50 protein-coding genes, 1 tRNA gene, 1 other RNA gene and 3 pseudogenes (1 of these 55 running past the window's edge) are annotated in these 57,671 nt (G+C 43.5%); 15 read left to right on the top strand and 40 right to left on the bottom strand.

What is annotated here, in order from left to right; genetic code table 11:
* The 3 genes from AB4323_RS05625 to AB4323_RS05615 form a co-directional block, all read right to left on the bottom strand.
* A protein-coding gene (locus tag AB4323_RS05625; RefSeq protein WP_372151883.1) for an NADPH-dependent FMN reductase crosses the window boundary here: on the bottom strand, positions 1–62 show its start. It extends 460 nt beyond the left edge of the window; 62 of the gene's 522 nt are visible here — the first part of the coding sequence; it begins with the start codon at positions 60–62; its stop codon lies beyond the left edge, outside the window.
* Between the two features lie 325 nt (positions 63–387).
* Positions 388–1,950, bottom strand: a complete 1,563-nt coding sequence (locus AB4323_RS05620; RefSeq protein ID WP_372151882.1) for a glutamate synthase-related protein — start codon at positions 1,948–1,950, stop codon at positions 388–390.
* Between the two features lie 224 nt (positions 1,951–2,174).
* Entirely contained in the window at positions 2,175–2,732 is a 558-nt protein-coding gene (locus tag AB4323_RS05615; protein WP_017065247.1) for a DUF1439 domain-containing protein, read from the bottom strand.
* Between the two features lie 162 nt (positions 2,733–2,894).
* Here AB4323_RS05615 and AB4323_RS05610 point away from each other — a divergent pair, with 162 nt between their 5' ends.
* The 4 genes and pseudogenes from AB4323_RS05610 (at position 2,895) to AB4323_RS05595 (ending at position 6,115) form a co-directional block, all read left to right on the top strand.
* Entirely contained in the window at positions 2,895–3,281 is a 387-nt protein-coding gene (locus AB4323_RS05610; protein ID WP_017062190.1) for a thiol-disulfide oxidoreductase DCC family protein, read from the top strand.
* A gap of 397 nt (positions 3,282–3,678) precedes the next feature.
* Positions 3,679–5,022 (top strand): ABC1 kinase family protein, encoded by a 1,344-nt coding sequence (locus AB4323_RS05605; RefSeq protein WP_372090379.1) that lies wholly within the window; start codon positions 3,679–3,681, stop codon positions 5,020–5,022.
* Positions 5,023–5,106: 84 nt separating this feature from the next.
* Entirely contained in the window at positions 5,107–5,652 is a 546-nt protein-coding gene (locus AB4323_RS05600; protein WP_017062212.1) for a glutathione peroxidase, read from the top strand.
* A pseudogene (locus tag AB4323_RS05595) lies at positions 5,649–6,115 on the top strand (DUF3429 domain-containing protein). The gene AB4323_RS05600 and the pseudogene AB4323_RS05595 overlap by 4 nt, the downstream one beginning before the upstream one ends.
* Before the next feature lie 74 nt (positions 6,116–6,189).
* On the opposite strand, the gene AB4323_RS05590 reads toward AB4323_RS05595, so the two are convergent.
* From AB4323_RS05590 to AB4323_RS05570, 5 genes are all read right to left on the bottom strand, one after another.
* A complete protein-coding gene (locus AB4323_RS05590; RefSeq protein ID WP_017062214.1) occupies positions 6,190–6,624 on the bottom strand; it encodes an N-acetyltransferase in 435 nt (144 codons plus the stop codon).
* A gap of 151 nt (positions 6,625–6,775) precedes the next feature.
* A complete protein-coding gene (locus AB4323_RS05585) occupies positions 6,776–7,390 on the bottom strand; it encodes a LysE family translocator (RefSeq protein WP_017070275.1) in 615 nt (204 codons plus the stop codon).
* A 98-nt stretch (positions 7,391–7,488) separates the two neighbouring features.
* Positions 7,489–7,821, bottom strand: coding sequence for a hypothetical protein (locus AB4323_RS05580; RefSeq protein ID WP_372151880.1), 333 nt, complete (start codon positions 7,819–7,821; stop codon positions 7,489–7,491).
* A 136-nt stretch (positions 7,822–7,957) separates the two neighbouring features.
* Complete coding sequence (locus AB4323_RS05575) at positions 7,958–9,394, bottom strand: lipopolysaccharide biosynthesis protein (protein ID WP_372151878.1); 1,437 nt, start codon at positions 9,392–9,394, stop codon at positions 7,958–7,960.
* Between the two features lie 16 nt (positions 9,395–9,410).
* Positions 9,411–10,337, bottom strand: a complete 927-nt coding sequence (locus AB4323_RS05570; protein ID WP_017062218.1) for a glycosyltransferase — start codon at positions 10,335–10,337, stop codon at positions 9,411–9,413.
* A gap of 315 nt (positions 10,338–10,652) precedes the next feature.
* Between AB4323_RS05570 and AB4323_RS05565 the strand changes: the two genes are divergently transcribed.
* Positions 10,653–11,801, top strand: a complete 1,149-nt coding sequence (locus tag AB4323_RS05565) for a glycosyltransferase family 4 protein (RefSeq protein WP_372151877.1) — start codon at positions 10,653–10,655, stop codon at positions 11,799–11,801.
* A 204-nt stretch (positions 11,802–12,005) separates the two neighbouring features.
* Here AB4323_RS05565 and AB4323_RS05560 read toward each other — a convergent pair whose 3' ends face one another.
* From AB4323_RS05560 to AB4323_RS05540, 5 genes are all read right to left on the bottom strand, one after another.
* The gene (locus AB4323_RS05560) at positions 12,006–12,779 is read right to left on the bottom strand and encodes a ribonuclease H family protein (protein WP_017067057.1); all 774 of its coding nucleotides are present in this window, start codon (positions 12,777–12,779) and stop codon (positions 12,006–12,008) included.
* A gap of 81 nt (positions 12,780–12,860) precedes the next feature.
* Positions 12,861–13,166, bottom strand: a complete 306-nt coding sequence (locus AB4323_RS05555; RefSeq protein ID WP_017070270.1) for an NIPSNAP family protein — start codon at positions 13,164–13,166, stop codon at positions 12,861–12,863.
* A gap of 62 nt (positions 13,167–13,228) precedes the next feature.
* Positions 13,229–13,558, bottom strand: a complete 330-nt coding sequence (locus tag AB4323_RS05550) for an AzlD domain-containing protein (RefSeq protein ID WP_372151875.1) — start codon at positions 13,556–13,558, stop codon at positions 13,229–13,231.
* A gap of 2 nt (positions 13,559–13,560) precedes the next feature.
* Positions 13,561–14,289, bottom strand: coding sequence for an AzlC family ABC transporter permease (locus tag AB4323_RS05545; protein ID WP_102332998.1), 729 nt, complete (start codon positions 14,287–14,289; stop codon positions 13,561–13,563).
* Positions 14,290–14,456: 167 nt separating this feature from the next.
* Positions 14,457–15,290 (bottom strand): AraC family transcriptional regulator, encoded by an 834-nt coding sequence (locus tag AB4323_RS05540; protein ID WP_102332999.1) that lies wholly within the window; start codon positions 15,288–15,290, stop codon positions 14,457–14,459.
* 247 nt (positions 15,291–15,537) lie between these two features.
* Here AB4323_RS05540 and AB4323_RS05535 point away from each other — a divergent pair, with 247 nt between their 5' ends.
* Entirely contained in the window at positions 15,538–15,873 is a 336-nt protein-coding gene (locus AB4323_RS05535; protein WP_102333000.1) for a hypothetical protein, read from the top strand.
* A 67-nt stretch (positions 15,874–15,940) separates the two neighbouring features.
* On the opposite strand, the gene AB4323_RS05530 is transcribed toward AB4323_RS05535, so the two are convergent.
* From AB4323_RS05530 to AB4323_RS05480, 11 genes are read right to left on the bottom strand one after another with little or no spacing between them, the layout of a single operon-like run.
* Positions 15,941–17,359: a DUF4832 domain-containing protein gene (locus tag AB4323_RS05530; RefSeq protein WP_372151873.1), complete on the bottom strand. Its 1,419-nt coding sequence runs from the start codon at positions 17,357–17,359 to the stop codon at positions 15,941–15,943.
* A gap of 38 nt (positions 17,360–17,397) precedes the next feature.
* Complete coding sequence (locus tag AB4323_RS05525; RefSeq protein WP_170964679.1) at positions 17,398–17,769, bottom strand: hypothetical protein; 372 nt, start codon at positions 17,767–17,769, stop codon at positions 17,398–17,400.
* A gap of 49 nt (positions 17,770–17,818) precedes the next feature.
* Complete coding sequence (locus tag AB4323_RS05520; protein WP_372107294.1) at positions 17,819–18,925, bottom strand: glycosyltransferase family 4 protein; 1,107 nt, start codon at positions 18,923–18,925, stop codon at positions 17,819–17,821.
* Positions 18,922–20,133 carry a glycosyltransferase family 4 protein gene (locus AB4323_RS05515; protein WP_372107296.1) on the bottom strand — a complete coding sequence of 404 codons (1,212 nt, stop codon included), beginning with the start codon at positions 20,131–20,133 and terminating at the stop codon, positions 18,922–18,924. Before AB4323_RS05515 ends, AB4323_RS05520 begins: the two co-directional genes overlap by 4 nt.
* A complete protein-coding gene (locus tag AB4323_RS05510; protein ID WP_372151871.1) occupies positions 20,130–21,128 on the bottom strand; it encodes a glycosyltransferase family 2 protein in 999 nt (332 codons plus the stop codon). The genes AB4323_RS05515 and AB4323_RS05510 overlap by 4 nt, the downstream gene beginning before the upstream one ends.
* Positions 21,125–22,501 (bottom strand): capsular biosynthesis protein, encoded by a 1,377-nt coding sequence (locus tag AB4323_RS05505; RefSeq protein WP_102333005.1) that lies wholly within the window; start codon positions 22,499–22,501, stop codon positions 21,125–21,127. Before AB4323_RS05505 ends, AB4323_RS05510 begins: the two co-directional genes overlap by 4 nt.
* Complete coding sequence (locus AB4323_RS05500; protein ID WP_372151869.1) at positions 22,498–23,709, bottom strand: lipopolysaccharide biosynthesis protein; 1,212 nt, start codon at positions 23,707–23,709, stop codon at positions 22,498–22,500. The genes AB4323_RS05505 and AB4323_RS05500 overlap by 4 nt, the downstream gene beginning before the upstream one ends.
* Positions 23,709–25,928, bottom strand: a complete 2,220-nt coding sequence (locus AB4323_RS05495; protein ID WP_372151867.1) for an exopolysaccharide transport family protein — start codon at positions 25,926–25,928, stop codon at positions 23,709–23,711. The genes AB4323_RS05500 and AB4323_RS05495 overlap by 1 nt, the downstream gene beginning before the upstream one ends.
* A gap of 13 nt (positions 25,929–25,941) precedes the next feature.
* Positions 25,942–26,544 (bottom strand): polysaccharide biosynthesis/export family protein, encoded by a 603-nt coding sequence (locus AB4323_RS05490; protein WP_372050168.1) that lies wholly within the window; start codon positions 26,542–26,544, stop codon positions 25,942–25,944.
* Positions 26,545–26,555: 11 nt separating this feature from the next.
* Positions 26,556–27,860 (bottom strand): outer membrane beta-barrel protein, encoded by a 1,305-nt coding sequence (locus AB4323_RS05485; protein WP_102333008.1) that lies wholly within the window; start codon positions 27,858–27,860, stop codon positions 26,556–26,558.
* Positions 27,844–29,259 carry an undecaprenyl-phosphate glucose phosphotransferase gene (locus AB4323_RS05480; RefSeq protein WP_123301823.1) on the bottom strand — a complete coding sequence of 472 codons (1,416 nt, stop codon included), beginning with the start codon at positions 29,257–29,259 and terminating at the stop codon, positions 27,844–27,846. The genes AB4323_RS05485 and AB4323_RS05480 overlap by 17 nt, the downstream gene beginning before the upstream one ends.
* A 908-nt stretch (positions 29,260–30,167) precedes the next feature.
* Here AB4323_RS05480 and AB4323_RS05475 point away from each other — a divergent pair.
* Together AB4323_RS05475 and AB4323_RS05470 are read left to right on the top strand one after the other, a co-directional pair.
* Positions 30,168–30,371 carry a hypothetical protein gene (locus AB4323_RS05475; RefSeq protein ID WP_004736343.1) on the top strand — a complete coding sequence of 68 codons (204 nt, stop codon included), beginning with the start codon at positions 30,168–30,170 and terminating at the stop codon, positions 30,369–30,371.
* A gap of 325 nt (positions 30,372–30,696) precedes the next feature.
* The gene (locus tag AB4323_RS05470; RefSeq protein ID WP_017068538.1) at positions 30,697–31,902 is read left to right on the top strand and encodes a hypothetical protein; all 1,206 of its coding nucleotides are present in this window, start codon (positions 30,697–30,699) and stop codon (positions 31,900–31,902) included.
* Between the two features lie 847 nt (positions 31,903–32,749).
* Here the strand turns inward: AB4323_RS05470 and AB4323_RS05465 are convergent.
* The 3 genes from AB4323_RS05465 to cas6f all read right to left on the bottom strand — a co-directional run bounded on the left by AB4323_RS05465 (position 32,750) and on the right by cas6f (position 34,724).
* A complete protein-coding gene (locus AB4323_RS05465; RefSeq protein WP_102333412.1) occupies positions 32,750–33,001 on the bottom strand; it encodes a hypothetical protein in 252 nt (83 codons plus the stop codon).
* Between the two features lie 306 nt (positions 33,002–33,307).
* Positions 33,308–33,706: a hypothetical protein gene (locus AB4323_RS05460; RefSeq protein ID WP_102333413.1), complete on the bottom strand. Its 399-nt coding sequence runs from the start codon at positions 33,704–33,706 to the stop codon at positions 33,308–33,310.
* Between the two features lie 496 nt (positions 33,707–34,202).
* A complete protein-coding gene (cas6f, locus tag AB4323_RS05455) occupies positions 34,203–34,724 on the bottom strand; it encodes a type I-F CRISPR-associated endoribonuclease Cas6/Csy4 (RefSeq protein ID WP_240799479.1) in 522 nt (173 codons plus the stop codon).
* A gap of 71 nt (positions 34,725–34,795) precedes the next feature.
* Here cas6f and AB4323_RS05450 point away from each other — a divergent pair, with 71 nt between their 5' ends.
* Together AB4323_RS05450 and AB4323_RS05445 are read left to right on the top strand one after the other, a co-directional pair.
* Positions 34,796–39,439 (top strand): RHS repeat domain-containing protein, encoded by a 4,644-nt coding sequence (locus AB4323_RS05450; RefSeq protein ID WP_372151865.1) that lies wholly within the window; start codon positions 34,796–34,798, stop codon positions 39,437–39,439.
* 338 nt (positions 39,440–39,777) lie between these two features.
* Positions 39,778–40,554: a hypothetical protein gene (locus AB4323_RS05445; protein ID WP_102333415.1), complete on the top strand. Its 777-nt coding sequence runs from the start codon at positions 39,778–39,780 to the stop codon at positions 40,552–40,554.
* A 252-nt stretch (positions 40,555–40,806) separates the two neighbouring features.
* On the opposite strand, the gene AB4323_RS05440 is transcribed toward AB4323_RS05445, so the two are convergent.
* Entirely contained in the window at positions 40,807–42,189 is a 1,383-nt protein-coding gene (locus AB4323_RS05440; RefSeq protein ID WP_372151864.1) for a DEAD/DEAH box helicase, read from the bottom strand.
* A pseudogene (locus tag AB4323_RS05435) lies at positions 42,183–42,729 on the bottom strand (hypothetical protein). Before AB4323_RS05435 ends, AB4323_RS05440 begins: the two are co-directional and overlap by 7 nt.
* A gap of 101 nt (positions 42,730–42,830) precedes the next feature.
* On the opposite strand from AB4323_RS05435, the pseudogene AB4323_RS05430 reads away from it, so the two are divergent.
* A pseudogene (locus AB4323_RS05430) lies at positions 42,831–43,135 on the top strand (helix-turn-helix domain-containing protein).
* Positions 43,136–43,157: 22 nt separating this feature from the next.
* Here AB4323_RS05430 and AB4323_RS05425 read toward each other — a convergent pair.
* The 5 genes from AB4323_RS05425 to AB4323_RS05405 all read right to left on the bottom strand — a co-directional run bounded on the left by AB4323_RS05425 (position 43,158) and on the right by AB4323_RS05405 (position 47,884).
* On the bottom strand, positions 43,158–44,207 hold the full coding sequence (locus AB4323_RS05425; RefSeq protein WP_136994845.1) for a TniB family NTP-binding protein: 1,050 nt from the start codon (positions 44,205–44,207) through the stop codon (positions 43,158–43,160).
* 17 nt (positions 44,208–44,224) lie between these two features.
* Complete coding sequence (locus AB4323_RS05420) at positions 44,225–46,102, bottom strand: Mu transposase C-terminal domain-containing protein (protein ID WP_372135901.1); 1,878 nt, start codon at positions 46,100–46,102, stop codon at positions 44,225–44,227.
* 2 nt (positions 46,103–46,104) lie between these two features.
* The gene (locus AB4323_RS05415; protein WP_102333420.1) at positions 46,105–46,728 is read right to left on the bottom strand and encodes a TnsA endonuclease N-terminal domain-containing protein; all 624 of its coding nucleotides are present in this window, start codon (positions 46,726–46,728) and stop codon (positions 46,105–46,107) included.
* Between the two features lie 119 nt (positions 46,729–46,847).
* An RNA gene (gene ffs, locus AB4323_RS05410) (signal recognition particle sRNA small type) lies at positions 46,848–46,944 on the bottom strand.
* A gap of 196 nt (positions 46,945–47,140) precedes the next feature.
* Positions 47,141–47,884, bottom strand: coding sequence for a hypothetical protein (locus AB4323_RS05405; RefSeq protein ID WP_017080372.1), 744 nt, complete (start codon positions 47,882–47,884; stop codon positions 47,141–47,143).
* Between the two features lie 51 nt (positions 47,885–47,935).
* Between AB4323_RS05405 and AB4323_RS05400 the strand changes: the two genes are divergently transcribed.
* Positions 47,936–48,238, top strand: a complete 303-nt coding sequence (locus AB4323_RS05400) for an MGMT family protein (protein ID WP_017058952.1) — start codon at positions 47,936–47,938, stop codon at positions 48,236–48,238.
* A 75-nt stretch (positions 48,239–48,313) separates the two neighbouring features.
* On the opposite strand, the gene AB4323_RS05395 is transcribed toward AB4323_RS05400, so the two are convergent.
* Complete coding sequence (locus tag AB4323_RS05395; RefSeq protein ID WP_017058951.1) at positions 48,314–48,754, bottom strand: YbaY family lipoprotein; 441 nt, start codon at positions 48,752–48,754, stop codon at positions 48,314–48,316.
* A 168-nt stretch (positions 48,755–48,922) separates the two neighbouring features.
* Here AB4323_RS05395 and tesB point away from each other — a divergent pair, with 168 nt between their 5' ends.
* Positions 48,923–49,783, top strand: coding sequence for an acyl-CoA thioesterase II (gene tesB, locus AB4323_RS05390; protein ID WP_029235187.1), 861 nt, complete (start codon positions 48,923–48,925; stop codon positions 49,781–49,783).
* Between the two features lie 139 nt (positions 49,784–49,922).
* Here tesB and AB4323_RS05385 read toward each other — a convergent pair whose 3' ends face one another.
* Positions 49,923–50,588 carry a hypothetical protein gene (locus AB4323_RS05385; RefSeq protein ID WP_372135903.1) on the bottom strand — a complete coding sequence of 222 codons (666 nt, stop codon included), beginning with the start codon at positions 50,586–50,588 and terminating at the stop codon, positions 49,923–49,925.
* Between the two features lie 89 nt (positions 50,589–50,677).
* Positions 50,678–51,151: an Lrp/AsnC family transcriptional regulator gene (locus AB4323_RS05380; protein ID WP_017078855.1), complete on the bottom strand. Its 474-nt coding sequence runs from the start codon at positions 51,149–51,151 to the stop codon at positions 50,678–50,680.
* Between the two features lie 129 nt (positions 51,152–51,280).
* Here AB4323_RS05380 and AB4323_RS05375 point away from each other — a divergent pair, with 129 nt between their 5' ends.
* Positions 51,281–52,348 carry a PLP-dependent cysteine synthase family protein gene (locus AB4323_RS05375; protein WP_061022810.1) on the top strand — a complete coding sequence of 356 codons (1,068 nt, stop codon included), beginning with the start codon at positions 51,281–51,283 and terminating at the stop codon, positions 52,346–52,348.
* Positions 52,349–52,438: 90 nt separating this feature from the next.
* Here AB4323_RS05375 and AB4323_RS05370 read toward each other — a convergent pair whose 3' ends face one another.
* From AB4323_RS05370 to AB4323_RS05360, 3 genes are all read right to left on the bottom strand, one after another.
* Positions 52,439–52,759, bottom strand: coding sequence for a DUF1244 domain-containing protein (locus tag AB4323_RS05370; protein WP_004736423.1), 321 nt, complete (start codon positions 52,757–52,759; stop codon positions 52,439–52,441).
* Between the two features lie 141 nt (positions 52,760–52,900).
* A complete protein-coding gene (vexH, locus tag AB4323_RS05365; RefSeq protein ID WP_372151862.1) occupies positions 52,901–56,014 on the bottom strand; it encodes a vibriobactin export RND transporter permease subunit VexH in 3,114 nt (1,037 codons plus the stop codon).
* Positions 56,014–57,090: an efflux RND transporter periplasmic adaptor subunit gene (locus AB4323_RS05360; RefSeq protein ID WP_372058631.1), complete on the bottom strand. Its 1,077-nt coding sequence runs from the start codon at positions 57,088–57,090 to the stop codon at positions 56,014–56,016. Before AB4323_RS05360 ends, vexH begins: the two co-directional genes overlap by 1 nt.
* Before the next feature lie 389 nt (positions 57,091–57,479).
* Here AB4323_RS05360 and AB4323_RS05355 point away from each other — a divergent pair.
* Positions 57,480–57,564: transfer RNA gene (locus AB4323_RS05355), tRNA-Tyr, on the top strand.
* Positions 57,565–57,671 lie beyond the last annotated feature (107 nt).

The raw sequence follows: 57,671 nt of genomic DNA, 5'->3' as shown, positions 1-57,671 counted from the left end.
GCTGCAAGTTGTTGATTAATTGATGTTGTACTGTTGGTCGCGCCAATCGCTAATACTTTCATTGTTGATCCTTGTTCATTTTTCTCACCTTTTTGCACTCATGACTTCAATTACGGAGCTCAAAATTCATAACTGAAGATTCGTAACGTCTGTTTGATAACATCAAAACCTGCACTAGGCGACAAGGTGATAGATTGTGTTTTTAGATTGGGGATGATGATAAAACCTCAAGTTAACTTGAGGTAAAGCGATATTTTCAAAATATAGGAAATAGTTTAAAAACACTTATAAAGCAGTTGATTATGAAAGGTTTAACATAGGTTGGCATTACACAGGAAAAAGTCAGCACACCCAAAATACATTGAGTGTGCTTTATCGAAGTATTATTTACTTAAAGTGATTTAATGGACAGACACCAGAGTAAGCGACACCGGATAGCTCGGCCATTTCGCGATTCCATGTTGCCAAATCATGAGGGTTAAATTGATTCAAATGATCATGCCCACATGCCCTCGCCATCACTTGCATTAATTCTGTCGAGGCTTCAAAGAAGTTCTTAAGCTGGTTCGATGCTTTCGAGACATTCAAACGCTGACGTAAATCGGCTTTTTGAGTTGCAATACCAGCAGGGCAATTATTGGTGTTACACATTCTCGCCGCCACACAACCTATCGACTGCATGGCACTGTTTGAGATAGCGACACCATCAGCACCAAGCGCCATCGCTTTTACGAAATCCATCGGCACGCGCAAGCCGCCCGTGATGATCAATGTGACTCTGTCACTGACCCCTTGTTTATCGAGATACGCTCTAGCGCGAGCAAGTGCTGGAATAGTGGGAACACTGATATGGTCACGGAACATTTCTGGCGCCGCCCCTGTACCGCCACCACGCCCATCTAAGATGATGTAATCGGCACTGGCATCAAGCGCGAACTGAATGTCTTCTTCGATGTGATTGGCACTTAACTTAAAGCCAATCGGGATACCGCCTGTCACCTCTCGAACACGGTCGGCGAACTTTTTAAAATCCTCGACCGTGTTAAGGTCGACAAAGGTGGGTGGAGAAATCGCTGCCGAGCCCGCTTCAATGCCACGCACCTCCGCGATCTTGCCTATGTTCTTCGCGCCCGGTAAGTGCCCGCCCGTTCCGGTTTTGGCACCCTGCCCGCCTTTAAAGTGGAAGGCTTGAACGTTTTTGAGCTTAGCTTCATCGTAACCAAACTGAGCACTGGCTAATTCATAAAAGTAGCGAGAGTTCGCCGCTTGCTCTTCGGGTAACATACCGCCCTCACCGGAGCAGATACCCGTCCCTGCGAGTTCGGCACCTTTCGCCAATGAGACTTTTGCTTCTTCAGATAGCGAGCCAAAACTCATATCAGACACAAACAAAGAGATGTCCAATTTAAGCGGCTTCTTCGCTTTGGGGGCAATAATCAGTTCGGTACCAACAGGCACATTTTCTAGCAAAGGCTTAGTCGCCATTTGCGCGACCATCACTTGAATATCGTCCCAGTGAGGTAATAGATGTCTTGGCACGCCCATAGAGGTCATTGGCCCATGATGCCCAACCTTAGATAAACCATCACGCGCTAACTGATGAATATACTCCACGGTAGGCTCTTCTTTGGTTGCGGTTGCCGCTGGAGATAAATCAGGGGCTGTCGCTTGAATGTGAACTTCAGGGCCTTCTTGCCCAATTTGTTCCGCAGTAAACTGTTTATGAGTGCCATCGCAAAAAGGGAGATTATTCGAATACTTACAGCGGCACAGGTAGGCATCACCGTCCTCTTCGGCGACAAAGCTTTTCGGTTTGAACCCCGTACCAGCATGAGAACCGTCACAAAACGGTTGGCTTTTCGATTTCCCGCAGGTACAGAAGTAATACTCTTCTCCCTCTGTCAGCTCTACTTTAACGGGTTTGTTATCCGCAATTACTGGACTCTTCATAGTTCGCTCACCTTTTCTTTCTTATGATTTGATGACTGAAGCGATGACTTGCTCACAAGAGTAAAGTAAAGGTGAGATACCCAGCGAATTCAATAAATGAGACTGATAGACAAGGTGAGTAAACCGACTAAAAACAGTCACGACCGACTGAGCTCAAACAAAAATGGCTACCTAGTAGGCAGCCATTATGGGTGAGAGCTTAGTCAAAACTAATGCACTGAGGGTTAATCAAACAATTCGATAACCAATTTATTGTCTTTAATCACTAGATTGGGTTCCGATGACTTAATCAACGACTCTTGAACCTTGTTGCTGTCGAGTTTGTAAACCGGAGACTGGGACAAAGCAAAACCTATCATCGATACAGCTGGTTTGAGTAGTGTCTCTATTTCAGGCGAAAGCTGTTTGCCTTTTTCTTCAAAGCGCTCTAGTCGCAGCGACTTTAGATACACCTCGCCACTCTCCTTGTCGTATTCGGGAATCGCGCTGAACTCTAAGTCTAAATCCAACCCCATATTAGGCATATTGAACACTTGAACTTTTGCATTGGTATTCGCCAACACGGACACGCGTTGTGCATCGGCTCGACCAATTTGCACTTCTAGATCATCCACAGCCACTTGTGCGTACATCACACTTTGTACACCAACCTCTTGTTCTAGCATCACTGAGTCTTCAAGGTACTTCGTCATTTCTTGCTCGGTAATACTGTAGCTAACACAACCACTGAGCATCAGGGCTGTCACAGCTATAATCAAACGGTTCATTAACTTTGTTGTCATTGGAGATAGGCTCTTATTTTTTAAATGCATGGAACGGATGTTACCTCGAGATGATACTGTAAATTGCTTGTCACAATAACAGTGTCGGATAACTGGGCAGAATGATCCACCTAAATGGTGATGTCGTATCAATGAGAATTGACGAAAATAGTAAGGAAAACAATGACTGCATTAACGATATTTTACGATGGAACCTGTCCACTTTGTGCAAAAGAGATGGCAGCACTGACTAAGTCTGATTCCAAAGATCAGATCCAGACCGTCGATATCTACAGTGAAGCGTTTTCAAACTACCCGCAAATAGATGCCGAGGCAGCCAATACAATCTTGCATGCACTGGACGAAAACGGAAAGCTGCTGCTCGGTTTAGACGTGACTTACCAAGCGTGGAAGCTAGTAGGAAAGGGTTGGCTGTATGCCCCGTTACGTTGGGCGATTTTTAAGCCAATGGCAGATTGGTGTTATCTACGGTTTGCCAAAAATCGATATAAGATTTCGTTTTGGCTAACCGGAAAATCACGTTGCAACGGTAACAGCTGCACAAAATAGTTTTGAGTTAAGACATGCCGCTGGCGACTTTGTAGTAAACGATGCCAAATAGGGCTGCGAACACCAATACCGTAACGGCCACTTTCAACCAAATAAATTTCATGCTTTGTCCTTTTAATTCTGTTTACTGTTCCACGCGACAAGTTAGCACAACAAAACATACGGTTGTGTAATGATTGATAGAACTTTGTAGTCATACCAATCACAGTAGGTAAGTGTCAAGAAATAGCGCAGGAAAAAAGCTTGAGAACAAGGCGGCTCTTTTCGACAAGAAGTTTCGATAAGTAGTTATTCTACAATCAAAAAATCTAACGACTTTATCGAGATTTTTAACAAGCTAGGGTGAACAGTTATTTACTACGATTGGTATCAACCCTGATTCCCAGAGAGAACCTTTATGTCGGCAAAAGAGAGAAACCTTCCCACACATCGAATTTCTAGATTCAGTAAGTTCGCTTCGTTGGCGACAAGAGTCGCGGGTAACGTGCTAACGGAAGGCACCAAACAAATTGCACAAGGCAACAGGCCCAAAGCAAAAGACTTACTGTTAACGCCACAAAACATTGCTCGCCTGACCGATCAACTCGCACACCTGCGCGGTGCGGCTATGAAGTTAGGACAGATGCTATCAATGGATGCGGGTGATGTCTTAGAACCAGAGTTAGCCGACATTCTCTCTCGCCTGCGCTCCGATGCCGATCCACTGCCAACAAAACAGCTCAATCAAGTGTTAGAAAGCTCGCTCGGGAACCATTGGAAAACCGAATTCCTGTCCTTCAATTTTAAACCGATCGCCAGTGCATCTATCGGACAAGTTCACCAAGCCTATAGTGATGCTGGGGACAAACTCGCAGTCAAAGTCCAATACCCCGGCATTAGAAAAAGTATCGACAGTGATGTAGATAACGTGGGCACGCTGCTCAATATTGTTGGCTTGATACCAAAGTCGGTCGACTACAAAGGCTTGTTAGAAGAGGCAAAGAAACAACTCCACGATGAAGCAGACTATGCTCGCGAAGCTGATTACGCAACTCGTTACCATGATGCATTGAAAGAATACTCTCACTTCGTCGTACCTAAGATTCATCCGCAAGTCTCTTCAGAATCGGTGCTCGCCATGGACTTCATCGAAGGCGTCACGATAGAGCAAATCGAAAGTTACGACCAAAGCACACGTGACTTTGTAATGCACAGCTTACTGGAGCTTCTGTTCAGAGAGTTGTTCGATTTTAAGATGGTGCAAACCGATCCCAATTTCGCCAACTACCTTTATGTTGAAAACACCCGACAAATTGGCTTATTAGATTTCGGAGCAACCCGTGAGTACAGTGACCGCTTCAGCGAGGGTTATCGCTTGGCCTTTTCCTCTGTCATTAACAACGATGAGCAAGTGCTCAACCGAGCTTTAGAGCAAATAGGATTCTTTAGCGAGACAATTCTTCCCGAACAACGCCAAGCGATTCTAAATCTAGTGAAGATGGCCTGTGAGCCGATGTTAGTTGACGAAGAGTACGACTTCAAAGCCAGTGGATTGGCACAAAGGCTTCGTGAAGCAGGCACCATTTTGAGCATGGAACAAGAGTATTGGCATACGCCGCCCGCCGATGCGCTGTTCCTGCACCGAAAAATTGGTGGCATGTATCTATTAGCGGCTCGCCTTGGTGCAAAAGTGAATATCAGTCGCTTGGTCGCTCCATATCTTATCTCAGAGAGCAAAAGCACAACTAAAAGCGCGAGTTAATGAGACAGTAAATAATACGCAAAGTGATCATTTCATCGTGCTCAAGAGTAATAACCATTACGCCAACTAAAATGAGCCAACCCTATGAAATGTTCACTACTTTGCTCAACCGCACTGATTACAAGCCTCACGAGTTCCATCGCCTTTGCAGCGAGCTGTCCCGAAATACTTAATGGCAAACAGCGCTTGTTAAACTCAACCGAAGAAATCGCCTTGTGCGATGAGTTTCAAGGCAAAACTCTATTGGTGGTAAATACAGCGAGCCAATGTGGCTTCACTCCGCAGTTTGAGCAACTCGAGCAACTTCATCAAACCTACAAAGACCAAGGCTTCACGGTTATCGGTTTCCCAAGTAATGATTTTCGCCAAGACAAGGGAAGCGAAGAGAAGACGGCAAAGGTTTGTTACCTAGACTATGGCGTGACCTTCCCAATGATGGCGCGAGCTTCACTGTCTGGTAGCAACGCCAACCCCGTGTTTACAGAGATACAACAGCAAGCGGGCGTAACGCCTAAATGGAACTTTTACAAATTCTTGATCAGTAAAGAAGGTAAAGTCGTCGCCACCTTCCCTAGCTCCACATCTCCAGTGAGTGCCACGCTCAAAAACGCGATTGAGCAGCAGTTATGAAGGCGGATTACATGGCAACAACTCAAACCCGTAACACCATGGCCAAACTGGGGTACATGGGTTAATTCCGTTTTTATTCGGTCTTCTCCTTTCGCTCACCGACAGCCAATTTATGGGGATAAGCGGTGAAACGCTGTTCATCACCTACAGCGTGGCAATTTTGAGTTTTCTTTCAGGGATCTTGTGGGCAAATGGCATCGAAAACTTTGAAAGCCAATCAAGTAACAAAGCACTGCTAATAAGCAACGCGATTGTGCTCATCGCTTGGCTGGCAGTATTGCTTGGCGAACAAAAAGAGCTAGTGACAACTCTGATTCTCATCTTTGGTTATATTGCGGTTTGGCGAGCTGAAAGGACGATGAGAGAAGAGAACCAGAGCCAAGGTCCTGATGGCTACTTTGATATGAGGACTCGGCTGACCTCTAGTGTCGTGTTAATGCACGGTATCGTGATGCTAACCTAGAGCTACGAGATTGTCTTTGAAGTGTGAGCCTTTGATTTAGTTAAGCGCCTTTGTTAAAAACCGTTAGCAACAATCTAGATGATGAGCTTCATCACTAACCTCGGCTCATCATCACCAAAGTAGTTGTCTTCTTGCTTGATGGTAACGAACCCCATCGATGCATAAAGCGCACGAGCCGATGTGTTATTTGGGTCTACAGTGAGCAAAAGCCTAGCATCTCGAGGCAACTGCTCAACCGCCTGTTGCATCAGTTTCCGGCCAACTCCCATGCCACGATAATTCTGGTCTACAGCCAATGATAGGACCCAAAACTCATTCTGCTTGTCTGTGGTTGTCGTTAAGGCATAGCCAGCAATCTTTGAGTCTTGCTTAGCAACCAATAAACCTTTTCCCCAGCAATCAAAGGCCTGACGAAAGAAAAACAGCGGATAGGCGTGAGCGCCAAACAAAGCATGTTCAAGCTGGTAGATATCAGCCAGTTCTTGTTTTTCCGCACAAACAACATTCATAGATAGACCTCATTTAAACCGAACCTCAAGTTTAAACATGCAAACTCAAAGGTGCTATTAACAATATATCAACAGCCTAAAGGCTTACGAACTACCTTAACGAAGATGCCACTTAACTAACGCCTGAGGAGTAGATTAGGTTACTTATGTTTTACTGTCGAATAACCAACAAATTTGCGCCAGATAACGCAAGAAAAACCGAGCACGCTTTGTTGAAACGTTTTGCCATTTGTGGCTTAGAGAACCAGTTTCTGAGGTATAAGCCAAATGCCGCGTAGATCGATATCGCGAGCATTTCTAACACTAGAAAGGTGCTACCTAAAACAAAGAATTGAGTATTTACGTTCGCTGAAACATCGACAAATTGAGGAAGGAATGCAGTGAAAATGAGTATCGCTTTTGGATTGCCAGCAGCGAGTGCAAATTCTTGTTTAAACAGACCAAACCAATTCTTATTTCGTTCGATATCCACGACCGGACTGGCGTGTGAGCGCCATAGGTTGAACGCGATCCACAACAGATACATCGCGCCAAATAGTTTGATCAGGAAAAACAGCGTTTCAGAAGTATAAAGCACAACCGCTAAGCCAGATGCAGCCAAAGCAATCATGCCAGAAAAAGCGAGGATTCTTCCTAGGCCTGCGACAAAGGCGGCCTGAAATCCGTAACAACGGGCGTTGTTCATTGATAACAAATTGTTTGGGCCCGGAGTCATGTTGAGCGCAAAACAAGCGGGGATGAATAGCATTAACTTCCAGATTTCCATTTTTCGTCCTTGTTAAAAACTTCGTAAATATTTAATCAATGAACGAATGCAGAAAGCTCTGTATTTACCGCTTCACATGCCGCCATTTTAATTAACCATTACTCGACAATATAATGCTCTTCGTCTGGTTCAATCAAATTCTCTGCAATACCAATTTCGCCCGCGATGAAAATCGCACTCGCTATCGTTTCTAATGTTTTATTCGGCTCTCTATCCGGTACTTCGTCCAATTCAGGAACTGGCTGCGATCGCGAGATTGAATTACAAACGACACTTTCACAAACGATATTGTGTTGCTCCTGTTGGGAAACTTCAGGCGGCTTGAAATCCGGTGAATTGAAGTCGGGAGCAGTAATACCCTCACTTGAAAACTCAGAGGCGCTGTATGAGGCAGCTGAAAACAGAGAAAGGAGCAGCATCCACTTATTCATATATCTTTCCATCGTTAATATTCACTGAATTTATAAATACTATCTAATCAGAAGTATTATGAACAGTGTTTTATTGTCAGGAATTATGATATTTAAGAATGCCGATTAGAAAGCCCAGAGCTTGGATGACATGAATTCAACTCACATGTGAATGCTTGCCTAACGTAAACTTATCAAGCAGCGCCTGTGGAACTGGGATAACAGAGTATCGAATGAAGGCCACTAACGTCACTATCGCCACAAAACTGCCTAAAACAAAATCATGAACATCAACCAGCACCAATCCCAGAAGTTGATCACTCGCTATCGCTACTAATGCGATGCTAACTGCGGTTACCCACTTGCTGTGTTCATAAGGTAATTGTTCCATCGCTTGGCTTACAACATACAGAAGCATGAGCCGCACAACATAAGTTGCACAAAGAACCGCGACAACACCCCACACGCCATAAATAGGCGTCACTGTGAAATAACCAATGGCCGCCAAGACCGCACATCCACCTTGAATCCACATTTGAGATTGACTCGAATCGCCACTGAAACAGCCAAGGTTAAGGTAATCCCCAGCGTTCTTAATCACACCAATCGCCAAGAGTGCCACGACAATCGTGCCTGCATATTGATAACTGCTTGGCAAAATCAAAGTAATAAAACCAGGTACAGTAAGGATCATCAAACAACCGAATACAATGGCCAGATTAACACCGACTAACGCCCTATCGGCACACATCTTACTGCCACCCGGCTGTTGAAGCATCGCCACACGGTTTGGAAACCACCAAAGCGCGTAAGGCTGCAACAACAGACCAAGAATCAACGCGAACTTTCCGCTAACCGCATAAATCGCGAGTTCTTCGACACCGACGAAGCTTGCCATTACCCAGCGGTCGAGCCCCATGATCATATACATTGATGCACCGCCAACCAGAACGGGCAGTCCGAATTTTAAGATCTTCGCCGAGTATTTGAAGCAACCAAAAGATCCCATCTCTTGCCATTGATAACGCACTAAACAAACCATTAGCAACACACTGGATACCGCAGCTGAAATCAACACGCCATCTATACCGTATCCAGCCTCAAGCAAAACAAAAGTCATGATGGCTTGAACACCGGCTTTCAACACATTGAGCATACAAAAACGTTTCGCCATCGCGTTCATACGCATCAGCGTTAGCGGGATAGAAATCGCCCCATCGAGCATGGTAGGAATAAGCAGAAGCAGTATCTGGTAAGGCTGGAATTCAACTGGCAACATTAAGATTAACAACGGCATACTGAGGGCAATCAAGGCGCCCCCAAGCACGCACACCAGCACGCTCAATGTGAAGCAGTTCGAGACGAGCTTTTGCTTTTCATCACCTTCGGCGACACCCACATAACGATACATGGCATCGACAATACCGAAGCTGAACAATATCGTCCCAATGTCTGCCAGCAAGACAATGGCTTCTAAGGAACCATACTCTGCCAACGTCATATTGTGCGTAATGTACGGTATCATCACCAATGAAATCCCTTTCATCATTAATATACCGATGGCGTAGTAAGCCGACTGCTTTAAAGAACCCATAGTCGTCACCTTTTCCTTACCAAGCTGGCTTTAGGAAACTTTTACAGTCTCCAATTAGGTGTCGCAATGTGCGTTTTTGAGGTGACATGACCAAAGAACGGAAACTGTAGGCAATAGCCTGTCTATTCTGTTGTAAACCTCGATAATAGTCAGCATAACCTTCCAGTATTCTCGCCTTTGCGATTTTGAAGCTAGAAGTGGGTAGATTCCATCGTTGACTGTCATTTTGGTAATGTTGAAGAATAGTCTCTATAGACTGCAAATTTCTCAATTTAAGACTTTCAGTTTGGGTAACAGAGCTCGCTCTCATCAAGTAGCCAACCTGCACCGAGTTCAACACACCGATCTGATGGTTTTCACTCATTCGAAGCCACAGTTCCCAATCTTCCCCATACTTGATGTCAGCATTGAAACTGTCTGTTTGAGAAAACACATCCGCTTTCACCATGACCGTTGATGTTCCAATCACGTTATTTTCTATGATGAACTCCAACGGGTTCTCGATATTGATGAACAGCTCATCTTGATCTTGAAACTGCGACCAGTAACTAAAGCAGTCGACTATTACTTGGTAATCTTCAGTAAGATGCTCGTAGTTAGTAAAGCTCATCGCGAGATCAGGGTAACGTTGATGAAATTCGAGTTGGCGCTCAATTTTTTCAGGAAACCAGAAATCGTCTGCGTCTAAAAAAGCGATGTATTCACCGGTCGCCTTTTCAATCCCTAGGTTTCTCGCTTGAGGCGCACCAACACCCAATGTGGACAACGTAATAATGCGTTCATCGTCTATAGAAGCAAGATACGTCGACGTTCCATCGTTACTGTTATCGTCAATGACAATCAGCTCAACATCTTGATGAGTCTGCTTTAGTACACTACCAATCGCTTTCGGCAGGTAATCCAAACAATTGTAGGTAGGAATAACAACACTTACTTTAGCCATAATGACGCCCTCAGATTTATACGTTATATGGCTGACGTTGCATGTTCTATGCCGAGAGTGTCTTACTACAAAATCACCTCTATATCAGTCACCTACGCGTCCATTCTCAAAATGACGACCAAACACAGATGTTCAAAAAACTGCAACTCCAATTTGATTATCAATTTGAGAAAACGAGCCACCTCTTAAGGGGTAACCTTCGAAAAGCAATCAGAAAGCCCTCCAAAGCTACGATTCGATCTTGGTTCGTATCTTGCTTTATTGGTTATTACCTTGGCTTGATAGCTTTAGTCATATGGATTTGAGGAGTAAGGAATGAAGAAAGTAGCATTTGTGGCGCCAACCTACCCAGTACTCAGTGAGACCTTCATTCAAACAGAAGTCGACTCTGTGAAAGCGTGTGGGCACGATGTGTGTGTAATGACGTTCAAAATTGAAAACAGTAAAAAACAGTTCGACTACGACATTGTCGAAATAGGTAAAAATGTTCGGAAGGGTAAAGTCGCCAGCATTAACTGGATAGGTTTCATCAAGGCTGTCTCATTTATTTCTAAGCAAACCAGCATGCCCAAAAAGTCACTGTTCGCTTATGGGTTTAAATTAGCGCTGCAACTCGCGGAAAACGACGTCGAACACGTTCACGCGCATTTCTGTCAGCACACCACTGCTCACGCCATCGTCGCGGCAAAGCTGCTGAATATCACCTGTTCGTTCGTTGCTCATGGTCATGATGTTTACGAGTTCGCTTATGACATTGAACATAAAATCTCATCGAGTGATTTTGTGGTTGCAGTGTGTAAAGACATGCTCGCTGACTTCAATACCATGGCGAAAGGAAACATTAAGCTCCTGCACTGCGGAGTGAATACTAAACAATTCCAACTCAACCCAAAAACCGAAACGAAACAACTTCGCTTTGTTTTCCTTGGCCGATTAGTGGAGCAAAAAGGCATCCACCATCTTATTGATGCATTGGCGCCGATTGCCGAACCTCTCGACATTCATCTCGATATCATCGGTACTGGCGATTTAGAGCAACAGTTAAAATTGCAGGTCAAAGAAAAAGGACTTGCTCGAAACGTGACCTTTCTTGGAGCGAAACCTCACGAATGGGTAAAAGAAAAACTATCGAACTATGACAGCCTAATCGCGCCCTTCTGTTTTTCCGAAACCGGATGTGTGGATACAGGGCCTCTGGTTTTAAAAGAAGCGATGGCTGTGGGAACACCAGTCATTACCACCAACATCATGGGATGCAAAGAGATCGTCTCACCAGAGACAGGCTTTGTGGTTAGCGAAAAAAACGTGGAAGAATTAAGAGAAGCGATTGAGCGTTTCGCGCAGCTAAGCAGCAACGATAAAGCATCGATGGGTTTAAAGGCACGTGAGAGAGTGAAAGACAGTTTTAATTCGATCAAACAAGCTCAGCAATTATCTCGTTGGATAGAGAACCCAGCTCAATAAGGATTAACTCAGGCAGTAAGCATCGCAAGGGCTGCTACGTCTCACAAGAACGACTAAGCACCATAAGAAAGCGGAGCACCACAAAACAAAAGAGCGCTACATCAATTTGAAATGTAACGCTCGTCAAACACTGCCCAATGATCGCGACTTATGCTTTCAGTAACTTTCATTAGCTTTTCATTAGCTTTTCATTAAGAAGCCTAACTAGCCTGCTCGCAGTGCCAAAATAGACTCAATATCTTCGATGTCACGATATTGAGCGAGTTGTTGCTCTTTCGATGAAATAGCCACAATCGACATTCTATCGGCCAGTTCGTTACCTTCAATACCAACGTGTCCGTTCACATGGTAGATGGTAATTTTTGAAGCCAGTTCTTGGTAGAGCGCATATGCAGGCTTAATAATATCGAGGTTTTTGATCTCGCCGCCCGACTTAGTCCAGCCCTTTTTCTCCCAACCCGTTGCCCACTTAGTAATACAATCAATTGAGTACTTAGAATCACAATAGATCGCAACAGACAGACCCGCGTTTAACTTCTCTTTTGCGAGAATAAACGCTTGCTTAAGCCCATGTAGCTCAGCGGTATTATTGGTACCAACAGGTTGATACAAGCCATACCACAATTCGGTTAATTGGTTGTTTTGGTATACCGCTAAACCCGTCCCCGCTTCACCAGGGTTTGGTTCACAAGCACCATCGGTAAAGATCTTGATATCAAAAGGCATATCAGTGATTTGCTGCTCCGAAAGAGGCGGCACCTTAGCTTTCGTCGCCTTACCCGCAGAGTTTGGCTTTGTCGCTGTAGAACCTGACGCAGACGACGTTTTACCACCGAAAGCAGACTCAGCCTCGCCTAGTGTTGGGAACGATTTATATCTCGCACCAGCAAAGCCATCGACTTGAGACTTACAGTCATTCCAAGTGGTAAAAATACCCGGTGTACGACCTTTCCAAACCACATAATATTTCTTAGCCAAACTAACTCCTTACCAAAACCTAAACACACAAACAGTGAATCAGTACATTAGATGCCACCAAGCTATACGTTGCAAGGTCTATCACTCTAAAACAGGTCTAAAAAAGCTGCGTTCATAACTCACGATGCAATCAACTTCGTCTGCAAATTCAAACGCTTTAATACACTCAGCATCGTTCAACGATTTAATCCGATACTCTTCATAGGCAGCCAAACTTTCAAAGGTAAACAGCGCCAAGGCAATATTGTTCGCCCCTTCCGACGGTAAGAAATAACCATTGTGTTGGCCCCCGAATTTAGCGACCAGTGGAATCCACATTTTTGCGTATGCCTCAAACTCATTTACCTTTTTAGGATCAATCACATATCGAACATAACAAGTAATCATATTTATACAGCCCTTAAATAATAGGAGAAACACAAAGCCTAAGTTGACATTGAAGTTGAAGCTCACGAGAAAAGGTAATCAACCGCAACGAGGTTATAGAACAAAAACACCGCTATGCTGACGCCGATAGTAAGTAGCACATTGCCTGTTTTCCAAATCAACAGACCTGTGACCAGCGCGCCTATCAAGTATGGGTTTTCAAAGCTTAGCCAAAATGTCTGCTCTGGTGCAAATACAATCGGCCCCCAAATTGCGGTAAGCACAGCGGGGCTTGAATAGCGTAACAGTCGACGCGTGGTTTGATTTAATCGAAGCGGGATTGCAGGCTCTAGAAACAGATACCGACTAAAGAAAACAATCGCTGTCATAAGGAATATCGTTAACCAAATCATCTCTATTTCCCCTCCACAATTGTCTTGTTGCCGTTGTTTCGCTCTTGGAACGATTCGCTGATAAAGCCCGCTAACATACCGGCAATCGCTGCAATCATTAGCCCGCCCTCAATATTGTTAACCGACATGGCAACCGAAGTGACCAGTGAAACAACCACACACACCACGACGGGTAGAGTTCGGATTAATGGGAACACCAAGGCGATAAAGGTTGCTGCGACCGCGAAGTCGAGCCCAATTTCATTAAGCGAAGGAATCTGGCTTCCCGCGACAATGCCAACAAAGCTCGCAATATTCCAAACTAGGTAAAAACCGCCGCCTACACCCGCAGCGTACCAGCGATTAAATTCTTTCTGAGACTGCCCACTACAAATCGCAAACAACTCATCGGTGAGCCAAAATCCGAGTAATAGACGCCAACGCGCAGGAAGATGGTTGATTTTGTCACGCATCGATACGCTATACAGAAAGTGTCTAGACGTGATGAATAAGGTAGTCAACAACATGGTGCCTAGACCAATACCCGCTTTAAACATACCCGCGGCGACAAGTTGCGCTGAGCCAGCAAACAAAATAGCCGACATCGCTTGCGCTTGAAGTTGATTCAATCCGGCATCTATCGCATATGAACCGGCCAGAACCCCCCAAGGGATTACCGCAATGCTCAACGGCATTCCCGCTAAAACGCCCTTCCATAACTGTGTTCGTCTATCCATTGTTTCACTATCCATATAGTTCTTTTCTCTCTTCACATTGGCTATTCAATGTAAGAGGAGTTGAGTCGGTTCGATTGTACAAACTTGCTCGATTTCATGCCCCTCTGTTTGCCGCACTTAACCGTACTTAACTGCACTTAACTGCACTTAACACAAGTTGGCCATGCCTTAGCCATGCAAGTTTAGAGCATTTTGATGTATTGCCCCGGCGTGTAGCCATTGGCCTTTTTGAAGTGTCGATGAAAATGGCTTTGATCATGAAAACCACACTCTTGCGCGGTATCTGAAATGGTATGTCCTTGTTTCAATAACTTACGCGAAAGCCTTAACCGAGACTGGATTTGATACGCATGTGGCGGAAGACCAAACTCTTTTTGAAAAGAACGCACTAAGTGAAACGGACTCAATGCCGCTAACTTAGACAGCTCCTCTAGGGACACATCGGCTTGTGGAAAATCATCTAAGAACTCTTTCACCAAGACAAGCTGGCGCTGAGTTTTTCCGTCGAGTTGAGGGTTAAGCGGCGATTTTCCGTGTCGGCTAATCAGTTTAACCAACATCCCGTACATCAAGGTCTCTCTTAACAAGCGATTGTCAGATTCATCAATCGTGTTAAAGACTAATCTCAATTGATTGGCGAGTTCAGGATCTTCAACAACCGCTCTTGGGAAGTAAGGCGCCCCGTAATTGGGTAGGTTTAGCTCTTGAGTGATCTTGGCAAGTTGATCTGGGAGTGGATACATGGCTCGATACGCCCAACCGCCTTCAGTGGCAGAGTGACCGCTATGAACTTCGTCGGCATTGACCAGAATAATCGCATCTTGTGGTGCTATATGATGCCCGCCCGTTCGATAGAAACGCTGAGCGCCCTGCTCGATGACTCCCAGCGTATAGCCCTCGTGGCTGTGGCGCGAGAAGTTCTGCTTTTCGTATTCAGCATTAAGAATTTCAAGGCCGCCGAGCTCTTCGGTTATCTTATACTCGGCCTTTTCTTTAGAGCGTTTATTGTTCTCCATAACAATTCCCAAGCCTGTTGATTATCGAGCGACTTATCAGTCTACCCTATAGTCTCTTTCAGCTTTTGTACAAAATTGCGCATTTGGCAGCTAAGACATTTTTTGACCTAGGAATTAAACGGCTCAATAACGTGCTCTAATTGCGAGCAAGATCGTGCTCTTTAAGCAGTTAGCGAAGAATTGACAAATCAACGACTTAATCATGTTCATAATCCCCGCCAATTATTGGTAACTGTTCAGAGATATGATGAAGAAAGCCTTAGCATTGATCTTTTTCTTGAGCCTTACGGGTTGCACTCATAACCAGTCGAAAGCGTTAAGCATGAACTCTTCGTCAGTTAATTCATACCCGCAGTCGATGTCGAACCTACAACTGTGCGACACCTTGTATTACGGAAGGCCGAGCAATCAAACACTGGCCGCTATTGGCAGCGAATTTAACCGAAGAGGTCTGTCAAAGCGTTGGTGTGATACCGAAACCAATAAGCTTTATTTAACCAAGACAATTGATTGGGTTACTGAACAAGTAGAAGGCAAAGAAGACTCTGAGGAAGCGTCAGCAGTGGTGTTGCCTGCGAATTAGATTGAGTAATCAGGGCTAACCAGACCATCTTATCTAGCATGCATTAGAAGAGTAATGACAATTGTCATTACTCTTCAATGATCACTTCACTTAGCCGATACCAACCATCAGGCTGTTTCCCTATATTTGCCAAATTCAAAGGTTTACTGTCACGACCTTCACTCACTGCTATTTCGATATAATAATGACCGACATTTAGATCTGTCGGCAATGAGAAGTTCGCAATAGATTTATAATCTCCAGGGAGCCAAGCTTCGCTACTTGTACTATCTTTTGCAAACGAAACCACCTGACCGTTGCTGTTTACTAATCGATAATACGCATAATAAGGTTGGTATGTTGGTGCGACTCCATCGTTAAAAATATGAGCTTCCAGAGAGAGGTTTTTCCCCATCGACAGGTAAGCTGAATGACGAATCGTATCGACTCGAAAGCGATATCCAATTTTTAGCAACGCATTATCTAACAAATCGCGGTACTGTTCGGGAATTGGCTTCGATTTCAAGTTTAGGCTACTCGCATGCTGATTAATCGCCCAGTCTAATGAGGCAGCCACTTGAGCTCTTGTGTAATGTTGTGTGGCTAGCCAACCATGCATGTCACCACAGACTTCAAAACTAACCGGCTGGTGCTGCCAAGCCGTATCAAATATTGGTGTTTGCGAGTTTGCTTGTTGAATTCGATACGGGTAGTCATCATTCATATGACTCCAAGTAGGGCCAAAATTATGCCAATCGCCCCAGCAATCGGCACGCCAGCCAGCACCTTTTTCTATTGCGTATACGAAAGAATCCCCCCCGTTGATAAGCATTAATTTTGCAGTATTTGGGAATGCTGAAAAGTGCAGATCAACGAACTTATTTAACTGGTGTTCTGAATACCTACTAAATAGTGGTTCAAGCTCTGGAAAGTTGCTGTTATGCCACTCTCCCCAAGAACCCACCATACCTATGTCAATCTGAGCAAGCCGCGAGTCATTATCGTAACGTTGCCCATAAGCACTAAGTAATTTTTCTACATAGTATAAATAAGTTGGGTCATCGAGATCGGCTACGAAAGTTTTTCCATTTTCAACCCACTGCCCTTCGATACCTTTATCGATGAGCCATTGTGGAATTTTTGTTCCTGAGAATGGTTCATCAAGTGTCATAAAACGCAAAGCTACTCGCTTTGATTGCTTGGCATTCTGTTCAAGCAAGTCATCAATGAGAGAAAAGTTATATTCACCTTCGCTTGGCTCAAGTTCACTCCAATAATACCGGTAGTATCCCATTCCCGAGACAGGATATTGCTCAAGAGTTAGTACGGTACCCCACCCGTCGTGAAACGTTTCAACCCCCATACCTGGATTAGAGATAGGTGTATTGAGTGCCGTGATTGACGTCACTTTATCCCCTACTTCGTCAGCATAGGCGTATGAGGTAACAAAGAATACTAACGATAATAGGTATAGCCATGAGCACTGCCAGTTAGTGACTTTTTTCACTTGTTTATTTCCTATCATTTATCACTCGAGTTCAACCCTTATAGTGATTGAAACCAGTCCCATATACCTAGTGAAAAGCTCTCGAACAGATCGATACCCAGTGCAGACTTTAACAAATACAATGCTAGTAGAGCGAGCATCCCCCCCGCAAGGACAAAGGTAGTTAGCAATACCGTTGTAGCATAGACTAACCATTTAGACTCACCTTGACGCTCTGCTGTACGACGATCACGCCCACTCAACAGCACGACATAGTAGCGCTTGCCAAACCAAGGAAAGCTTTTACGGATATCAACGGAATGTTTTGCGACTAAGCCAACTTGATTAACTGCTTTTTCAATAGCTTGCCTTTGTTCTTCACTCAAGCTTTGTTGCGTTTCTTGCTGTAAAACTCGGTAAAATTGAGTCACTGCCCGGCTCTTATTAGGCTCATCCGTATCATTGTTTTTATTAAGACGATTAGTCACGCTTGCTTCCCAACATGTTATTGTAAACATCCACCGTTTGATCAGCGATTTTATGCCAGTCATATCGTTCTAAAAAGTGTTGATAGTCTTGTAGAGGCATCACACTCCTTTTATTTATTGCCTGTGATAATTCATCTATATTTTTGACTGGGTAATAGCAATCAGATTCAAGTCCAACCTCACTGTTTGGCGCAATATCGCTAACCACCACGGGTAAGGAATATGACATCGCTTCTAGCAGTGCAATAGGCAGCCCTTCATGATAAGAAGGCATTACGAATAGCTTAGCTTGAGAAAATACAACTTGTAGATCCTCCCCTTTGAGAAAACCGGTCAGTATCACGCCTGGGGTGTCTTTCGCTGCTTGTTTTAATGAGCGACTGTATTCACTTTCATGATCGGAATCTCCGATCAGTACGAGCGGCATATCAAGCTTGGATTTTGCGTAGGCTTGAAGAAGATCATGGAAGCCTTTTTCTTCAACAAAACGTCCTACCGCGACAATATATCCTCGCGCACTTAACTGGTAGCGCTCCAATATAGATGATACGACATCAACAGGCAGAGACTTAGCCGGGTTAACTCCATTATAAATAAGATGTGCATCATCTCTTTGATAAGATTGCTTAATAAGGTCATTAATCACCTCTGATATGACAATGACTTCATTGGCATATTTAACGGCAAAACGCTCACCGAGCTTCAAAACAATCTTTGCTAGCTTCCCCCATTTCTCACGCTGATAATCTGGACCATGATGGGTGAATACCACTTTCTTTCCAATCAAGCGTAACAGTGGCACGACTAACCCAGGGCCGATCGCATGAACATGCACCACATTCGAGCCATCCGTTAAGGTAGAAAATGCCGCAATAGTCGAGTGAACGATAGCTTCTAACGATGTCTTTTTCGGAGCCCACAGTGCTTTGGCCGCGACCCCTTTATAACTCCTCGTTTTATAAGCGACATAAGGAGAACGAGCGATAACCTCTACCTCAAATCCTTGCTTAACAATAAGAGGGTAAAGGTGCTGACAGTGAGTTTCGACTCCTCCTAATACATCAGGAATACCACGCGTCCCTAGTACGGTTACTTTCATGATTGCTCACCCAATAAATTTTGATACAAATCGACCAACTGCTGATGATGTGCTCTCAATGAATAGCGCGACTCTAAGCGTTGTCTTGCTTGTTCACCATAATACTTTGTAAGCTCTGGCCGTATCGCAAACTCATCCATCACATTGGCAAGATCATGGGCATTACCCGCTTCAAATAAACGCCCCTCTTTTCCATCTCGAACTTGCTCAGGGATACCTCCAATATTTGCACCGATAATAGGCTTCCCGTACGACATAGCTTCAAGCACTGACATAGAACAGTTTTCATAGCATTCCGAAGGGACAATAACTGCACTAGCTTGTTTTATGAGTAAATGTAAATCCGGTCCCGTTTTAAAACCTAGCCACTCGACCTTACTCTGTTTCCCTGATAGGGAGTCTGCAAGTGGTCCTGTACCGGCTATTTTTAATGGTATAGATTGGTTAGACAACTCGTAAGCCGCTACCATTGTCGCCACGCCTTTTTCCTGACTCAACCGCCCTAAATATAAAAAATATCGATGATCTGCCACATCTTGCTGATCAACGTTCTCGTCAATGCCATTCACTATGACCTCAATTCTATTATTAGGGAGCTTACGACGAATGATATTGGCTAAAAACTGACTAGGTGAAACTATCACATCCAGTGATTGATAGTTCTGAGCAAGCGATTGATACAACGCCTCCACAACAAGCAAGCCACTTTTAAACCATGATCCTTGTTGGCAGCGATATCTTAAAGCGTTAAAAACACTTCCTTGTAAACACGCTTCACAGGTGTGTCCATCACGATACATAGTATAGCTAGGACAGGCTATTTTAGTATCATGAGCGGTGAGCACCGTTTTACATCCGGCTTGCTTAGCAACCTTGATAATTGAGGGAGTTAGCTGGTGATAAATGTTGTGAAAGTGAACGATATCGGGTTGCTCAGTAGTAATCAACTCAGAAAGCTTTTCACACGCTTCTGCGTTATGTACAAACCGCATTGCCGTTTTCAACGCGCTGAGTAAAGTAGCATTGGCGTGATAATCCACATTATCGACGAAACTAGCACTGTAATCAGATACCAAGTTGTCATTGTGAGCCATTGAAAAGTCGATAACCGAAAACCCTCGATCCATCAACATTTCTCTTTCTTGAAAAAAGACCGTTTCAGCGCCCCCCTTTAAGAAAAAAAACTTATTCACCACCAATACTTTCATGACACATCTCGCTCTAACACTTTATGTGACGGTGGTTGATTTGGGTCTTTAATGGGCAACAACAAACCATTTACCAATCCGGCTGAAAATACGGTCAAATTAATAATGCTCTGCGCACCGTCCTTTATTGAGCGGTTTTTAAACGCTTTAGCAGCAAAGAAAAGCATCAATGGCAACAGGCTAATGGTCAACAACGAAACATTACCCACCAGCAAGGCAAAAATTAACCAAGCAAGATAGCAAGCAAAGATCAACTCATTACGCACCACACTCACAGCTTTTCGAAAGTACGCTTTACCAAACGCGCTCTTTAGCAATTCGCCTGACGCAAACAAATAACCACGATTCCATCGGTAGCGCAGTAACGTTAACGTCGGCATATCATAAGAAGTATGATGGAAAAACGGGGTATCCAAACGATGCAATTTGTAACCAGCATGTTCGAGTCTCATACCAAGCTCGGCCTCTTCATAGGCATGCAATGTGCGATGTGTAAGATAACCTATATCATTGATTGCACTCGCCCGATACAGCCCTCCCCCGGCTAAATGACTACAATCACCAGTAGGGTATATTTTGTGATGCCTTTGTTGGCGAGATTTAAATTCGTAGCTATTCGCTTCATCCATTTCAACCGCCCCCGCCACAGCGGCGTAAGCCGGCTCTTTTTCCAGAAATGCTATCGCCGCATCAATGAACCCGTCTTGTAAACGCATGTCACCATCCAATAACAATAGATAGTCACCAGTGCTGTATAAATAGCCAAGTTGATGGCCTACGCCGCAGCAACGATCATTAGCGTTGATTAACGTCACGACTTTAGCGCCATTCTCTAACGCAATTTTTTGCGTATCATCATCAGATAAGCTATCGGCAACAATGACATCATATTGATAATTCTTTAGCTGACTTTGAACGCTTTTAATCGTTGCAGCAATACCACCTTGTTCATTGAGTGTTTTTATAATCACGGTGATTCTAGGTAAAGAACTCATAACCTTGCCCCCGATTGAATAACAGTCTTGCGTATGATTAGACTTCCGCCAAGTGAAAAATAGAAAAGGAACTGCAACATAGGCACCAACATTAAAATTTGGCTGTAAGGTAAGCTTAATAAACCTGCAAAACTAAATGCAATAAACGCAGGTTGCCAAGAGAGCAATTGAATGTCTTGCATCGATAACTGCTCACGTTTTAGCACTTCCTTGGGCATTGACACCTTTAGCGCCAATAAAATTGGACATAAAAATAGGACTAACCCAACGACACCAAATTCCCACAACATCATGCTTAGTGACGTAGAATCTAGGAGGACATTAAATATTTGATTCAAGAAACCTGGAGCTACCGAACTACCGTGGTTGGTTGCATTTAACCCATAACCAAACCACACGTTAGACCATCCATAAAGCTGACTATTATCCAACCAGAAAAATAGCGTGGTCATCCGCCCTAATTCTCCCGTTGGTAAGATGTAATTTGAGTCATATATATACTCTAAAGAATCCCAAAACACCTTTAAAGCACTGTGGTCAGGGTCGGTATCAAAAGCGCTTGCGTAAGAGGCAGCAAGGACAACTATTGCCAATAAAACTAACAATCCCATGGTACAAACCATAAGAAGCACTTTCTTAATATCCTTTTGCCTAACGCCGTAAACATAACTAGGGCACAGCCAAACAAATATTAAAAGTATAGGAGCAAGCAAAATGACGAACTTAACTTCACCAAGAACGCACAAAATAAACGCGGCAACAATATGCAGTATCATGTTAAGCCGACTAACTACACCATGCCTAAATTCAGACAATTTAAGGAGCATGACAAGTAAACAGAATAACCCTAATGCTGCCGTGTTTCCCCCGCCCATAGGGTCACCACCGAAAGTCCCTACCACAGAGTCCCACTTTTCAAATTCACCTTTCAAAGCGACACGTTGTGGGACAACAACTAAAATCTGATACAAGATAACTGGGAATTGTAGATAGAAAATCCAATATAGCATCTGCACCACGCGGTAAAGCTGCGACTCTCGGATAAACCCCAATAGTAAGCATAGAAAAATAAGCGACAATGCAAGTTCGTTCTTCCAACCTACAATGGTCACCGTCAGCCCATTTTGTAGAACTGTCGACGCTAAGATCAACGTATAGGCCCCCACCAACAACAATGTGAGTACTGTTTCTATATTATCTAACTTAACCGCTTCATAATTGGTTTGCATCAATAGCAACAAAACCATCGCAAAGGCAGCAACAAATGGCAGCCAAAGCACTGCGCCGACACCAGTCAGATACTGTACTAGCCCACAAGCAACTAACGTTACAAACGTGTATACCTGCAAAAACAGACCATTATTTATCTTCAAGTAACCTCCATCGTTCGACGAAGTCGCACAGCCGTTTTATTCACTTCAAAATAAATAAACAGGTATCGAATAGAAGACAGTAGGGCGAAGGCAATAACCGAGTATGCATAATCACTTATAAAAAATGGCAGCGCACCAAAAGCCAATACCACCACCATAAGTTGCTCAAGCTGAATGCGAAGGAAATACTTGGGAGAGCCATAAACCAACTCAAGAACGGTCAATGGGCACACCGCTAGCGCCATAAACAAATACGGTAGCATATAGCGAGAAGTTGGCACTGAAGCGACCCATTCAGCGCTAAACCCTAATTGCATCACTATGGGGTAGAAAATGAAAACTCCAAGCACCGCCGTAGTCCCCATAGCAAAGAGTAACCGGCGCACCTTGGAAAATTCAGCGTAATTAAACTGATTGCGTCTAAAGTCGACAGACCAAGTGGAAAAAATAGAGTTTCTTACAGCGTTACCAATGATAACAATAGGCGCTAAGCAAAATCGGCTAACTACGGCGTAATAACCGGCTACAACAGGACTGAACCACACGTTAATAAGGATAACGGGTAAATTATTATTCACCATCGCCAAAATCTCAGCGCTCCCAACTTTGACAATATGATGTTTGTGCTTACGGAAAAACAGTGACAAGGATGAAAGCGAGAATTGCTGTAGATTCATCACGTTTCTTGGTAGAGAGTAACCAATACATAGCAACATACACACTAGCAACGATGCTCCCCAAGCCCAATAGAATGCACTCAAGTCTTCACTGACAGCAATAAGTAACAACACTAACATCGAAACCGATGTTCGCTGTAAAGCTAGTGACTTCATTTTTTGAACTCTCAGCAGTAGATTCTCAGAGATCAAAACCCATGCATGTGCCAACGTTAACATCAGAGTTTGAAGAATGGGACGGTCAAACAAACATGCAATGCCCATAGAATAAATGACCGACGCACAAACACTAAATAACAAGCAAAAAGAGACATTTTGCCCTAGCTCGTTACTCTGTTGTTTTGGCAATAGCAGCTGTGATGCAAACGTACAAACTTGTGCTCCGATTAAGGCAATACTGTACGTTAACGCGTATGAGCCGACTTCCGACATCCCGTACCAATGCGAAATCAACCATATCGAACCAGCCCCAATTAACTGAGACAATATCGATGATGTCGCAATAGTGGAAATGCTTTTAAGCAAGCTCACTAAGAGCCCTCGATATTGAGTAAATCCATACTACCTTGAGCAATAAAACGCAGAGACTCTTCACCCACAACTCGGTCATCACTCACTTGATTGAGTACTCCAAAAGCTCGCTGGTCCAACAACGGCGACAACTTATTTAGTTGATGCTTTATTTCATTCGCCGTATGTTGATCAGATTTGACCACGACAATCAAGCTATCCAAAAAGCGCAATAGGAGCTGTGCATCCTTACTATCATTCAGAGCTGGAAGCTTTATGATGACAGATTCAAAACGCTGACAAAGTGCCAACAATGCAGATTCACATTCTGGGCGAGCAAAAAAAGTTAATGGTGATTCAGCCAGGGTACCAGGGGCGATATAAGACAATCCCTGTGATATTGGCATAATGACTTGCTCAATATCGAGTTGTAGTGCTTCTTGTAATGATGAAGACTTGTTTTCATCACCTATTTGTACCGAACTCAATTGGCTAAACACCAAATGGCTAAACCCAGCAATTTCTTCCTGTACGTTAAACTTAGGGGAACTGCAGTGACTGTCCGCAACAATATCTCTTGTAAATTCGCCTTCTCCACGATAATCCAAATCAAGCAGTAAAGTTGGTTTCACTTCACTGACCGCAGCAGCTAATAATAACGCCGTCGTCGTTGCACCTTCTTGTCGGTATGACGATACGACACCGACACACTGACTACTTGGGCGAGCTAAAGATAATGCGGTATAAGCGCCATTTCCGATCTCGTTGGCATATTGGTTGGAACGAATTTGCTTACCTAACATCCATGTCGACATCGGTTCACTTGTAAATGAAGGCATGTCAGTTAGTGGAATTAATCCAAGCTTTGCTTCCAGCTGTGCAAGAGTTGTTATTGTTTGCTTTGTGGCTGCTCGAATAATGACAACCAAAGCACTAACTAGCATTGTCATAATACTTATCATCACGACTAACAATGGCTTGTTGGGTTTCGCTGGACGCTCACTAGCCACCGCGGGATCATAAATTCGTGCATCTTGCTCTCTATACGTCGTATTAAGAGTATGCTCAGTAGTACGCAGATAAAGCTGCTCATACAGCGATTGCTTTTGAGTAAGATCTGCCATCAAGCCATCATAATGATCACGCTTACCTGCAAGTGCAAAGAAGTCTTTTTTATGCAGAGCTAAGAGCGCTTTATAATGATTTTCTTTGATAAGTTCTGCTTGATATTTTTGCTGAAGCCCTAATTTTAGCTCATCAAGCAGGCGTACAGTTTGCTTGTGAATCACCTCAATTTCAGCATTGGCCTCAAGAACTTTAAGGTGTTTAGGTCCATATCGTCGATTAAGATCTGATAATTTCCGTTTTGCTTGTATAAGTGCAATTCTAAGATCTTGTAGCTGAGGGTGGGAGGAGAAGTCAGGCAACGAGGTGAGAGTCCCTGTATCACCTTTCATATATTGGCTCACCAATTCATAATTAGCTTGAGCAGCTAAGCGCCTCTCTTTTGCATCCGCCAATTTATTGGTAATAATCCCAAGTTCTTCTGTTTCAAAACCATCAACACCTCGGAAGGTCAGTAACCCCTCACTTTGCAAAAATGCGTCTATTTCTTTCTTTTGCTGACTAATTTGTTGTTTGAGTACACCTAGCTGTTGCGTATTCCATCGTTTAGCTTGCTGGGTTTTAGCAATTTTTTGCTCCACCGTATAATCAATAAAAGCTTGTGCCACTGCATTTGCGATTGTTGAAGCTTGTTGTGCGTTCGTAGATTCATAAGACACATAAACTAATTGAGTTAAGCGGACTGAAGTAAATGTTAGGTGTCGCTTCAACTCTTTAACCGCATGGTTAATGCGTAGCTCTCGAGGCAGTGTCCAATCGCCATTGCCAGTTAACGTTGAACCATTAAACTCTTCATTTTGTTGCAGTTCTAACGCTTCAACAGCTTTAACCAACACGACTCTAGATTGCATTAGGTTAAATTGCGTTTCATAGTACTGTGAGCGAGCAGAGTCATAATCTTCGATCGGATCAACCGGAGAGACATTGTCCGATTGCGCTTTAATCAATACTGTCGCAGTCGAGACATACTTAGCCGTCATCGACCAAATCACTGGCAGGCTTAACCCCGTTACAACTACTGTAACCAGCAATAGCTTAAGCCCATGAATTTTCAGAGCAGCCAAAAACGGTGCAAAGTTAACGTTACTTTCTAAAGGTTTACCACGTTCTACCATTACTTTTATCACCTTAGAAAAAGCTCTTCTCAACAATAACAACATCGCCGGGATAGACAGAGTGTGTCATCTCGACTTTTTTTATCATTTCTTTTTTCCCTGAAGGGCGAATGTTAATATCACCTCTATCAGCCCGATCAGTGAAGCCACCGGCCATAGCAATCGCTTGTTCTACAGTAAGTTGGGGCTCATATTCGTAGCCATTAGGGTTTTCAACTTCCCCAAGAAGGTAAAATTTACGGAACCCTTCCATAGTAACGGTCACCATTGGCGAGCGAATAAACCCAGCTTTCAAACGAGTTTCAATATCATGCTCTATCGAGTCTGTCGTTTGTCCTGAGAGCTGTACTCGACCTATATAAGGAAAATTAATATCACCACGCTTGCCTATCTTTAAAGACATCGACATTTCTTTCTCCCCATACACCCAGATTCGTATCTGGTCCCCTGGCCCCAAAAGGTACTCTCGAGTCTCACTGTTAGCCGGATGATGGCTATTTTCAAGAGTCATGGAAGTAGTATTTTTCACTTCTTTTTCAGGTGCTATCGTGTTTGCGGCTGCAGCAAAACTAATACAGCCCATCAACACACAGTAACCTAATAACAGTAGCTTTATTTTTTTCATCTCTAGATCTGTACCTTTAGTGCCAATCCAATTGTGTTTTTGTCATAGCCAAGTTTACGACTCACCGAGGATTGGGAGTTATCTCCGATGAAAAACACGACTTCATCCTCGCTCGAACGTTTGCGGGCGAACTGATAGTTCAACTCAAGCCTAATAGAAGGCCGAAAATCATATCCTAACGTGACTGACGCAACGTCTAGATCATCCTTTCTATCATTCTGTTCTACCCGATAGTCATCGACTTCTCTTCCATAATCAACCGTAGTACTTAACCTCTCGACCCACCAATGATGTTCCCACGATAGACCGACCTTAGTGTTAAGAATATAACCACCTTCTTCCGTTGGGTCTTTGACTCTACGCCAACCATATAAAGACCACTTCGAATGCTTGAGTGGTTGCCAGTTAATATTGGCGTCCCAATTTAAACCACTGAACGATTGTGCCTCTCTGTTATTCGGAAAACGCTTGTACAACCAAGCTAAATCAGTCTCTATTAACAGCTTTCCCGTTCTTTGGGACTTCAAACCGATAAGCGCATAATGTTCACTCGAATCCTTAGCCGAATTCGCTTCATAGCTTCGTAGGTTACTAATTAGACTGTATCGAAAACGAGTCCGCGATGAATACTGGTCGAACAATTCAGCAGTTATAGTATTTTCGTTCCATTCCTGCTCCTTTATATAATGGTAGAAGTCACTGGATGCGCTTTGAACTTCGTCCAACTCATCAAACGCTATATCTTTAACCTGCCACGCAAGGTCTAATTTCCCCCGCCCCTCAGGCGCACCATAGCTATATCGTATCTCACTATTTAAGAACCGGTTTTGTAACGGTGTATTCACTCCAAAAGACGTAAACTGAGTAGGATTGAAACCTTCCGTTAGCTCTGTCCCCCGTTCTTCATGCCCCCAATCTTGCTGGATAAACCAATCAAGACCGTGCTTAAGCCCGAACCTCAACGAAGATCGAAACATTAAAAAATGGTCGGTGTAATCATCATCGCTTGCACTGTCGTAGCGTGAATAATCACCAGAATACACCAACACATAGCGGTCCTCTCCACGCTCGCCTACTGCACGCAAGTACGGTGTTAATTTGGTGTAAGCTGATGCAATCTCGTTCATAGGGTTAACTTGGTATGTCACATTTGAATCCTGACCATACTCAGCGCCAACTTCTGACTGGACATCGATACCCGCTACTGAGATATGCGACTTGGGAGTAAGCTCTGCATGACAAACTTGGCTAACAAAACCAAATAAAACTACAGCGCTGATACTTAGTAGGCTAGTACGCCTTTTCACTAACAAACCCTTTAAATACCGTTAGAAACACTATTTTAATGTCCAACCAAAGCGACCAGCTCTGTAAGTAAACGATGTCATACTGAACCCGTTTACTCATTTTATCGACGGTTTCTGTCTCTCCACGATAGCCATTAATTTGTGCCCAACCTGTTATACCTGGCTTGATTTTGTGTCTAATCATATAGTTAGAGACAATCTTTCGATATTGCTCATTGTGAGCAACTGCATGAGGTCTTGGCCCTACGATAGACATTGAACCTTGTAAGACATTAAAGAATTGAGGAAGCTCATCTAAAGATGTTCGGCGAATAAACGCACCAAACTTTGTCACTCTTGGGTCTGAATGCGTTGCTTGTTTAAAATCGTCCCCGTTCTCCATCACATTCATAGAGCGAAATTTCCATACCTTGATCTTTTTTCCACCCAGACCATAACGATCTTGTTTAAACAAGATGGGACCTTTAGAACTGAGTTTGACTCCGATTGCCACAGCACAAAGAACAGGCGTAATAAGCAACAAAATGAGGCTAGCTAAGACAATATCTTCGATACGCTTGATCACTCCACCTATCCCATCAAATGGAGTACCAAAGATACTTAACGTTTGTACATTACCAACAGACTTGAATTGGGATGCTGATAGGTTATAGCTATACAGATCGGGAACCATAAAAGTATCGACGGTAGTATCAGATAAAAGTGTCAGACAACGAGTGATTCGCTCTTTTGCAATCATAGGTAACGCAATGTAAACCTCATCAATCTGGTTGTGTTGCGCTTGTTCTATCAAAATATCTACAGTGCCAACATAACGAGATTTAATCATATATCCAAACCGTTCTTCCTTACGGTCGTCATACAGTTCAATCTCTATGTCCTGGCTCCTATAATAAATCAGCAATTGCTTCTCCAAAGCAATTGCTGCTGGTGATAGCCCGACAATCGCTATTCTCTTTACCTTTTTGTACTTTTTAAAACACGAACGATAGATCGTAAAAGCAATAACTCGAATTAGAATGGTTGATAACATAGCGCTAGCAAACCAGATATAATACAAGCCATTGTTAAAGTGACTTATTTGACTTCCGACTAAGTCTTCTACGTTATATTTTACGATCTCCATTGCGATCAAAGTAAAGAAGGCTGTCGCAACAATTCGAACAATTGAAGAATCGAGGCGCCGACGTACATGAACACGATATAAATGACAATACTCGCCGAATAACAAAAAGAATGTCGCGACAAAAAACGCCGCTGCCACATCGATTGCGGTTTCATCAACAAATACCGTATTGACAATAACTGCTAAAGACAGATTTATTAGTAAAAAGTCTGTGGCTTTAAATAATGGTGCGTAGCCGTCTTCTGCAATTTTCAGAGCTTGTTTTGTATTCATAAACAAAAAAGACACCTCGAGACATATCGTTAACTGTATTCATTTGATATTAGCCAATTTCTCTCCAATTTATGTGACTTAAACATAAATCTACGAGTTGCCCGCATAGAAGTATAGTAAACACGCTCCAGTCTTATTAAAGATATAGATGTTCATATTTAACTTTTATCAAACTCTCTCTCAGTAAAGGGTACACTATGCACCATAGCCATTAAAGAGCACCTTCAGTCGTATATTGGTTTTATTCGCGCGATCTAAGAAAATTGACAATCTACTAACTAAAACTTTGAAGAATTTCGCGAGATATAATCTTAAGAATATCAATAGACCATTAATTTATATTTATTTTAAATATCAAGCCTATTAATTAGTGTCTATATAAAAGCTTTGAATCTATCGAATAAAGTCCAAGTACAAACGAGATGGGTGGGAACGTTACATAAATTGCAGATAGCAAAAAGCCGCTCATGAAGAGCGGCTTTTTTAAAGGTGATGCTTGCAGGATAAGTCAGCATAACTCGAACCAACCATCAAAGACTTACAATACTATTTGCAGTATAAGTTCGCATAACATTGCATCGAAAGTCTGCAAATTTGAACAACGACTAAGATTCAACGTAGTAAATTTACTACGCTCCAATTAATCCTCTAGCAGACATAATCGACAGACATAATCGACATGTGTGTAACAAACTTTTGGACATAAATGAGTTTCGAAGAACCAAGTATTAGCAAATCACGAATTAGCATAAGTATGGAAAGTCACTAAGCTCATTGTCCAGTATTGATGGTGCACATCACTGCCTTGTTTTTACACAAATCTGACATTGATGAATGCCATAAGCTATCGATATAAATATCAATATATTGTATTATTATATCCGTATTTATACTTGTTAGGATTTTCTATGTTGATTCACGAATTTTCGAATAAGGACGTTACCGCTGAGCATGTAATTTTAGCTCAAGCAATACTAGCAGGGACTGCTCAAGGTGATAAAAGTAAAGCACAGCGCTTTATGATTTTTGTAAATGAGATTCCAGATGCGCCGACTGTGCAAAACCTGATTCCACGCTTTAGTCAATTTATGAAGCGCTTTAAAGCCAGCTGACATTCAGAATACGTTACACAGGGATGTGTAATTAAGATCACCAATTCCCCCCTAAACACTACCTACTTTTAAACTCTATCTGACCCTATGCTCGCTCTATATCTAGCCATAGTTGTCGGAGGACAATAGAGTTTGATCAATTTTAAAAACGTTTCTGGACAATTCCGTGTCAGTGACTTTTCTAAATTAGTATTTAATGAATAACTACAGGTATAACAAAGTAATTGTTGAGCGCTAATGGGAAGAATTGGTTTATGGTGCGAAAGCAACTGAATTCATATAAAATAGCATAACTAATTGATTCCTATATTTATCAGAGGCAAAGATGAAAAAAACTTTAATTGCAATCAGCTGTACAGCGATCATCGGTGGTGGTGCCTTGGTTGCCAATAACATGTTGATTAAGAATGCAGCAGAAACTGTGACCAGTGAAGTTGAAAGCTCACTAATTGGACTAAAAAACCAATTCATTGATGCCCAACTGATCGATACGGAAATCAACAATAACAATATCAAGCAGAATTTCGCTATCTACATAAACAATGGTTCAAAAAGACTTCCTGAACCAATCTACCTAAGCCACACAGCAACGGTTGCGCCATTCGGACTTAGCGTTGAAGGTAATTTTAGTCTCCCGAAGGATAAAGGACTTACCTCAACGTTAATCAGAGAGGTAGCAAGCTTAAATGAAAGCATAAAATACACATTCGATACCAGCAATCAGTCTTTAGATCTACAAAGCAACTTCTCACTTGGAGAAATCAATACAGGCCGCTCAAGCAACTTCAAACTTGGCGATGTTGAGATTCTGTTTAAAGGCAATAAAGAAGCCTTCACTACATCCACAAAAATTGACGGAATTAGAATCTCTGAAAGAAGAGAACAGGCCTATATAAACGGCATTGAGCTTAAGTCAAATATCACTAATGACACCCATAATACTGAAATAATTGCAAATGATGGAGGTTTCAACGATCGATCTGGTGGATTTAGCTTCAAAGACGCGAAGTTTCATTCAGCAATTACAATTGAAGACAATACGAGCCTGAAGCTTGATTGGAAAGTTGACTCACTAGATCTTCAATCTCCAAACATCACCCAACTATCGAACAAACTTGGCTTAAGTGGTGAGATTAAAGGAGTTAATACTCAAGAGCTTAATAGCTTCATCGGTTTGATTGAAAGAAATCCTACAGAGGAAACAATTGAGGCTGCTTTTAAATCCATAATAGGTAATGGGATCAAATTCGAGAATATCAACATCTTCGTTAATGACTCAAGTTCCGATGGAGAAATTGAAATAATGCCTAAAAATTATAAAGGCTTAACTAACCGAGAATCAGAAGAGGCATTTGAGAAGTCCCTTAAAGTTGACTTCAATGTCACTATCACACCAAAGCTAGTTAAATTACTTGAAATCAACCAAAACGCATTGGACAGACTGTGGAACGAAGAAGAGTCAGGTAACTACACCACAACGATCAAGCAATCACTTGGGAAGACATTCATCAATGGCGTCGAAGCGAACTAACATTTCGTTCAAAAGTCTATTGCCGCCTTGCTATTTGAACATGCTAGGCGGCATGAATTCTCAGCTAAAGTACCAAAAGTACTCCATATATAGTAACGCCTTTCTTCACCGCATAAAATTAACTCAAAAGTTTTAAATATCCCTATGGTCGATACTGCATATCTGAGAAATTCTGAAGGGTAGACTCGGTCGGATTACCTCTTATAGGGTTAATATATATAAACACGATATTTACTATCTCGAACTCTAACCAACAATGGGGCAAAACCTTCCTAGAGTTATCACGTAAAATAGCAAAGTGAGAATAACGTTTGCTGTCGGAAAGCCGCTAAATAAAGCTTTCAAACCTTCTGGTCTACCTGTCAATTTCACCGTGAAATCCGACATCAAAAAGTAGGTTAACTGTATGTTTTATAATGATTAATTTTGGTTGCAAAAATTACCATTTTTTTTTAGAAAAAGCATTCCGAACTGAAGGGGCTCAATATCTGACACTATTGACCGCAGGTAGCGCATAATAGAGCTACTTTTTGTGGTTATGGTCGTGTCTGTGCTTTAGCTAAGCTAGCTCCCTTTAGATTTGACACGTAAGATTTAGGGGAAAGATAAGTTCATTTCGCAGGTTGCGATTCGCACACTGCGAAATGAGCGTCTAACTCGAAAAAGTGCAGGTATGAGTTGTTTCTCTACTCGAGAAAAAATTGCAATAGTTCAACGACCGAGGAAACACCTCTACAGTTGATTAATAAGTAATGTACATGCTTTGCACATTAGCTAGCTCTGTTGCTGAAATTATGTTTTCTGAAACGTTTTGGGCTAAATGTTGCTCAGTTGTGGGCTAGCTAACTTAAAATGGGAAGTGCTCTTCTTCATACGCTTCAACCCAAGTCACCAACTTTTCAAGTTCGTCACCTTCGGGTGTGCCTGGTTCAGCCACATCAAACAGGGATTCAATTCTCTTCATAACGGCTTTATATTCGCTTTCTGAGAATTCTAGCCCTAGTTCATCCCATGATACCGTTGCAAGCTCATCTGCATGGGCAGTATCGAGTGTGATACCATCAAGTAGTTCTTTTTCTGACAACCTTTTCTTGTTCATAAGTCGTTTCTCGATTAAAAAATGACATAAATAGTTTATAGCAAAATGGGCTACTAGCCGTAATGTAGAACCTTGTTCGAAACACGCAATAGGGCAGAAATAATTCACGAAACAGGTTGTATCGCAATTGTGCAACAGGCTGTTGCAAAATTAGAAGATTGGAGTTGTTGCAGAATTTGCAACAACTGAGTTTTTCCTCGAAGCCTTAGTAATTGATACTAGACAAGGATGTATCCGAGTGCTGAACCCACAACCATTATGATGATACTGGTTAATGTCATATTGTTGTCGACCCATTCATCAAGCTTACTCATTCGAAGTTCCTCTTTCTTTGCTAATCATGTCAAAACCATGTTCAACACCATAAATTACTTCACGTAAAAGCGTCTTATTTGGTGAGTTCAAATTAGCAATGACTCGACCAATTTCATTGCCCAAGTTACAAAGTTCAATATCACCATCTGGAAGGCTATCAAGCGCTAACTTGAGGTTTGAAAGAAAAATATCAGGGTTCAGAAAATCTGAACTAGGGTTATCTAAAACCTCATTTCGATCAGCCATGAAATCATCTGTAACCCGCTCTACCTCATCGGCGAAGGATAGCCAATCAGGCTTTGTTCCACTCTTGGCAAGCAAATCACTGTGCGCATTATAAGGAGTCATCCCTTTCAACAGCTCTTTTTCGGTCAACTTTTTTTTGCTCATCGCACACAACCTAACAGGATATTTAGATTAGTTGGAGTATAGCAAAATCAGCTAGACTGCCGTTAGGACGAATGCGCTGAAACAAACTTTGGGGCATTTCCATGTTAGAAAGTGGGACGAATAAAACCGATTGTAAACAAACAAAAGCCACCAAGCTTAAACTTGATGGTTTTTATTCTTAACTGCTTGTTCAGCAGGAAGGTTGCTTTCTTCCTGGCCTATTCTTAGCTGCCTATTCGGCAGGACACCAATCTATGGTCAAAGATAAAAGCATGGCTTTTTTCTTAGCTGCCTATTCGGCAGGACACAAGGCAATAACGGCATTCTAGGTTATCAGATTTTTCTTAGCTGCCTATTCGGCAGGACACTGTAGAATATAGTCTCTAACAATCTGATTCTGCATGCTTAAAGTCACAATTCACCAAGATACCCTTTTTCTTCTTACGTCTGTAACTCCTTGTTTTTACTTCTCCGAAAAAGAGCTTTCATAAAAGGGTCAAAAACGTAGGTCAGGTACCGTGCCTTTTCTTTCTTGATTGGTGGCTAAACCATAGCTATTAAAGTTTGCTGCAACGCGCTCTCTAACAAACTCCTTTTGTACAAACAAAATATAACTTTCCCCTGATGAACCGCTGGAGATTGGGATTCGATGAAAACTATCGATGATTCGCTCTTCATTAGTGGCTGGTAATGATTGTCCATCACCAGAGAAATCGGCTCTCGCCATGCTACGTTTGATTCGACGTTTCTTGGAGCCCAGAAAACTTTTCCCAATCGTTTGATTACGGGTAAACCTCACCTCAACCGCAATGTCAGGCACCTCACAAACACTGGAGATCTCAAATAAACCTTCATTTACCATCACAGAGAAATAGGGCTGAAAAGCGAGTCCAACCATCATCTCTTTATCTTCAGCAACAAAGGCAATGGTTTGGCCAACTGTAGATTCGTTCCAGTCCGGAAAACTCACACCTATTTTATTCATGGCTTGTCGGTTATTGACCATAAACAAGTGCATTTGGGATATACACCGTTGAGCCAAACTTCAAAGTGGTCAAGGCACTTAAGCGCAGTAATGGCATAGGCGGTATGAACCGTACTGAGTACTTCTATAGAGGGTATCACGCTCACCCTGATAAGGGCCTGCTCGGATTTGGGGAAATACAAACCAAAGACTTAGCGAGCCACACTCTCACCTCCACCGTGACCGGCTACAGCAGTGATTGGACACCCTATGCTGAGCGTACACAAACGCGAATCAATAACCAAAAGATTGCTCAAAGTGAATTTGACTATCGTGAGGTGACGTCTCCTATCGCTGGGCAGTCTTGGCCACAAATGATTGAAAGCCGTCAATCAGCTTGGGATACATCAGGAAACCTTTTGACCCATACGGTTACGCAATATCAAGGTTACGATGCGCTTAATTTCCCCGATACCATCACACGAACGGTCGAGGATGGTAATGGTGAACGATTTGTTGAAAAAACGAGCACACGCTATCAGCATGATACGCAGCGTTGGTTAATCGGAAAACCTCGTGATGTATCTGTGACCAAATCCAATGGTCACGATTCTCAAACGAGAAATACGACCTTTTCTTATGATGCAAATACCGGGGCTTTGGTTAAGCAAACCGTCGAGCCTGGACATGCACTCTCGTTAACGACGCAATTTGACTACAATGCCAGCGGATTTCGCATCTTAGAGCGTACGACTGGCAGTGGTGAAACGCGTCAATCGACGACCCTGTACGATGCTTTAGGTCGAGTGACGAAACATACCAACGCCCTTGGTCACTTTGTCACGACCACTTATAACAACTCGTGTGGATTGCCCGACACCGTCACCGATGCGAATGGGTTGATGACCCGGTTTACTTATGACGATTATTGTCGAGAAATTAAGAAAACTTTGCCCGATGGTAACTGGGTTGAGCAAGTTTATGAATGGAGCGATGGCGCCGATGCCGGCCTAGACCAACACGGATTGACGCTGGGTGACCGCAGTGTCTTCATGGTGACCACGCAAACCTCTCAGGGCGGTTTATCGACCACGTATTTTGACAAGTTGGGGCGTGAAGTACGCACCAAGCAATTGAACGGTGATGGTAAGACCGTGATGGTTGATAAGGCTTACGATGTTAAAGGGCAGCTCGTTGGGGAAACTGTGCCTTATTTCGAGGGGTATTTTGCAGGGGATGCGACGTACTGGTTACAAACTACTTATGACGCGCTAGGTCGACCTACTGCTCAAACTCAACCAACGGAAGATGTCGGTGACCTTGTTGCGACCACTCGCTATCAAGGTTTAACCGCAACAATAACGGGCCCCGGTACATTTGAGAAGGTTGAGCAAACCAATGGTTTGGGACAAACGGTCCAAATCGTAGAAAATGGTCAGTCAACCCTACGTTATACCTATGATGCAGTCGGTAACCTCACACAAACCGATACCAATGGGCTGATAACGGAGCTGAGTTATGACCAGCTCGGTTATAAAACCAAGATGATTGACCCTGCGATGGGCACTTGGACGTATGGTCACAACGCGTGGGGGGAGCTGGTTTGGCAACAGAATGCGAAAGGACAGCGCACCACGTTCACTTATGATGCACTCGGTCGTAAAATCAATGAAACTCGCCCAGATGAAATCAATCAATGGCAGTATGACCAATCGTTGAAAGGCGGACTGGATGCCTCCAGCAGTGACAGTAGCCAACGTCGTTATACGTACGATGCGTTGGGACGCACTCAATCGATGACCCTATCCATTGATGGCTCAGAGTACACGACCTACTACGAGTACAATGAAGAAGGTCGTCTCAGTCGGGTGACTTTCCCGTCGGGGATGAACTTAGATAAAGATTACGATGTGAATGGTCTGCTTAAGCGAATGAGTATCCCTTATTCTGATATTTGGGATAGCCAATACCTGCAAATTGAGGAAGCGTTAAAAGCCACCTCAGAACGCATTGTTGAACTCGAGATGCAGGCTTATGAGCTTGAGAAAAGTGCGCAATTTTATATCGAAGAGTCTGAGCGTTTACGTCAAGCGGCAGCGCAGTTGTTTGCCAAAAGTAATAGTTACCAACATACCGCCAACAAACTCAGCGCCAGCGCGAGTTCGTTATTTCGAAGTGCCAATATTAATGCTAACCGCGCCGCGAGTTATCGTCGTAGCGCACAATATTACTGGCGAGCTTTTGGTAATCGAGTGTTCAGTAACTACAAAACACAAAATGGCTACGCGTATTACAAATATGACCGATGTACTAAGAAAGATTGGAAAGGAAATTGTAAAAAGAAAGAGTATTTTACCGCTAAAGTACCATTATGGATGGTTCAAACTCACCGCTGTACGACGTGGAAAGGCAATAAGTTTTGCTTCAATGGTGCTCAAGCCAGTATTAACTTAACGCAAGTTTATAATCAATGGGCAAACCACTATCAAGCGATTGCGAATCGTCAGCGTGCTCAGGCAAACCAAAAGCAGAGTCAGGCTAACCACTATCAAGCCGCCTCTGATAATGCAGAGCGTCGCGCGAATGAATTGATTGTGCAAGCTCAGCAAAATGCCGCGTTAGCCAGACAAGAAACCGATTTACTGTCTAACTTAACCGATGAACTCGATGATTTGGTGGTTGCGGAGGCAGAGCTTCAAGAGATAATGGACCAACGTCTAGACGATGATACGGCGGAAATTGTCTGGGTAGCGACCAGTCGTGATAACTTTGGACGAATTGGTGGGGAACTCTTTGGTAATGGAATGTTGACAAGGCGTGATATTGACCGCTCTCGCGGAACGGTTCAACGCATAACGACGGGAATGGGAGATAACTACCTTCGAGACATTCATTATACTTACGATGAGCGTGGTAACGTTCTGCGCAAAGTCAGTGCTGTCCGAAATCAACAAGAGTACTACCAGTACGATGATTTTGACCGTTTAACACAATGGCACTACAGCGATAACCGCAGCGTTGCTCAGGTCGAACGCGATTACCGTTATGATGTGTATGGAAACTTGACGTATAAAACCGGACAAGGCCAGTTTAATGTTAATGCCAACGGGCAATTGGTTGGCGATTACACGTATGATGCCAACGGCAATATGGTTTCAGGTCGCGGAAGAACCATCGCTTGGAACTCGTTTAACAAGGCCAAGCACATTAATGACAATGGCGCGGTTGCTCAGTATGAGTATGGCAGTGAGCGAGAGCGTGTAAAACAGACGTCTGATGGTGTCACAACCTACTACATCAGCCCTGAGTACCAGTTAGAGGTGTCGACCAACGCGGACGGTAAGGTTGTAACAGCGATGCGCCACCGATTTATGGCAGACAGTCAGGCGGTCGCTGAGCACGTGAAAACGTTAATTGGCAGTGAAAAGCAAATTGACCGAACCGCTTACTTCCATCGAGATGCGTTAGGGACGGCAGATTTAATCACCGACCCGAATGGGCAAGTGCAAATAGAACGTGGTTATACGCCGTTTGGTGAGCTTTTAGCGTCGGCAGAGTTACAAGCCACACCGATGTTTACCAACGCTGAGATGCGCGGTTTCACTGGGCATGAAAATGTCGGTAACAGCAGCGGTCTTATCAACATGAACGCTCGACTTTACGACCCAGCCATTGGTCGATTCTTGAGTGCGGACACGTTCGTACCAGAACCAAGCTTTAGCCAAAGTTACAACCGTTACGCGTACGTTTATAACAACCCGTTAAAATATACGGACCCGACGGGGCATTGGGTGTGGTGGGCCGCGGCCATGGCCTTTTTTGTGGTGAGTCAAACCTTTGAAAACCCGGCAATACAAATGGCAGGGATGGTGGTTGGCGCTATCGCGATGGGGTATGGAGCCGCTGGAGTTTTTGGAACAGAAACTATAGGAGCAGTGATGGCTTCAGGGGCTAGTACCTCTTTTACTACAACTTATATCACGACAGGTGACTTTGGTGACTCGATGCAAGCTGGCGTGTTAGGAGGGCTGTCTGCGGGTGTCACCTATGGGGTAGCTCATGGTGCTGCGGGTGGCACAAGTCCGTTTGGCGCCGCTCTGCCCGTCGCTCATGGTGTGGTGCAAGGCGGCTTCCATGAGCTGCAAGGTGGCAGCTTCAAGCAAGGCTTTATCAGTGGTGTCATTGGTAAGCTTGGCGGTGGCATTGTTCATGACGGTGATAAAACGCTGACGCTTCAGGAAGCTGGAGGTATGATAATTGTGTCGGGTATTGCGGCAGCTGCGAGCGGAGCGAATAGTCGAGATGCAGTGATGCGTTCTGCTATGAGTGTGATTACTATCTATCTTTATAACGAGATGGGCTGGGTAAATTACCGAGGACAGCGTATGTATGTGGATAAAGAAACATTTCAGAAAAATGCTGCAAATGCATATTTAGCGGAAGAAGCTGGACAGCCAATGTCTGATTATCTTGAAACTACAGCTGAAGAAACCGCTCAAATCGGCGCGAATGTTTTATCTACGATGTCGATTGGGGTTGGTGCATTGAACCCTGTTGCGGGGGGGTACTTGGCAACGGCTGCATGGGGTTTAGACTCCAGTTGGCCTAATTTTATTGGTATGATGATTGGTCCTGCAGGAAAGGCTGCTGGAATGATAGATGATACCGTGTATTTTGGGGCTCCGGTTATCAAGCAAACTGTAGAAAATGTAGGGACAATTAACGATGCCGCGTCAGTCGGTTGTAATACGGTGGTGAGATGTGACTAACAGAGATGATAAATGGGATGTAACTGCTATATGTAGTGTGCTTTGGTGTGGAGTAGGGATTCTTTTTTTTAAAGGTGATTATCTTTTGGCTGCTCTCGGAAGTGTTGTCTATACGATTACGATCATATTCGCACCAGTGCTGAGGCCTGTACGCAATAAATATCCGTACTTCACTTTGTGTATAGCTGTATCGTTTTTATATTTCTTTGGGATTGTATATTTATTCCAGTTAGTCGGTTTAAATAACCTATGGCGGACATTAGCAATGTTTCCTTTAATGTGCTTGGGCTACTGGTTTGGTACACGTAAAGTACGACCTATTTTGAAGGAGAATAAAAGTGGGTCATTTTAAGAAATTATACTGTGCGCTGATGTTAACGTTACTTGTAGGTTGCGGTGGAGGAAGCGGCGGCGGTAGCTCTTCCTCTGCAAACTCAGAGGATACTGTCACTCGTTACAGTAGTGATTATGCAGCTTCTGATTTACGAGTGTTCTTTGCATTATCGGTAACAAGCCCATCCGAGGCTGAAATCGAAGGATATGTTCAAGATAGTTCGTTTAACTATGTTGCAATTAATGGCGGTGACCAGCTAGTTGCTGAAGTTGATAGCCTAAACTTCTCGTTAGCTGAAACATCGGCGGAAGGAGGTGTTTACTATTATGGTGGAGATGTTTCAGCAAGCGCCTCAGAGTACATTGTAAAGTTATTGAGAGGGGATGTTGTTCAAAGTTCACTGGCAGTGAATGAACTACCGTTACCCTTTACATTAACGACAAGCTTTGCAGGCGAAGTGATAGATGTATCATGGGCTCCTGAGGCAGACCATACATACTCTTACCTAGTGGAAACGCTAACTTGTAAAAATAGTATTGAGACCAATATCAGAACTGTGTCACCAGATATTAACGCTGGTGAGCATCTACTTAATTCAGGCTCTTACAATAAGAGCTTGAGTGAAGTGTTTGGTCAAACGCAAGCACAGTTAACTCAAGGTTTTGATAGCTGTATATTTGAGATGGATATTATAGCGAGCAAGGACTCGTTACCATCGCAAACCAATGGACAGTTAACTTTTGATGTTGTTCAAAAAAGAAAGCTCATAATAGAGCTTTAGCCTTGTTATAGATAACCTGTCTAGTAATCTAGCGCCTTTCTCTTTGTTGAATTATTTAACAGGAGAGAGGCGTTATTGTTTGAATAAAAACTCACCCCAAGGTTTGATTTATTCCCGTGCTAGTCTGGCCTTGAAGCTAATACTCTAAATCATAATTGTCCAAGAATGAGTTACGATTTCAACAAGTCGGCTTGTACGATCTAGTCGTGACTAACAAGCCGATGTGTAAGATCTAATATGAGTTACTACAGTTTAAGTGAACGCTGCAATAACCCTCTGCTTAAATTGACCTAATCTCAGCTCATCCAAAGCTAAAGTGAGTCCTGCATTATTTGAATTCATCATATCTGAAGTTTCTCCCCAACTAAGTAAGCTTGGTTGGGGTCGATTAGATTGAACGCTTTCCGATACAGTGCTTGACTGCAGGCGTATTTCATCAACACCACTCGGTACGTTGTTATCTTGTTTAATGTACATGCAGCTATCAGGAATATCCTGCTCAATTCTTTCAGCAAACCCAATCAAACTTTCTTCGGCAAAGGTATACAACCAGGCTTCTTGATTGGGTGAATCATTAACTCTCAATATCCTTCCAAGGACTTGTCTAAAGTAAAGCTCCGTTTTTACCGAACTCATATGACAGCAAACCTGCAGCCTTGGAATATCCGTTCCTTCACTTATCATCCCAACACTGACTATCCACTGAACGCTTGAATGACGAAAAGATTCAATTTCATTTAACGGATTATCGTGATGATAAGTCACTATGCATGCTGATTGATTAAAGTGCTCAACAAGTCGCTTTTGAATGTCTTTAGCGTGCTTAATAGAAGAGGCGACCACCAAGCCTCCAGCACTTGGGGACTCTTGCCTTATCTGCTCTAACTTTTGGCAACCGCTATTTAGTATGTAATTCATAGCGTCTTCGTTGTGAATGACGCTTTGGTAAGAGACATCGGATTGTTTAAGGCAATCAAGAATAGAGGCGAAGTGTTGATTGTCACTGCCAGCCTTAACGCTCAGGTGTTCATTATCGATTAAAACGATTTTAGGGCGGCGGCATACCTTATCTTCAACTGCCTGTTGCAAGCCGTATTGATAATCGCAAACAACCTTACCATCAGGGTCGGAATACTCAGCCATGACGATCGGTAGTCGGTCAGAACGCCAAGGCGTGCCCGACAGCGCCAGAGTGTAACGAGCAAAGCCTTGGATCTTAGAAACAATTTCTAGCCCCCATGAATTTGACCGCCCCTCGTCATCAAACGAACAATGGTGGATCTCATCAAATATGACTAAAACTCGATATTTGCTGACGGTGTACCAAAAGTTTTCATCCAAAAAACGGATTGATTGGTAGGTGTAAGAGCCTCCAAGAGAACCCAAACCTCCATTAAAGGAACATTCGAGCTTCCATGAAAAGGTCTTTTGCATCCCTTCAGCAACAGTCAGAGAGGGCGAGAAGCACAGCACTAAGTCAATCATGCCTATTTCAAATAACCGACTCGCAACCTCGGCGGCCATAACGGTTTTACCCGCTCCAGGAGTCGCTTGGCAGAAGAAGTGTGAATGCTTGTTTGAAGTGAATTTCTCGACAGCTTGATCTGCACACTCGGCTTGCCATGCTCTTAACATTGAGGAGCCTTACTTTGGGCGACTTGCATCCAGTTGGTTAGTGCATTAATTCTGCCTAATAGCTTGGCTGAGCGTTCTCTTGCTGCATTAAATAGCGGCTGCATATCTTGCTTGTTGTTTGGGGAAACGCGCTAACAACGATTGGTATTCCTCAATCTCGCCTAGAGTAATCGCCAGCTCACCTTCATGCTGTTTCTTCTCTCGCTCTAGTGCATTTAGAGAGCACTCTGGAATTTGAATATCCGTTGAGTCGACCTTAGCTTTCCTATTTCGACCCGATCTAGGCTCAATTGTGAGCGCTTTGAATTCGTTAGTTTGATGGTAGCGTTTGTCTCTGCGAACCCCAATAACAGAAAGCCAGCCTTTCTCCTCAAAAGATAGAAGTTGCTTATAAACATACTTTCGAGCGTCGTCCTTACTCGAGAAGGTTGAAGCACTGTTTAGCAAAGCATCCCTAGCGTCTGTGACGGAGAAATTATCCATCCCTTTCTCAATCAATAGGTTAAACATGTGAGGGTTAATTCTGGTTACTTTCTTCATGTGACTCTTACAGGCAATAAAAACTTAGGATTGCTAAGTATACAAAAATCAGTAAAACTTAGACAATCTAAGTTATCTAAAGGTTGAAAAGAAATGTGTAAGTGCAAAAAGACAACCCCATCCCTGCGAGGCTCAAAGCTGCGCGTAAAAAGCCAAGATCACCCAAAAAGATTTAGGGGTGAAAATTGGTATGGAGCAGAGTTCTGCTAGCGGTCGTATGAATCATTACGAGAAAGGCAGGCATGTACCTGATATTGGTACGCTTGAACGTATGGCTGAAGAGTTAGATGTGCCGCTAAACTACTTTTTCTGTAGGAGCGAATTGAGCGCTGAGCTAGCGTGCGCCATTGATAAAATGAGTGATGAAGAGAAGGCGGTGTTGCTGGAAAAACTAGCGTCTCAATGATTTGGTTATCAACATCGCAGTTTTATACTTTCAGGCTACTTGTACTTAGCAACGTACTCAGCGGTAATGCATCTGTAAATCGGGGGGCGAGAATCCTATCCTCTGCTGTAATCGCTCTCATATTGTACGCTGAACCTTTATCTATTTGCTCTAACATCACCTGTTCTAATGAACATTCAAATGGGTTCTCCAAATAGGGGAATTTCAGTATAAATGTCCTAGATAGTACTTCTTTGTTCAACGTACTTTTGTTCTCTTTAAAGCTCATTATCATGGCATCTTTCAAAAAGTGCTTGAGCCTTCGACACTCTCCACGACACATTGAAAACAAGGGATATAGAATTTCATTCTTAGTCAGTATTGGCGTTGGCTCGTAGCCCATTCTAGAGGCTAGTCCAGCCACAAATCTAGCAAAGTGTTTCTTTTGTTTAGCATCAATACTGTATTGAGTGTTGGTATTTTTCGCGTCACTTTCAACCTGAAGCAATTTAAAATAGTTGATTTCTCTGCGCCAACTCAATCGAGAGTTCCACTGCGGCTCCTTCGCGATAACATCAGCATAAGGCATTCCAACCAATACAAAGGATACACCGGCTTCCTCACTGATATATTTAAATGTATTAGCGATGGTTTGTCTTTCATCCGCAGTCGAAAACTCCACAAGCTCTTGAATCTCATTAACAATAATGAGCTCGACAGATTTACGTTTTAACTGAGTTACCACTCCTTCAGCAAGTGCAATTTCATTTCTCTTTCGTACTGAACGTCCTCCTGATTTTGAGTCCAGATCAACGAGAAATTGAGTCAGAGTATTTTGTTCATTTACTCGACTAGGAATTCGGGTACTTAGGACTGTTTGCTTGGACCAACTCGTTCCTGTATTGAAGCGTGAAAGGTAGTTATTGATCAAAGCGGTTTTTCCACTTCCCGATTCGCCTGTTAATAGGAATGACTCAGGTTCACCGCCTAGTAATTGATTAAAGCGAAGTTGGTCAAATATCGAATAGATCTCCGTAATTTCGGGGTACTCAATAAAACAATTATCGTAGGCTTTCAATTGTTCACACTGCATGGAAGTAAAATTCACGATTAGTAGCCCTCTATCTCTTCAAGATCATCATCGTCCAATGATAGTTGAGTACTAACAACGTTTAATGCTGAATTACTGCTTTCATTTTTTCTAACGATTGAGCCAGGTCCTTCCGTGCCAACATCTCTGTATTTTGCAATCTTAGAAGTGTTCCCTGTTTTAGGTTGGGTGAGCTTTTTGTTTTTAGAACTACGCATTCTCTCAGCTTCCCCTTCAATAAGAGCTTCCATATAGAGATAGGTATCGGCTAAAGACTCTTCATTGACGAGGCTTCGGGTATTCAACCTGCGCACTCTTTGAATTCGCTCATGTTCGAACAACGAAAGTCCATTGGTATACCCACTGTTATCAACCGCTGGGACTTTTATGTATTTCTTTTCTGATTCAAGAAAAACGTAGATAGCGCTTATGTCCGACGGATCGGTTTTTGTCCTGACGAAGAGTTTCCCTTGTGAATTAACCGAATTGTATTTTCGATACTCTATGAGCTCATCCGATTGATAGCATAAATTGTGCAACCTTATCCCAGCGATCCCTATCGTCCGGTGCCTTAACAACCCCAACTCAATACGTAACTCGGCCGCAGCTTGTCCTTGGTAGAAATTTGGAAGCCATTTCGATTCATTCCACTTATGATAAGGAACATTCCTTTCTCGACTATCAGAGTCCATGTGATAGCGGTCGATAACCCATTTATGTATTAACTCCATAAATACAGAAACTCTAACGGAAGACTCTTTTTTAGGATCGTAATCTTTAAGCTGAGTGGGATTTGTGAATGTTTTTCCAGGCAGAGCGTTAACCAACCCCTTGTTTAGTTGATCAAATAACTTTTCTATACCGGTCTTTCTCCACGGTTTGGCAGCTTGGCTGTATTGAATATCCGACACCAAAGGTCTCAAAGAGTCCTCTAGGCTATCACTCCAAAACTCGGCACCATTATCAACGACCAGATAGTCTATTTTTCCATGACATGGCCAATCATTTGTTATTGAGGGATATTTTTCGCTTACCCAGCGCTTGTCTAGCAAAGTACTTAATAGTGCTTTTCTGACGGAATCAAAACTAGGCTCTCTAAAGTTAACGCTGAAGCCGACGATGCACTTACTAAACCTGTCATAGAGCATGGTTAGATATGGGCGACCTAATGGAATATCCAATTCATCATCAATCAGTATGACAGGGACTGGAGTATGGTCAATTTCAACGTACTCCATCGGTTTCGTCGCCTCTATTTGCTGGCCTACGGAACGAAACTCTCTATCTGCATATCGCTTTCCATACCTTTCCACTGCAACATCATAGGGTGGTAAACTATTCACTCTGTCATAAAATGCTCTTTGGCTAATTCGCTTGATTTTGCCTTCGACTATTTCTTGATTGGCTTTAATTACTCGGCTTTTGTAATAGCGGTAAGCCTCTGCAACGCTTAAACGCTCTTTAGTCAGGTATTTTTTTTCAATCGCTTCATCAATGAGCGACTGTGAATCTGTATGAACGGTTCTATTTCCTTTTTGGGCGTGTTTAGGAATGAGCGAAAGAACGGCTCTCCCTGATTCAAAATACATTTTCTTCCAGCCGGCAAGAACTCGCCAACTCGGTGGAGATAGCCCTAGCTCTTGTTCAACCTGATTTAAAATCGGTACAAGATTTTTTTCTGTCCACCCACCTTTTAGACGTTTTTCAGTAAATTGAATGACTTTAAGACGTCGTAATACTTCTTGTTGAGTTTTTACAGGATAGGTATCAATGGAAGGGAGATACGATTTATCTTCTTCAAATAAATCACTCGGTATTTGGGTTACTAATTCCGCTTCGTTGGCAGAAGCTTCCATTTCATCAATGAAACCAAAAACGTCATCAAAATCTGACGTCATACCTAACACCAAACGTAGCTATTCAAACCAAAATCAGAGCTTCTAATATCAGTATTAACTCTCCCTGACGATAGCCAACAGAGTGTTGATATCAGAGTTTCATGCTCAGACAGTCCTAAGTGGTCGGAGATTTCGCGTAATTGTACTTTCTGTCTACGTTGTATAAATCCGAGAACAGACTTTTGCGCTTTAGTGATGGTATGCAAACCAGAGTAGCGATGTAACAGCTTTAAGTTACTAAATATTGGGTCAATACGAATTTGTTTCTCTGTCACTAAAACAAGGCGTTTTCCTTGTTCTTCTAGTGCTACTCGCTGTTTTTCAGCAAATCGGAGCCTGAAGTCTGGTTTTAAAATCTGGCTTGAGTGCTTAATCTCAATAAGAGTAGATTGGTCGTTATGATTATCGGCTAAAAAATCTGGCGTATAACGACACTTGCGACCATTAAAGTAGTAATAAAAACCGTGTGGTTGAGATATGTACCCTTTAACATCAGGGTTATATTCGAGATGGAAACAAAAATCGAACTCTAAAACAGAGAGAGTGCGAACAACAGCATCATTTTTCAAGCTCATGAACTTGCAGATGTTGTGAACGTGAGAGGATTTTTTGGTTTGGTCAAACATAGTGCGCATCACTTTTGTTGTAAACCTACAACAAAAAATAGACTATGCTGACTTATAGTGCAAATTTGCTAACTTCTTTGCAATTTATGCTAAGTTAGTTTGCAAACATCAAAAGGGTGGGAACCCAGCCACATCCCGGCACACAAGTCACTCGCTGCGGCTGCTCCCTTCCAGGCCTGACCGAGTTCACGAGCTATTGTTGCGGGAGGACCAGGCCCCCATAGATTCGTTTTCTAAGAGGCTTGCCTCAAAGAGTGATTGGATTATTAAGCATCACAGCAACCATTGCAAGCCCTTCCACCCTATTTTTGAACAATTGCTGTCTAAGTGCTTATCCTTTATTCAAACCACTAGAAAATCGCAGGTAAATTCACCATTTACCTGCATTTGTAAGGTTCGGGTTATCTACGTACTAGATATCGATGTCTTCGTTATCTTCTGTACGAATGATGTAGTCTGTCATCCACGCGGTGCCTAATAGACATAACCACACCACAAAGACTGGACTAGGCACTTCGATGCTTGGGGTAATCACCAGTGCCGCAAAACCAACCGTCGGCAATGTCCAACACAATAGTTTATTCCAGCGGAAGGTTTTCAAGCGCGTCAGTGTTTCCATCGATGCCATGATGCCCGTTACACACAAAGCAACCAAAGCGGCATAAGGTAAATCGGCCATCCATAATGGAAGTATCAAGCCTAATGACCACCAGCTGTGTCGGCTGGCTGGCTTAAGATGATTTGCCGCCCACCAAATAACGATGATTGACAAGGTTTGTAGTGTGGTCACCCAAGGAACGCCTTCAAGCTTACCTGCGGATTGGGTCACCATAATCCCGACTTGTAGCGTTGCGACGATCAAGCCAGAAATAATCACGACCGACAAACTGCTGCGTTTTGAAAAGACCACCATCAATAGTGGGAATAATACCCATACACTGACTGAGAGCGTTATGGGTTGTAGCGGTAGCGTTAATCCATAAGTGGTCATGGAGACAAGCAAAGCTAATCCTGCGATGCCTCCTTGCGGCAAAATCCATAAAGCAGGAATGACCATTGCAAGTACTGGGATATCTCCCTCACTTAAACTGATTGCTCTCGCGCAGACAACCGCTAATAATGTGGTTATCAAGAACTGAAACGTTGTAAATACCATAGCCCTCTCCTTCTACCGATCCGTGGTATTTATGAACTAGGAACATTTAGTATGGACCAATTTTTAAGCCAAATCTTTGCTGTGATTCACCAAATTCCATATGGGAAAGTAACAACTTATGGAGACATAGCACGTTTTTCAGGATTTCCGGGCTATGCGCGCCATGTTGGTAAAGCGCTGGGTAACCTGCCAGAAGGTAGCAAACTGCCTTGGTATCGAGTGATAAACAGCAAGGGTGAAATATCTTTAAAGGCTGATTCGTTCGACAGACAAAAGCAGCATTTGGTTAAAGAAGGGGTTGAGGTGAGTGATGCAGGAAAAGTTAAACTCAGAATATACAAATGGCAGCCCTAGAGCTGCCACTAATCGTCAATTCAACTGGCTAAGTTAAGCCAATCAAGATGCCTTAACAGTGGCATCGATTTCTGATTAACGAACACCAACCAAACGTAGGTCTGCTTGCTGTGTATTTTCTACATCAGTAATTACTGACTTAATCGTGTCCGTTATGAAACGCAGTTTACCGTCAACATGAATCGATGCGCGCATGTTGTAACGGTGGTTAGCTTTAATTTTGTCGTTGTCGTAGCTCAGCTCGAATGCGAACGGTACTTGCTTACCGTCTGTGGTGAACTCTTGAGTTGCGATAACCGTCGATGGTGCATCAGCCAGTGAGATATCTTCTAGCGTAACGGTAACCACTGCATTCTCTGGCAATGCAATTCTTTCACGGTAGCTTACTGTTCCTGAAATCACTTGAGTGTTCTCTGCAACCACTTCTTGAGAAGCGCTCGTTTCTGATGTTGCTTGGCAACCAACAAGTAGGCCAAACGATACTAAAGACGTAATAAGAATTAGAGCCTTTTTCATATTCAATTTCTCTCAACATGTTTGCCGGACTCGGCAAATCTACTCACCAATTATAAGAGAGCTTTCATATTCTGTCTTGAAACCCTATGATTTATTGACAGATATCTGACTAAGCTAAATGATTAACACCATAATCTGACACCCATTTTACGAAGAGGAATGCTGGCGATGAGTCAACCTTTACAAGAATTACTAAGTTTACTTCAGCTAGAAAAACTGGAAGAAGGTTTATTCCGTGGGCAAAGTGAGAACCTAGGCCTACCACAGGTATACGGCGGTCAGGTATTGGGACAAGCGCTTTCTGCTGCTCGTTATACCGTTCAAGACGACCGTAGTGTTCACTCGTTCCACAGTTATTTTCTGTTTCCCGGCGATCCTGAAAAGCCAATCATTTACGATGTTGAGAACCTACGAGATGGACGCAGCTTTAGCACACGCCGTGTAAAAGCGATTCAAAATGGCCGCCCTATTTTCTATCTCACTGCTTCTTATCATGGCGATGCGCCAGGGTTTGAGCACCAGATTTCAATGCCTGATATTCCGGGACCAGAGAACTTTGCCTCAGAAACTGAATTAGCGAGCCACATTGCGGAATTCTTACCAGAGAAACTGCGCAAAACCTTCTGTGGCGAAAAGCCGATTGAGATGCGTCCGGTGACGGTGGTAAACCCACTGAAACCTAAGAAGACGGAAGCGAAACAATACCTTTGGGTAAGAGCGAATGGCGCGATGCCAGACAACCACTTGATCCACCAATACCTGCTTGCCTACGCATCGGATTGGGGATTCTTAGTGACGGCGCTTCACCCACATGAAGTCTCTATCATGACGCCAAATTTTCAAGTGGCGACGATTGACCACTCAATCTGGTTCCACCGCCCATTCAAAATGGACGAATGGCTGCTTTATGCGATTGAAAGCCCAACGGCAGCGAACACTCGTGGCCTAGTGCGCGGCGAAATTTTTAATCAGAAAGGTGAGCTCGTAGCGACAGCCGTGCAAGAAGGTGTGATGCGTTTTACTAAATAGCGCTCAAATAAATAGCGAATAAACGCTTTTTATAAGCCCAAAATATGTACGAGAAAACAAAAAGAGAGGCTAGGTTTAATACCTAGCCTCTCTTTTTTATAACACTAACGAAAATCCGTCACTTAAGAGTGACTAAAATCTATTCTGCTTCTAGCGTAGGTTCAAACTCGCTTTGTACTCGCGTTTTGATGCCATCTCCGGCATCTCGCAGAAGGTTAAATGGTGATAGCACCACACCTTTCACAGCGCCTTCTGCAGCGTCCTGAGCCAAAGCTTGACTCTTATCTGCCAGCAAATTAGCTTGCACCAAAATATTCGGCACTTCCGCTCTTAGCATTTCAGATTCAGTAACAACAGCGGGGATAGTTTGCTCGCGGTACGATTTACTTTCAGCGAGCATCGGTGGCATCACATCCACACGGTATCGTTTCAGCTCAGTCAATGCTGGTGGGATGACATCGGTTCTGACCTGCTCGACTTCCGTTCGGACATTTTTTACTTCATCTAATATCGCAGGGATTTTTTTGTCGACCGATGAAACGGTTTGATTCACGTCATCTATCGTTTTTCTGACTTCTTCGACTGTGTTCAAAACTTGAGGAGCAAGCTCGCTGACATGTTCAGCAAACGCTAGCAGCTCTTCCACTTTTAGCCCTTTGGTGAGACCGGATAAATCTTCGATAACCTGCGGATAAGTATCGACGATCTCCCCTACTTTATTAGTAAACGAATAGATGGTGTAGCCCAAGTAAAAAATGGCGACCGCCAATACCAGCTGGATAGCGGTAGATACTTTTGCAAACATGAATAATCCTTTTCTTTATCGCAAAGGCGATATCTAAACTGAGAAGATAGTTAAACTGAAACGATAGGTAGCCTAAGATTAGGTTGAGCTTAAAGCGGCAATGCTGTTGTGTACTTCAATGGTTCCATCGCAAATGTCGAGGTCACATTAGAGATACCGTCAATGCTATTCACCAAGCGCTTGTAGAAATCATCAAAGCACTTCATGTCTTTAACCTGAACCTTCATCATATAGTCATATTCGCCAGCCATACGATAAAACTCCATCACTTCTGGAAACTCCGACACAGTATTCACAAAACGACCATACCACTCGTGAGAATGATCACTGGTTTTAATCAATACGAACGCGGTAAAAGAAAGATCGAGCTTTTCTGGGTTCAGCAGCGCGACTCTTTTCTCAATAATGCCGTTCTCTTCGAGGCGCTTAAGCCTTTTCCAGCAAGGCGTTGTGGTGAGATTGACCGCTTCAGAAATGTCATTCAATGACAGGGTGCTGTCTTCTTGCAGTAATCCTAATATTTTTTTATCTACGGCATCTATCACACTTTCACCAAATCGCATTTAAAGAGAATTATTTTCTACAATTTAAGCAAAACAAAGCAAATATGGCAAAGTTTTTCTCTCTGATTGTAGCTAAATTAGAACCATACCAATTACAAAGAATTCCTACACTCGATCAGGAGAACGCTTATGTGCACTGACCATCAATGGATTAACAACGCGATTCGTAAAATTGAAGCGGACTACCAACGCTCAGCGGATACGCACCTTATCAAGCTCGAACTACCAAGTATCGAAGGCATTGATGTTTACCTTAAAGATGAAAGCACACACCCAACGGGCTCTTTGAAGCACCGCTTAGCGCGTTCTCTGTTCTTATACGCTATCTGTAATGGCTGGGTTGGCCCAGAAACGACGATCATTGAATCTTCATCAGGCAGCACAGCCGTGTCTGAGGCTTACTTTGCTCGCCTACTAGGTCTTCCGTTTATCGCAGTGATGCCAAAGTGCACAGCGAAGAAGAAAATTGAGCAGATTGAATTCTACGGAGGCCAAGCGCATCTTGTTGACCGCTCAGATGAAATTTATGATGAGTCTCGCCGTTTAGCAGAAGAGCTGAATGGCCATTACATGGACCAATTTACTTACGCTGAGCGCGCAACCGACTGGCGCGGTAACAACAACATCGCGAACTCAATTTTCAATCAAATGCAGATGGAAGATCACCCAGTTCCAGCTTGGGTAGTAATGAGCCCAGGTACTGGCGGTACTTCTGCAACTATCGGCCGCTTCATTCGCTACCAACAGCATGAAACTAAGCTTTGTGTTGTCGACCCTGAAAACTCTGTATTCCACGAATACTTCCAAACAGGCAATGCGAACGTGAAAGGCAATACATTCAGCAAGATTGAAGGTATTGGTCGCCCACGAGCAGAGCCAAGCTTCATTCCTGGTGTGGTTGACGAAATGCGAAAAATCCCAGACGCAGCAAGTATCGCAACGACACATTGGTTATCTGAAATTCTTGGTCGCAAGGTTGGCGCATCAACCGGTACTAACATGTACGGTGTGCTTCAGCTAGCCAGTGAGATGAAAGCGCGTGGCGAAACAGGGTCTATCGTGACTTTGCTATGTGATAGCGGTGAACGTTACCTAGACACTTACTTCAATGACGAGTGGGTAAATCTGAATATCGGTGACCTACAACCTTATGCAGCGAAGCTAGAAGCTTTCTCGCAAACGGGTGAGTTGGCTTAACCACAGAACAAACACCGACGCAAAAATAAAAAGAGCCCTGATGGGCTCTTTTTTGGTTTGTTCTATTCATCAATTTCTAGCGAGAACAAATTATTCTGGCTTCTGCTTCGCTTCAAATGCCGCAAGTTGCTCAGGTGTCGCTTTTGGCTGATGGTTTTGTTTCCACTCATCGTAAGTCATGCCGTATACGCGCTCACGAGCGTCATCGATATCCAAGTCTAGGCCTTGTTGCTCAGCTTCCGCTTTATACCACTTGCTGAAACAATTACGGCAGAAGCCCGCCAAGATCATAAGGTCGATGTTCTGCACATCCTTATTATTGTCTAAATGTGCTAGCAGACGACGAAAGGTTGCTGCATCTAGCTTATCTTGTTCTTCTTGAGAAAGATCTTTGTATTTAAATTCAGCCACTTTACTTTCCTTTATTCGATTTATTGTATTAATTCGTTGAGCTCTGTTTGTTATACAAAAAAAGCCTGCAATTCGCTAGGAGCAAACGCAGGCTTTTCAATATTGTTACACTATTCCGTGTTCATTAATCGTGCGTGTTCATTAACCGTGACTGGTTCTTCCCACGTTGTCATGGCTAAGCACTTTATTAAGTTCCGCTTCCACGTGACCCGGAGAGCGTGTTGATCCTGAAATCAGTCGGTACATCGCAGGAATTACGAACAGAGTAACCAATGTCGCGAAGCCCATACCGAAGAAGATAACCGTACCCACTGCCACTCGGCTTTCATAACCCGCGCCCGTTGAAGTAATCAATGGGATGGCACCAGCCAGCGTCGTGAATGCCGTCATCATGATTGGACGTAAGCGTCGAGCAGAAGCATCAATGATCGCCTTTTCAAACTCAATACCACGGTCACGAAGTTGGTTAGCAAACTCTACGATCAAGATACCGTTTTTGGTTACCATACCGATCAACATGATCATACCAATCTGGCTGTAGACGTTGAGCCCTTGACTCATCAGCACCAAGCCTAAGAAGCCACCGAAGATACCCATAGGTACGGTGAACATCACCACCAGCGGGTTAATGAAGCTTTCAAACTGCGCGGCCAGTACCAAGTATGCGACCAGCATCGCTAGCGCAAACACCACTAGGATACTTGATTGGTTCTCTTTAAAGTCTTTTGACTCGCCAGAGTAGCTCACTGAAATATCACCCGGTAGCTGTTCAATCGCTTGTTCATCAAGGAAATCGAGCGCGTCACCCAGCGTGTAACCTTCCATTAGGTTCGCTTTAATGGTCACCGATTTCTGCTTGTTGTAGTGCGACAAACGAATCGATGAAGCCACTTCTTCAATGTGCGTCAGCGTATCAAGTGTAACCAGCTCACCAGACTGAGTTCGCATGTAGATTTGGCTTAGATCGTTCGCGTTGTTGAAGCTGTTTTCATCACCACGCAGATACACGTCGTACTCTTCACCACGGTCAACGAAGGTCGTTTCACTGCGGCCGCCAAGCATGATTTCTAACGTATCTGAAATGTCTGAAACGCTAACACCTAGCTCTGCTGCACGCTGCTTATCTACGGTTACCAATAGCTCTGGTGTTTTCTCAGAGTAATCGATGTCCGCGCCTTCCATCATTGGAGAATCTTCAGCCGCTTGTTTTAAGAGCTCTGCCCACTTCTGAAGTTCAGAGTAATCAGAACCGCCAAGTACGAATTGAACAGGCTCACTTGAACCACCTTTGAAGCCCGGCATGAACGGGAATACACGCACATCTGGAATGCCGTTCAACGATTTACGAACTTCGTTCAACGCTTCTTGTGCGGTAACGTCACGCTCATCCCAGTCTTCTAGTATCATGATTACGAAGCCCGTTTGGTCACCCGCATTACCACCAAACGCTGGTGATTGAATACTGAATGACTTCAAGAAGCCCTGACCAAGCAATGGCATTAAGCGTTCTTCAACGATGTCCATGTTGGCAGACATACGGTTGTAACTGGTTGCATCGGCACCACGAACAAACGCAAATATAACCCCACGGTCTTCTTGTGGCGTCAGTTGCGACGGCACTTGTTGCATCAAGCCATAACTACCGCCCATACACGCGATAATGATGATTGGAGCGGCCCAACGCCAGTTAAGAGCACGGCGCAATACCGCGCGGTATCCAGACTCAAGCTTGCCAAATACGCGCTCGACAAACAAATTGAAACGGTTTGGTTTAACGTTCGCTTTAAGGATCTTACTGCCTAGCACTGGCGTTAGCGTTAATGCGACTAGCGACGAGAAGATCACCGACATCGCAAGCAATACAGAAAACTCGGTAAACAATAGGCCAACCATGCCGTCCATGAACGAGATTGGTAGGAATACCATTACCAATACAAGCGTTGTTGCGATTACCGCGAAGCCTACTTCACGAGTACCTTTATAGGCAGCAAGCAGCGGTGACTCACCACGTTCGATATGGTGGAAAATGTTCTCAACCACCACGATCGCATCATCGACCACCAAACCAATCGACAGGATAAGTGCCATCAGGGTAATCAGGTTGATGGAGAAACCGAAGTAGTACGCGGCAATAAACGACGAGATCAGAGATACAGGTACGGTTACCGCTGGAATAAGTGTTGCACGTGCTTGACCAATAAAGATGTAAAGCACAAGGATAACCAAGCCACCCGTGATAAAGAGTGTGCTGTATACCTCTGAGATTGAACGGTCAATAAAGACTGTTGAGTCATAATCGACAGCTAAACGAGTACCGTCTGGCAAGAACTTTTGAATTGCTTCGACTTCTTTATGGACTAAATCAGCCACCTCAAGTGGGTTCGCATCTGACTGAGGCACGATACCCATGCTTACGTTAACAACGCCGTCACTCTTAAAGGTCGAGTTCTCGTTTTCTGCGCCAATGTAAACATCCGCTACGTCTTTCAAGTAGATAGGTGTGTTATCAGAGGCACGTTTAACGACTAGATATTCGAAATCTTCCGCTTCAGTGTAAGAACGAGCAGTACGAACCGACATCACAATCGCATCGTTACGTACTTCACCACCTGGGCTTTCAATGTTCTCACTGTTCAGAGCAGAAGTGATGTCCGAGGTAGTAACGCCACGACCCGCCATCTGCGCAGGTTTCAGCTTCACGTACATTACTTTGTACAAGCCACCTGAGATATCCACCGAGCTCACGCCAGAAATCAAACTAAAGCGGTCAATCAACACACGTTCGGTGTAGTCGGTTAACTGCGTTCGGTCCATCTCCGTCGAACTTAAGTTGATGTAGACCGAAGCTTCACCACTACCATTGTTCTTATAAACAATTGGGTCGTCGGCTTCATCTGGCAATGAACGCTGCGCACGAGCTACAGCATCACGAACATCACTCACACCGGTATTGAGGTCGTAACCAAGCTCAAAAGTAATCGTGATACGCGACATACCGTTACGCGTTGTGGATTCGATCTCATCGATACCACTGATGCCGGATAACTGGTCTTCAAGGTTGGAGGTTATTTGGCTTTCAATTATGGTGGCAGACGCACCCTCATAACGAGTACTGATCGATACTACCGGGCTTTCAATATCTGGCATCTCACGAACCGCGAGCTTATTGAAAGAGACAATACCAAACACAACCAATAGTAGGCTCAATACGACGGCCGCTACTGGTCTCTTTACAGAAACATCAGATAACAACATTAGTTAGCGCCTTCTTGTGCTTTTTTATCACTTGCTGCATCAGCTGGGCGATTAACGGCAAGCTCTTGAACCAAGACGCCGTCACGCATGTTCACGATACCTTGCACCACGATCTTCTGGCCAATTTCGATGCCTTTGTCGATCACGACTTCGTTATCGATACGTGCCCCAAGGAAAACTTCTGTACGAGTTGCTTTATTATCTTCGTCGATAACATAAACGAAACGCTTCGTACCTGAATACTCAAGCGCTTGAACTGGAATGATTGGCGCTTCCACTGGTGGGAAGTCCATATCCGCCGCCACTAACATACCTGGCTTTAGATAATCATTATTGTTGTCGAAGTGGATTCGAACTCGAAGGTTCAAGGTTTCAGCGTTAATACGAGAATCAATGCCTACTACAGTACCAGTGAACTGAGTGTCGCCCCATGCGCTAGTGCGAGCCGTTACTTTCATACCTTTAGACAGTTTAGAAAGGTAGCGCTCCGGGATCTGCAGATCTAATTGCATTACCGATAGGTCATCTAAGGTCACGAGTTCAGTACCTGCAGTCACCATTTTACCGCGGCTAAAGTCGATAAAACCAACAGTGCCCGAGAATGGCGCGCTGATGTGAAGATCTTTCAGATTGGCATTTGCAGCAGCTAAACGAGCGTTGGCGATCTCTACATTGGTTTTCTGAGCGTCAATTTCAGTTTGCGTGATCGCGTTACGTTTCACTAGGCGTTGAAATTCCGCTAGCTTACGTTTCTCGTCTTTTAAATACGCTTGCGCTTCTGCAACTGCTGCTTTTGCTTTGTCGTCATCTAATTGAACCAACATCTGCCCTTTGGTGACATCTTGATTGGCTTTGATGTTGATAGAGTCAACTCTGCCCGCTACTTCAGAGGTAATGATCACAGATTGTTCTGCTTCTAACTTACCTACCAAAGAAAGAGATTGGCTAACTTGGTGAATATCAACTTGCTCAGTAACAACAGTGACAGTGCTAGGGCCCATGCGTTTAGCTAGTGCGGCTGGAGACGCCATAAGAATAGACAAGCTAAGCAGGGTTAAAACAGATTTATGCTTCATAATAATGGTCTGCAAGTGAGATTTAATATCTATAAATGAAATTAACCGTATTCTATCAACTGATGAATGCTGTAACGTCAAGAAGTGTAAATCTAGATTAAATTCCATTTACGTTTCTTGGCGAATTGCACAAACCAAACACAATGTAGAAAGCGAGTTACCTCAAGGTGTTACCTATCACTACGTAAACCTTAGTATAGATGTTCACTTCCCGAGCAATATGCGTACTTTTCGCCATCTTTGCCCAAAAAGGCAGCATTCAACACAAAACCATAAGAAAAACTCTTTACAGGTTTAACGTGTTTGCTATGATGCGCTCCGCACTTGAGAGATGCGTTGGGAAAAACATCTCTTTAGCCTATCCATTATGAGTTAGGAAAAAACACCCTGGAGGGGTTCCCGAGTGGCCAAAGGGAGCAGACTGTAAATCTGCCGGCTCCGCCTTCGATGGTTCGAATCCGTCTCCCTCCACCATATTTCTTCTTACCTCTTTTAAGAGTTAAGAGAACAACCTGATTGATGGGCTTATGGGAAAACATCAATTTAGGCTTACTTTGTGAAGAGTAAGACACACCCTGGAG

It is taken from the genome of Vibrio sp. 10N.261.52.C11, assembly GCF_041471405.1.
Lineage (GTDB): Bacteria > Pseudomonadota > Gammaproteobacteria > Enterobacterales > Vibrionaceae > Vibrio > Vibrio crassostreae_C.
This window is presented reverse-complemented; position numbering and strand designations above follow the sequence as displayed.

Excerpts from the sequence above, each read along its gene's own strand:
- AB4323_RS05620 (WP_372151882.1), bottom strand. The coding sequence starts at position 1,950 with ATGAAGAGTCCAGTAATTGCGGATAACAAACCCGTTAAAGTAGAGCTG.
- AB4323_RS05615 (WP_017065247.1), bottom strand. The coding sequence starts at position 2,732 with ATGACAACAAAGTTAATGAACCGTTTGATTATAGCTGTGACAGCCCTG.
- AB4323_RS05610 (WP_017062190.1), top strand. The coding sequence starts at position 2,895 with ATGACTGCATTAACGATATTTTACGATGGAACCTGTCCACTTTGTGCA.
- AB4323_RS05605 (WP_372090379.1), top strand. The coding sequence starts at position 3,679 with ATGTCGGCAAAAGAGAGAAACCTTCCCACACATCGAATTTCTAGATTC.
- AB4323_RS05600 (WP_017062212.1), top strand. The coding sequence starts at position 5,107 with ATGAAATGTTCACTACTTTGCTCAACCGCACTGATTACAAGCCTCACG.
- AB4323_RS05590 (WP_017062214.1), bottom strand. The coding sequence starts at position 6,624 with ATGAATGTTGTTTGTGCGGAAAAACAAGAACTGGCTGATATCTACCAG.
- AB4323_RS05585 (WP_017070275.1), bottom strand. The coding sequence starts at position 7,390 with ATGGAAATCTGGAAGTTAATGCTATTCATCCCCGCTTGTTTTGCGCTC.
- AB4323_RS05580 (WP_372151880.1), bottom strand. The coding sequence starts at position 7,821 with ATGAATAAGTGGATGCTGCTCCTTTCTCTGTTTTCAGCTGCCTCATAC.
- AB4323_RS05575 (WP_372151878.1), bottom strand. The coding sequence starts at position 9,394 with ATGGGTTCTTTAAAGCAGTCGGCTTACTACGCCATCGGTATATTAATG.
- AB4323_RS05570 (WP_017062218.1), bottom strand. The coding sequence starts at position 10,337 with ATGGCTAAAGTAAGTGTTGTTATTCCTACCTACAATTGTTTGGATTAC.
- AB4323_RS05565 (WP_372151877.1), top strand. The coding sequence starts at position 10,653 with ATGAAGAAAGTAGCATTTGTGGCGCCAACCTACCCAGTACTCAGTGAG.
- AB4323_RS05555 (WP_017070270.1), bottom strand. The coding sequence starts at position 13,166 with ATGATTACTTGTTATGTTCGATATGTGATTGATCCTAAAAAGGTAAAT.
- AB4323_RS05550 (WP_372151875.1), bottom strand. The coding sequence starts at position 13,558 with ATGATTTGGTTAACGATATTCCTTATGACAGCGATTGTTTTCTTTAGT.
- AB4323_RS05545 (WP_102332998.1), bottom strand. The coding sequence starts at position 14,289 with ATGGATAGTGAAACAATGGATAGACGAACACAGTTATGGAAGGGCGTT.
- AB4323_RS05540 (WP_102332999.1), bottom strand. The coding sequence starts at position 15,290 with ATGGAGAACAATAAACGCTCTAAAGAAAAGGCCGAGTATAAGATAACC.
- AB4323_RS05535 (WP_102333000.1), top strand. The coding sequence starts at position 15,538 with ATGAAGAAAGCCTTAGCATTGATCTTTTTCTTGAGCCTTACGGGTTGC.
- AB4323_RS05520 (WP_372107294.1), bottom strand. The coding sequence starts at position 18,925 with ATGAAAGTAACCGTACTAGGGACGCGTGGTATTCCTGATGTATTAGGA.
- AB4323_RS05515 (WP_372107296.1), bottom strand. The coding sequence starts at position 20,133 with ATGAAAGTATTGGTGGTGAATAAGTTTTTTTTCTTAAAGGGGGGCGCT.
- AB4323_RS05510 (WP_372151871.1), bottom strand. The coding sequence starts at position 21,128 with ATGAGTTCTTTACCTAGAATCACCGTGATTATAAAAACACTCAATGAA.
- AB4323_RS05495 (WP_372151867.1), bottom strand. The coding sequence starts at position 25,928 with ATGGTAGAACGTGGTAAACCTTTAGAAAGTAACGTTAACTTTGCACCG.
- AB4323_RS05480 (WP_123301823.1), bottom strand. The coding sequence starts at position 29,259 with ATGAATACAAAACAAGCTCTGAAAATTGCAGAAGACGGCTACGCACCA.
- AB4323_RS05475 (WP_004736343.1), top strand. The coding sequence starts at position 30,168 with ATGTTGATTCACGAATTTTCGAATAAGGACGTTACCGCTGAGCATGTA.
- AB4323_RS05470 (WP_017068538.1), top strand. The coding sequence starts at position 30,697 with ATGAAAAAAACTTTAATTGCAATCAGCTGTACAGCGATCATCGGTGGT.
- AB4323_RS05465 (WP_102333412.1), bottom strand. The coding sequence starts at position 33,001 with ATGAACAAGAAAAGGTTGTCAGAAAAAGAACTACTTGATGGTATCACA.
- AB4323_RS05460 (WP_102333413.1), bottom strand. The coding sequence starts at position 33,706 with ATGAGCAAAAAAAAGTTGACCGAAAAAGAGCTGTTGAAAGGGATGACT.
- cas6f (WP_240799479.1), bottom strand. The coding sequence starts at position 34,724 with ATGCACTTGTTTATGGTCAATAACCGACAAGCCATGAATAAAATAGGT.
- AB4323_RS05450 (WP_372151865.1), top strand. The coding sequence starts at position 34,796 with ATGAACCGTACTGAGTACTTCTATAGAGGGTATCACGCTCACCCTGAT.
- AB4323_RS05440 (WP_372151864.1), bottom strand. The coding sequence starts at position 42,189 with ATGTTAAGAGCATGGCAAGCCGAGTGTGCAGATCAAGCTGTCGAGAAA.
- AB4323_RS05425 (WP_136994845.1), bottom strand. The coding sequence starts at position 44,207 with ATGCAGTGTGAACAATTGAAAGCCTACGATAATTGTTTTATTGAGTAC.
- AB4323_RS05420 (WP_372135901.1), bottom strand. The coding sequence starts at position 46,102 with ATGACGTCAGATTTTGATGACGTTTTTGGTTTCATTGATGAAATGGAA.
- AB4323_RS05415 (WP_102333420.1), bottom strand. The coding sequence starts at position 46,728 with ATGTTTGACCAAACCAAAAAATCCTCTCACGTTCACAACATCTGCAAG.
- AB4323_RS05405 (WP_017080372.1), bottom strand. The coding sequence starts at position 47,884 with ATGGTATTTACAACGTTTCAGTTCTTGATAACCACATTATTAGCGGTT.
- AB4323_RS05400 (WP_017058952.1), top strand. The coding sequence starts at position 47,936 with ATGGACCAATTTTTAAGCCAAATCTTTGCTGTGATTCACCAAATTCCA.
- AB4323_RS05395 (WP_017058951.1), bottom strand. The coding sequence starts at position 48,754 with ATGAAAAAGGCTCTAATTCTTATTACGTCTTTAGTATCGTTTGGCCTA.
- tesB (WP_029235187.1), top strand. The coding sequence starts at position 48,923 with ATGAGTCAACCTTTACAAGAATTACTAAGTTTACTTCAGCTAGAAAAA.
- AB4323_RS05385 (WP_372135903.1), bottom strand. The coding sequence starts at position 50,588 with ATGTTTGCAAAAGTATCTACCGCTATCCAGCTGGTATTGGCGGTCGCC.
- AB4323_RS05380 (WP_017078855.1), bottom strand. The coding sequence starts at position 51,151 with ATGCGATTTGGTGAAAGTGTGATAGATGCCGTAGATAAAAAAATATTA.
- AB4323_RS05375 (WP_061022810.1), top strand. The coding sequence starts at position 51,281 with ATGTGCACTGACCATCAATGGATTAACAACGCGATTCGTAAAATTGAA.
- vexH (WP_372151862.1), bottom strand. The coding sequence starts at position 56,014 with ATGTTGTTATCTGATGTTTCTGTAAAGAGACCAGTAGCGGCCGTCGTA.
- AB4323_RS05360 (WP_372058631.1), bottom strand. The coding sequence starts at position 57,090 with ATGAAGCATAAATCTGTTTTAACCCTGCTTAGCTTGTCTATTCTTATG.